Annotated in this window: 55 protein-coding genes and 2 pseudogenes (2 of these 57 only partly in view); 38 read left to right on the top strand and 19 right to left on the bottom strand. The window is 58.1% G+C overall.

The window, feature by feature from the left end; genetic code table 11:
* The 3 genes in view from emhC to emhA are tightly spaced (at most 3 nt apart) and all read right to left on the bottom strand, a layout consistent with a single transcriptional unit that may run on beyond the window.
* Positions 1 to 349: the start of an efflux RND transporter outer membrane subunit EmhC gene (gene emhC / locus ACZ9BB_RS18040; protein ID WP_476215005.1), read on the bottom strand. Its footprint begins 1112 nt before the window's first position; only the first 349 of its 1461 coding nucleotides appear in the window; the start codon lies at positions 347 to 349; the stop codon falls past the left edge of the window.
* Positions 349 to 3510 carry an efflux RND transporter permease subunit EmhB gene (gene emhB / locus ACZ9BB_RS18035; protein ID WP_476215003.1) on the bottom strand — a complete coding sequence of 1054 codons (3162 nt, stop codon included), beginning with the start codon at positions 3508 to 3510 and terminating at the stop codon, positions 349 to 351. Before emhB ends, emhC begins: the two co-directional genes overlap by 1 nt.
* 3 nt (positions 3511 to 3513) lie before the next feature.
* The gene (gene emhA, locus ACZ9BB_RS18030) at positions 3514 to 4671 is read right to left on the bottom strand and encodes an efflux RND transporter periplasmic adaptor subunit EmhA (protein WP_476215001.1); all 1158 of its coding nucleotides are present in this window, start codon (positions 4669 to 4671) and stop codon (positions 3514 to 3516) included.
* 266 nt (positions 4672 to 4937) lie between these two features.
* On the opposite strand from emhA, the gene emhR reads away from it, so the two are divergent.
* Both emhR and ACZ9BB_RS18020 read left to right on the top strand, forming a co-directional pair.
* Positions 4938 to 5570, top strand: a complete 633-nt coding sequence (gene emhR, locus ACZ9BB_RS18025) for an efflux system transcriptional repressor EmhR (protein WP_476214999.1) — start codon at positions 4938 to 4940, stop codon at positions 5568 to 5570.
* 164 nt (positions 5571 to 5734) lie between these two features.
* The gene (locus ACZ9BB_RS18020; protein ID WP_476214997.1) at positions 5735 to 6619 is read left to right on the top strand and encodes a DMT family transporter; all 885 of its coding nucleotides are present in this window, start codon (positions 5735 to 5737) and stop codon (positions 6617 to 6619) included.
* Between the two features lie 68 nt (positions 6620 to 6687).
* Here ACZ9BB_RS18020 and ACZ9BB_RS18015 read toward each other — a convergent pair whose 3' ends face one another.
* Genes ACZ9BB_RS18015 through ACZ9BB_RS18005 form a run of 3 tightly spaced genes read right to left on the bottom strand, consistent with a single transcriptional unit; the run spans position 6688 to position 9262 of the window.
* The gene (locus tag ACZ9BB_RS18015; RefSeq protein WP_476214995.1) at positions 6688 to 7737 is read right to left on the bottom strand and encodes an alkene reductase; all 1050 of its coding nucleotides are present in this window, start codon (positions 7735 to 7737) and stop codon (positions 6688 to 6690) included.
* Between the two features lie 21 nt (positions 7738 to 7758).
* The gene (locus tag ACZ9BB_RS18010; RefSeq protein ID WP_476214993.1) at positions 7759 to 8925 is read right to left on the bottom strand and encodes an MFS transporter; all 1167 of its coding nucleotides are present in this window, start codon (positions 8923 to 8925) and stop codon (positions 7759 to 7761) included.
* 34 nt (positions 8926 to 8959) lie between these two features.
* Positions 8960 to 9262, bottom strand: a complete 303-nt coding sequence (locus ACZ9BB_RS18005; RefSeq protein ID WP_476214992.1) for an ArsR/SmtB family transcription factor — start codon at positions 9260 to 9262, stop codon at positions 8960 to 8962.
* Positions 9263 to 9416: 154 nt separating this feature from the next.
* Here ACZ9BB_RS18005 and ACZ9BB_RS18000 point away from each other — a divergent pair, with 154 nt between their 5' ends.
* A complete protein-coding gene (locus ACZ9BB_RS18000; RefSeq protein WP_476214990.1) occupies positions 9417 to 9986 on the top strand; it encodes an acyl carrier protein phosphodiesterase in 570 nt (189 codons plus the stop codon).
* Positions 9987 to 10092: 106 nt separating this feature from the next.
* Here the strand turns inward: ACZ9BB_RS18000 and ACZ9BB_RS17995 are convergent, their stop codons facing one another.
* On the bottom strand, positions 10093 to 10887 hold the full coding sequence (locus ACZ9BB_RS17995) for a lysophospholipid acyltransferase family protein (RefSeq protein ID WP_476214988.1): 795 nt from the start codon (positions 10885 to 10887) through the stop codon (positions 10093 to 10095).
* The gene (olsB, locus tag ACZ9BB_RS17990) at positions 10887 to 11642 is read right to left on the bottom strand and encodes an L-ornithine N(alpha)-acyltransferase (protein WP_454185147.1); all 756 of its coding nucleotides are present in this window, start codon (positions 11640 to 11642) and stop codon (positions 10887 to 10889) included. The genes ACZ9BB_RS17995 and olsB overlap by 1 nt, the downstream gene beginning before the upstream one ends.
* A gap of 154 nt (positions 11643 to 11796) precedes the next feature.
* Between olsB and ACZ9BB_RS17985 the strand changes: the two genes are divergently transcribed.
* The 5 genes from ACZ9BB_RS17985 to ACZ9BB_RS17965 all read left to right on the top strand — a co-directional run bounded on the left by ACZ9BB_RS17985 (position 11797) and on the right by ACZ9BB_RS17965 (position 16250).
* Positions 11797 to 12678 carry an acyl-CoA dehydrogenase middle domain-containing protein gene (locus ACZ9BB_RS17985; RefSeq protein ID WP_476214986.1) on the top strand — a complete coding sequence of 294 codons (882 nt, stop codon included), beginning with the start codon at positions 11797 to 11799 and terminating at the stop codon, positions 12676 to 12678.
* Between the two features lie 171 nt (positions 12679 to 12849).
* On the top strand, positions 12850 to 13941 hold the full coding sequence (locus ACZ9BB_RS17980) for a serine hydrolase domain-containing protein (RefSeq protein WP_476214984.1): 1092 nt from the start codon (positions 12850 to 12852) through the stop codon (positions 13939 to 13941).
* On the top strand, positions 13938 to 14267 hold the full coding sequence (locus ACZ9BB_RS17975; protein ID WP_476214982.1) for an amidase: 330 nt from the start codon (positions 13938 to 13940) through the stop codon (positions 14265 to 14267). Before ACZ9BB_RS17980 ends, ACZ9BB_RS17975 begins: the two co-directional genes overlap by 4 nt.
* Positions 14268 to 14500: 233 nt before the next feature.
* Positions 14501 to 15091, top strand: coding sequence for a YceI family protein (locus ACZ9BB_RS17970; RefSeq protein WP_476214980.1), 591 nt, complete (start codon positions 14501 to 14503; stop codon positions 15089 to 15091).
* 1 nt (position 15092) lies between these two features.
* A complete protein-coding gene (locus tag ACZ9BB_RS17965; RefSeq protein WP_476214978.1) occupies positions 15093 to 16250 on the top strand; it encodes a phospholipase D-like domain-containing protein in 1158 nt (385 codons plus the stop codon).
* A 68-nt stretch (positions 16251 to 16318) separates the two neighbouring features.
* Here the strand turns inward: ACZ9BB_RS17965 and bglX are convergent, their stop codons facing one another.
* On the bottom strand, positions 16319 to 18610 hold the full coding sequence (bglX, locus tag ACZ9BB_RS17960; RefSeq protein WP_476214976.1) for a beta-glucosidase BglX: 2292 nt from the start codon (positions 18608 to 18610) through the stop codon (positions 16319 to 16321).
* A 248-nt stretch (positions 18611 to 18858) separates the two neighbouring features.
* Here bglX and ACZ9BB_RS17955 point away from each other — a divergent pair, with 248 nt between their 5' ends.
* The 4 genes from ACZ9BB_RS17955 (at position 18859) to ACZ9BB_RS17940 (ending at position 22418) form a co-directional block, all read left to right on the top strand.
* Positions 18859 to 19470 (top strand): LemA family protein, encoded by a 612-nt coding sequence (locus ACZ9BB_RS17955; RefSeq protein ID WP_476214974.1) that lies wholly within the window; start codon positions 18859 to 18861, stop codon positions 19468 to 19470.
* A gap of 41 nt (positions 19471 to 19511) precedes the next feature.
* Entirely contained in the window at positions 19512 to 20261 is a 750-nt protein-coding gene (locus ACZ9BB_RS17950; protein ID WP_476214972.1) for a TPM domain-containing protein, read from the top strand.
* 58 nt (positions 20262 to 20319) lie between these two features.
* Positions 20320 to 20937, top strand: a complete 618-nt coding sequence (locus ACZ9BB_RS17945; RefSeq protein WP_218398252.1) for a TPM domain-containing protein — start codon at positions 20320 to 20322, stop codon at positions 20935 to 20937.
* A 266-nt stretch (positions 20938 to 21203) separates the two neighbouring features.
* Entirely contained in the window at positions 21204 to 22418 is a 1215-nt protein-coding gene (locus ACZ9BB_RS17940; protein ID WP_476214969.1) for a class I SAM-dependent methyltransferase, read from the top strand.
* Between the two features lie 119 nt (positions 22419 to 22537).
* On the opposite strand, the gene ACZ9BB_RS17935 is transcribed toward ACZ9BB_RS17940, so the two are convergent.
* A complete protein-coding gene (locus tag ACZ9BB_RS17935) occupies positions 22538 to 23428 on the bottom strand; it encodes a DMT family transporter (protein ID WP_476214968.1) in 891 nt (296 codons plus the stop codon).
* 350 nt (positions 23429 to 23778) lie between these two features.
* On the opposite strand from ACZ9BB_RS17935, the gene ACZ9BB_RS17930 reads away from it, so the two are divergent.
* The 3 genes from ACZ9BB_RS17930 to ACZ9BB_RS17920 all read left to right on the top strand — a co-directional run bounded on the left by ACZ9BB_RS17930 (position 23779) and on the right by ACZ9BB_RS17920 (position 25207).
* Positions 23779 to 24360 (top strand): DJ-1/PfpI family protein, encoded by a 582-nt coding sequence (locus ACZ9BB_RS17930; protein WP_476214966.1) that lies wholly within the window; start codon positions 23779 to 23781, stop codon positions 24358 to 24360.
* A gap of 14 nt (positions 24361 to 24374) precedes the next feature.
* Positions 24375 to 24680: a ribbon-helix-helix domain-containing protein gene (locus ACZ9BB_RS17925; RefSeq protein WP_476214964.1), complete on the top strand. Its 306-nt coding sequence runs from the start codon at positions 24375 to 24377 to the stop codon at positions 24678 to 24680.
* 182 nt (positions 24681 to 24862) lie between these two features.
* Entirely contained in the window at positions 24863 to 25207 is a 345-nt protein-coding gene (locus ACZ9BB_RS17920; RefSeq protein ID WP_476214962.1) for a YegP family protein, read from the top strand.
* Positions 25208 to 25329: 122 nt separating this feature from the next.
* Here the strand turns inward: ACZ9BB_RS17920 and ACZ9BB_RS17915 are convergent, their stop codons facing one another.
* Positions 25330 to 26349, bottom strand: a complete 1020-nt coding sequence (locus tag ACZ9BB_RS17915) for a DUF4917 family protein (protein ID WP_476214960.1) — start codon at positions 26347 to 26349, stop codon at positions 25330 to 25332.
* A 156-nt stretch (positions 26350 to 26505) separates the two neighbouring features.
* Between ACZ9BB_RS17915 and yiaY the strand changes: the two genes are divergently transcribed.
* Positions 26506 to 27654: an L-threonine dehydrogenase gene (gene yiaY / locus ACZ9BB_RS17910; RefSeq protein WP_476214958.1), complete on the top strand. Its 1149-nt coding sequence runs from the start codon at positions 26506 to 26508 to the stop codon at positions 27652 to 27654.
* Here the strand turns inward: yiaY and ACZ9BB_RS17905 are convergent.
* Positions 27651 to 28817 carry an MFS transporter gene (locus ACZ9BB_RS17905; protein WP_476214956.1) on the bottom strand — a complete coding sequence of 389 codons (1167 nt, stop codon included), beginning with the start codon at positions 28815 to 28817 and terminating at the stop codon, positions 27651 to 27653. The genes yiaY and ACZ9BB_RS17905 overlap by 4 nt on opposite strands.
* A gap of 19 nt (positions 28818 to 28836) precedes the next feature.
* Positions 28837 to 30072 (bottom strand): aminotransferase class I/II-fold pyridoxal phosphate-dependent enzyme, encoded by a 1236-nt coding sequence (locus tag ACZ9BB_RS17900; RefSeq protein ID WP_476214955.1) that lies wholly within the window; start codon positions 30070 to 30072, stop codon positions 28837 to 28839.
* A 241-nt stretch (positions 30073 to 30313) separates the two neighbouring features.
* Here ACZ9BB_RS17900 and ACZ9BB_RS17895 point away from each other — a divergent pair, with 241 nt between their 5' ends.
* The 9 genes and pseudogenes from ACZ9BB_RS17895 (at position 30314) to ACZ9BB_RS17855 (ending at position 37482) form a co-directional block, all read left to right on the top strand.
* Complete coding sequence (locus ACZ9BB_RS17895; RefSeq protein WP_476214954.1) at positions 30314 to 31222, top strand: LysR family transcriptional regulator; 909 nt, start codon at positions 30314 to 30316, stop codon at positions 31220 to 31222.
* 176 nt (positions 31223 to 31398) lie between these two features.
* Positions 31399 to 32592, top strand: coding sequence for a CaiB/BaiF CoA transferase family protein (locus ACZ9BB_RS17890; protein ID WP_476214952.1), 1194 nt, complete (start codon positions 31399 to 31401; stop codon positions 32590 to 32592).
* Complete coding sequence (locus ACZ9BB_RS17885; RefSeq protein WP_476214950.1) at positions 32589 to 33515, top strand: hydroxymethylglutaryl-CoA lyase; 927 nt, start codon at positions 32589 to 32591, stop codon at positions 33513 to 33515. The genes ACZ9BB_RS17890 and ACZ9BB_RS17885 overlap by 4 nt, the downstream gene beginning before the upstream one ends.
* Positions 33516 to 33603: 88 nt before the next feature.
* Positions 33604 to 33966 (top strand): annotated as a pseudogene (locus ACZ9BB_RS17880) (MFS transporter); the annotation flags it as partial.
* A 93-nt stretch (positions 33967 to 34059) separates the two neighbouring features.
* Positions 34060 to 34476 carry a fosfomycin resistance glutathione transferase gene (gene fos, locus ACZ9BB_RS17875; protein WP_476214948.1) on the top strand — a complete coding sequence of 139 codons (417 nt, stop codon included), beginning with the start codon at positions 34060 to 34062 and terminating at the stop codon, positions 34474 to 34476.
* Between the two features lie 64 nt (positions 34477 to 34540).
* A complete protein-coding gene (locus ACZ9BB_RS17870; protein ID WP_476214946.1) occupies positions 34541 to 35179 on the top strand; it encodes a LysE family translocator in 639 nt (212 codons plus the stop codon).
* A gap of 103 nt (positions 35180 to 35282) precedes the next feature.
* A complete protein-coding gene (locus ACZ9BB_RS17865; protein ID WP_476214944.1) occupies positions 35283 to 36632 on the top strand; it encodes a sensor domain-containing protein in 1350 nt (449 codons plus the stop codon).
* Between the two features lie 116 nt (positions 36633 to 36748).
* Entirely contained in the window at positions 36749 to 36904 is a 156-nt protein-coding gene (locus ACZ9BB_RS17860; RefSeq protein WP_476214942.1) for a stress protein, read from the top strand.
* A 74-nt stretch (positions 36905 to 36978) separates the two neighbouring features.
* A complete protein-coding gene (locus ACZ9BB_RS17855; protein ID WP_476214940.1) occupies positions 36979 to 37482 on the top strand; it encodes a DUF4142 domain-containing protein in 504 nt (167 codons plus the stop codon).
* Positions 37483 to 37526: 44 nt separating this feature from the next.
* On the opposite strand, the gene ACZ9BB_RS17850 is transcribed toward ACZ9BB_RS17855, so the two are convergent.
* On the bottom strand, positions 37527 to 37937 hold the full coding sequence (locus ACZ9BB_RS17850) for a low affinity iron permease family protein (RefSeq protein WP_476214939.1): 411 nt from the start codon (positions 37935 to 37937) through the stop codon (positions 37527 to 37529).
* Positions 37938 to 38483: 546 nt separating this feature from the next.
* Positions 38484 to 39872, bottom strand: a complete 1389-nt coding sequence (locus ACZ9BB_RS17845) for an amino acid permease (protein ID WP_476214937.1) — start codon at positions 39870 to 39872, stop codon at positions 38484 to 38486.
* A gap of 200 nt (positions 39873 to 40072) precedes the next feature.
* On the opposite strand from ACZ9BB_RS17845, the gene ACZ9BB_RS17840 reads away from it, so the two are divergent.
* Together ACZ9BB_RS17840 and ACZ9BB_RS17835 are read left to right on the top strand one after the other, a co-directional pair.
* A complete protein-coding gene (locus ACZ9BB_RS17840; RefSeq protein WP_476214935.1) occupies positions 40073 to 40597 on the top strand; it encodes an Lrp/AsnC family transcriptional regulator in 525 nt (174 codons plus the stop codon).
* Positions 40598 to 40612: 15 nt separating this feature from the next.
* A pseudogene (locus ACZ9BB_RS17835) lies at positions 40613 to 40744 on the top strand (group II intron reverse transcriptase/maturase); the annotation flags it as partial.
* Between the two features lie 114 nt (positions 40745 to 40858).
* Here ACZ9BB_RS17835 and ACZ9BB_RS17830 read toward each other — a convergent pair.
* Both ACZ9BB_RS17830 and ACZ9BB_RS17825 read right to left on the bottom strand, forming a co-directional pair.
* Positions 40859 to 41398, bottom strand: coding sequence for an AidA/PixA family protein (locus ACZ9BB_RS17830; protein ID WP_476214933.1), 540 nt, complete (start codon positions 41396 to 41398; stop codon positions 40859 to 40861).
* A gap of 126 nt (positions 41399 to 41524) precedes the next feature.
* Positions 41525 to 42028 (bottom strand): inclusion body family protein, encoded by a 504-nt coding sequence (locus ACZ9BB_RS17825; protein ID WP_008074518.1) that lies wholly within the window; start codon positions 42026 to 42028, stop codon positions 41525 to 41527.
* Positions 42029 to 42469: 441 nt separating this feature from the next.
* Between ACZ9BB_RS17825 and ACZ9BB_RS17820 the strand changes: the two genes are divergently transcribed.
* The 3 genes from ACZ9BB_RS17820 (at position 42470) to ACZ9BB_RS17810 (ending at position 45929) form a co-directional block, all read left to right on the top strand.
* Positions 42470 to 42799, top strand: coding sequence for a YXWGXW repeat-containing protein (locus ACZ9BB_RS17820; RefSeq protein ID WP_476214931.1), 330 nt, complete (start codon positions 42470 to 42472; stop codon positions 42797 to 42799).
* Positions 42800 to 42870: 71 nt separating this feature from the next.
* Positions 42871 to 43641, top strand: a complete 771-nt coding sequence (gene tam, locus ACZ9BB_RS17815) for a trans-aconitate 2-methyltransferase (protein ID WP_476214929.1) — start codon at positions 42871 to 42873, stop codon at positions 43639 to 43641.
* 161 nt (positions 43642 to 43802) lie between these two features.
* On the top strand, positions 43803 to 45929 hold the full coding sequence (locus ACZ9BB_RS17810) for a TonB-dependent siderophore receptor (protein WP_476214927.1): 2127 nt from the start codon (positions 43803 to 43805) through the stop codon (positions 45927 to 45929).
* A gap of 133 nt (positions 45930 to 46062) precedes the next feature.
* Here ACZ9BB_RS17810 and ACZ9BB_RS17805 read toward each other — a convergent pair whose 3' ends face one another.
* A complete protein-coding gene (locus ACZ9BB_RS17805; protein WP_476214926.1) occupies positions 46063 to 46410 on the bottom strand; it encodes a hypothetical protein in 348 nt (115 codons plus the stop codon).
* Between the two features lie 319 nt (positions 46411 to 46729).
* Between ACZ9BB_RS17805 and ACZ9BB_RS17800 the strand changes: the two genes are divergently transcribed.
* Genes ACZ9BB_RS17800 through ACZ9BB_RS17780 form a run of 5 tightly spaced genes read left to right on the top strand, consistent with a single transcriptional unit; the run spans position 46730 to position 51764 of the window.
* Positions 46730 to 48202: a c-type cytochrome gene (locus ACZ9BB_RS17800; protein WP_476218345.1), complete on the top strand. Its 1473-nt coding sequence runs from the start codon at positions 46730 to 46732 to the stop codon at positions 48200 to 48202.
* A 49-nt stretch (positions 48203 to 48251) separates the two neighbouring features.
* Positions 48252 to 50027 (top strand): cytochrome c oxidase subunit I, encoded by a 1776-nt coding sequence (gene ctaD / locus ACZ9BB_RS17795; RefSeq protein ID WP_476214924.1) that lies wholly within the window; start codon positions 48252 to 48254, stop codon positions 50025 to 50027.
* The gene (locus tag ACZ9BB_RS17790) at positions 50024 to 50710 is read left to right on the top strand and encodes a cytochrome c oxidase subunit 3 (protein WP_476214922.1); all 687 of its coding nucleotides are present in this window, start codon (positions 50024 to 50026) and stop codon (positions 50708 to 50710) included. Before ctaD ends, ACZ9BB_RS17790 begins: the two co-directional genes overlap by 4 nt.
* Before the next feature lie 6 nt (positions 50711 to 50716).
* A complete protein-coding gene (locus ACZ9BB_RS17785; RefSeq protein ID WP_476214920.1) occupies positions 50717 to 51433 on the top strand; it encodes a heme-copper oxidase subunit III family protein in 717 nt (238 codons plus the stop codon).
* Positions 51434 to 51446: 13 nt separating this feature from the next.
* Positions 51447 to 51764 carry a cytochrome C oxidase subunit IV family protein gene (locus ACZ9BB_RS17780; RefSeq protein WP_476214918.1) on the top strand — a complete coding sequence of 106 codons (318 nt, stop codon included), beginning with the start codon at positions 51447 to 51449 and terminating at the stop codon, positions 51762 to 51764.
* Between the two features lie 32 nt (positions 51765 to 51796).
* Here ACZ9BB_RS17780 and ACZ9BB_RS17775 read toward each other — a convergent pair whose 3' ends face one another.
* Complete coding sequence (locus tag ACZ9BB_RS17775) at positions 51797 to 52357, bottom strand: magnesium transporter (protein WP_476214916.1); 561 nt, start codon at positions 52355 to 52357, stop codon at positions 51797 to 51799.
* Positions 52358 to 52919: 562 nt separating this feature from the next.
* Here ACZ9BB_RS17775 and ACZ9BB_RS17770 point away from each other — a divergent pair.
* The 3 genes from ACZ9BB_RS17770 to ACZ9BB_RS17760 form a co-directional block, all read left to right on the top strand.
* Positions 52920 to 53288, top strand: coding sequence for a hypothetical protein (locus tag ACZ9BB_RS17770; protein ID WP_476214914.1), 369 nt, complete (start codon positions 52920 to 52922; stop codon positions 53286 to 53288).
* Positions 53289 to 53371: 83 nt separating this feature from the next.
* On the top strand, positions 53372 to 54514 hold the full coding sequence (locus tag ACZ9BB_RS17765; RefSeq protein WP_476218343.1) for a DUF3800 domain-containing protein: 1143 nt from the start codon (positions 53372 to 53374) through the stop codon (positions 54512 to 54514).
* Positions 54515 to 54556: 42 nt separating this feature from the next.
* Positions 54557 to 55238: the 5' portion of a DUF6216 family protein gene (locus ACZ9BB_RS17760; RefSeq protein WP_476214912.1), read on the top strand. The gene runs 185 nt beyond the window's last position; the window shows 682 of its 867 coding nt (coding positions 1–682); the start codon lies at positions 54557 to 54559; its stop codon lies beyond the right edge, outside the window.

Raw genomic sequence — 55238 nt, 5'->3', positions numbered from 1 at the left:
CCGGAACCCGCTGACGGCTGCCGCTGCCGGTGGCCGAAACGGCCGGGAACAGATCGGCACGCTGGATGCGGTATTGAGCCGCATAAGCGTCGATGTTCAGCGCCGCGACGCGCAGGTCACGGTTGTTCTCCAGTGCGGTCTGAATCAGCTGTTGCAGCGCAGGGTCGTGGAAAAACTGCTTCCAGCCTTGTTCGGCGGCGGCCTGGTTAGGCGCCTGGGCCGGTGAATACGCCGGGCCTTGCGGGTATTGGCCCGCCACCGGTGCTTCAGGCTGCTGATAATCGGGTATCAGCGAGCAGCCGCTCAGCACGAAGGCGGCGACTGCGATGGAAAGTAGCGACTTGCTCATTAGCCAGCCTCTTTAGAAAGTTCAATGGCGTCATCCTGGTCGGCGACTTTGCGCTGGCCCATGGACGACACAGTGACGAAGAACAACGGAACCCAGAAGATCGCCAGGATCGTGGCGGTGAGCATACCGCCAATCACCCCGGTACCGATCGCATGTTGGCTACCCGAACCTGCACCCGTGGAAATGGCCAATGGCACTACACCGAGCACGAATGCGAGCGAGGTCATGATGATCGGTCGCAGGCGCATCCGACAGGCTTCGATGGCGGCGTCGCGCAGGCTACGTCCTTGCTCATGCAGTTCCTTGGCGAACTCGACGATCAGAATGGCGTTTTTCGCCGCCAGACCAATGGTAGTCAACAGCCCCACCTGGAAGTACACGTCGTTGGACAGACCGCGCAGGCTGGTCGCCATCAGTGCACCGATGATCCCCAGCGGCACCACCAACATCACCGCGATCGGGATCGACCAGCTCTCATACAGCGCCGCCAGACACAGGAACACCATCAGCAGCGACAAGGCATACAGCGCTGGCGCTTGCGAGCCGGACAGACGTTCCTCGTACGACAGGCCGGTCCAGGAAATACCGACACCGGCCGGCAGTTTCTTGGCCAGGGCTTCGACTTCGGCCATGGCTTCACCGGTGGAGTAGCCCGGTGCCGGGGCGCCAAGGACTTCCATCGCTTCTACGCCGTTGTAACGGGCCAGTTTCGGCGAGCCGTAGACCCACGCCCCCTTGGCGAATGCCGAGAACGGAACCATGGTGCCGGCGCTGTTGCGCACGTACCACTTCTTCAGGTCTTCAGGGCTCATGCGAGCGCCAGGCAGGCCTTGTACGTAAACCTTCTTCACTCGACCGCGGTCGATGAAGTCGTTCACATAGCTACTGCCCAGGGCAATCGACAGGGTGTTGTTGATGTCGGTGAGGGTCACGCCCAGGGCGCTGGCCTTCTCATCGTCGATTTCCAGCTGGTATTGCGGCTCGTCGTTCAGGCCGTTGGGACGCACTTGCGACAGGACCTTGCTTTGCGCCGCCATGCCGAGGAACTGGTTACGTGCCGCCATCAGCTTGTCGTGACCGATACCTGCGCGATCCTGAAGGAACAGGTCGAAACCGGTGGCGTTACCCAGTTCCAGTACCGCCGGTGGCGCGAAGGCAAATACCATGGCGTCGCGGAAGGTAAAGAAGTGCTGCTGGGCACGGGCCGCGAGCTTGAACACGCTGTTGTCTGCGTTACGCTCGTCCCACGGTTTGAGCATGATGAATGCCATACCCGAACTCTGGCCACGGCCGGCGAAGTTGAAGCCGGTCACGGTAAACACCGAGGCCACCGCATCGCCTTCGCCGCCATCCTTGCTTGGGCGCAGCAGGAATTCACGCATTTCGTCCACGACCACTTGCGTGCGCTGGGAGCTGGAGCCGGCCGGGGTCTGCACCTGAGCAAAGAGTACGCCTTGGTCTTCTTCCGGCAGGAACGCCGTTGGAATACGGGTGAACAACCAGATCATGCCGACCACGATGATCAGGTAGGCCAGCAGGTACGGAGCCTTGTACGCGAGCATGTTGCCCACGCCGCGCTCGTAGCTTTTGACGCCACGGTCGAAGCTACGGTTGAACCAGCCGAAGAACCCGCGTTTCGGCGTACCGTGCTCGCCTTTCGGAATCGCTTTGAGCATGGTGGCGCAGAGTGCCGGGGTGAAGATCAGCGCAACCATCACCGACAAGGCCATGGCCGAAACGATGGTGATCGAGAACTGCTTGTAGATCACACCGGTGGAGCCACTGAAGAACGCCATCGGCAGCAGTACCGCCGACAGAACCAGGGCAATACCGACCAGGGCACCCTGGATCTGCCCCATGGATTTCTTGGTGGCCTCCTTGGGTGACAGGCCTTCTTCGCTCATGACCCGTTCGACGTTTTCCACCACGACGATGGCATCGTCCACCAGCAAGCCGATGGCCAGCACCATACCGAACATGGTCAGGGTGTTGATGCTGAAGCCGAATGCCGCGAGGATCCCGAATGTACCCAGCAATACCACCGGCACGGTCATCGTGGTGATGACGGTGGCGCGGAAGTTTTGCAGGAACAGGAACATCACCAGGAACACCAGCACGATCGCTTCGACCAGGGTTTCAACCACACCCTTGATCGACTCGGTCACCACCGGGGTGGTGTCGTACGGGAACACCACTTCCATCCCTTGCGGGAAGAACGGCTTCAGGTCATCGATGGTTTTGCGCAAGGCTTTTGCGGTGTCGAGGGCGTTGGCACCGTTGGCCAGTTTCACCGCCAGGCCGGAAGCCGGGCTGCCGTTGAACTGGGCGCTGACGCTGTAGTTCTCGCCACCCAGGCCGACGTCGGCGACGTCTTTGAGGCGAACCTGCGAGCCGTCCTTGTTGACCTTGAGCAGGATTTCCTTGAACTGCTCGGCGGTCTGCAGACGGGTCTTGCCGATGATCGTAGCGTTCAGTTGCTGGCCGGGCAGGGCAGGCAAACCACCGAGTTGACCAGACGAGATCTGCACGTTCTGCGCCGCGATGGCGGTTTTCACGTCCACCGGGGTCAGGTTGAAGTTGTTCAACCTGGCCGGGTCGAGCCAGATCCGCATCGCGTACTGGGCACCGAAGACCTGGAAGTCACCGACACCGGCCGTGCGCGAGATCGGGTCTTGCATGTTCGACACGATGTAGTTGGACAGGTCGTCCTTGGTCATGCTGCCGTCGCGCGATACCACGCCGATAACCATCAGGAAGTTCTTCACCGACTTGGTCACGCGGATACCCTGTTGCTGCACTTCTTGCGGCAGCAGCGGGGTGGCCAGGTTCAGTTTGTTCTGGACCTGAACCTGCGCGGTATCGGAGTTGGTGCCTTGCTCGAAGGTCGCGGTAATGGTCATGCTGCCGTCGGAGTTACTTTCCGAGGAGACATAACGCAAGTTGTCGATACCGTTGAGCTGCTGCTCGATCACTTGCACCACGGTGTCCTGCACGGTTTGTGCGGACGCGCCTGGGTAGGTCACCGAGATGGCAATGGCCGGAGGCGCAATGCTCGGGTATTGGTTGATCGGCAGTTTGAGGATCGATAGAGCCCCGACCAACATGATCACCAGGGCAATTACCCAGGCGAAAATCGGACGGTCGATAAAAAATTTCGACATGGTTTACTCCCCTTTTCCGCCGACAGCGGTATTAGCTGCCTGTGCGGGGATCGGGCTCTTTGCGCCAACATTGGTTGCTTCAGTGGCCTTGACTTCAACGCCAGGTCTGACGAATTGCAGCCCTTCGGTGATCAGGCGATCGCCTGCCTTCAGACCGTCTTCAATCAGCCATTGGCTGCCGACAGTGCGGCTGGCCTTGAGCTGACGCAGTTCGACTTTGTTGTCCGGGCCGACGACCAGCGCGGTCGGAGTGCCTTTGAGGTCACGGGTCACGCCTTGTTGCGGTGCCAGAATCGCCGCGCTGTTCACGCCGGCTTGCAACTGGGCGTGAACGAACATGCCTGGTAGCAGGGTGTGATCAGGGTTGGGGAACACGGCGCGCAGGGTCACCGAGCCGGTAGTCTGGTCAACCGAGACTTCGGAGAACTCAAGCTTGCCGTCCACAGCGTACTGGCTGCCGTCTTCCAGGGTCAGCTTGACCGCGGCGGCGTTGTCGCCTGCCTTTTGCAGACGACCGCTTTCCAGTTCGCGGCGCAGCTCCAACAGCTCCACCGAAGACTGGGTGACGTCGACGTAGATCGGGTCCAGTTGTTGAATGACCGCCATGGCGTCGGTCTGGCCGCTGCTGACCAGCGCGCCTTCAGTTACCGACGAACGGCCGATGCGACCGGAGATCGGTGCGTAGACCTTGGTGTAGCGCACATTGATCTGGGCGGTCTGCAGGGACGCTTCCGATTGCAGGCGGTTGGCCAGTGCCGTGTCGTATTCCTGGCGGCTGACGGCCTGTTCGTCGACCAGTTGCTTGTAGCGATCGGAGATCGACTTGGTCGAACGCAGGTTGGCTTCGGCGCTTTTCAGGGTCGCGTCATAGACCGACGGGTCGATCTGATACAGCTGTTGACCGGCCTTGACGTCGCCGCCTTCCTTGAACAGTCGTTTGAGAATGATGCCGTTGACCTGTGGGCGAACTTCGGCGATGCGGAACGCACTGGTGCGCCCTGGAAGTTCGGACGTCAGGGTGAAGGCTTGAGGTTGCAGGGTTACGACGCCGACCTGAGGGGCTGGTGCGGCAGGTGCCGCCTCTTCCTTTTTACATCCGCTGAGCAGCGATGCCAGGGCGACGGCAGTAACCAGAGCGGTAACAGCTGGCTTGAATTGCATGAAGATCCTCGGGTCAGGCGCGCAAGTTGCGCACAAGAAAGGTGGAAGGTTGTAAAAAATTTTACCGGGTGGATAAGTAGCTTGCTAAGGAATATACTTACATTCATGCTTGTTTGTAAATACCTTGGCGGCGTACCCACACCGTTACAAAAGCCGTCCAAAGATTTGAATTGTAGGCCTGAGACGAAGCCCGAAAGCGCTCGCCTCACTTCTATTCAGCGGATGTTCAGACATCGCTGAGGCACCCTGATTGAGGTTTTATTGCCATGGTCCGTCGTACCAAAGAGGAAGCTCAAGAAACCCGAAGCCAGATTCTCGAAGCGGCGGAAAAAGCCTTTTATGAAAGGGGCGTGGCCCGCACGACGCTGGCGGATATCGCTACCCTGGCTGGCGTGACTCGCGGGGCCATCTACTGGCATTTCAGTAACAAGGCGGACCTGGTGCAGGCGATGCTCGATACCTTGCACGAGCCGCTGGAAGAAATGGCCAGGGCCAGTGAAAGCGAAAACGAACTCGATCCGCTGGGCTGCATGCGCAAGCTGCTGATTCATTTGTTTCATCAAGTTGCGCTGGACCCGAAAACCCGACGCATCAACGAGATTCTGTTTCATAAGTGCGAGTTCACCGATGAAATGTGCGACCTGCGCCAGCAGCGCCGAACGGTCAGTCTCGATTGCAATGTGCGAATCGCTCTGGCCTTGAGTAATGCAGTCAATCGGGGGCAGTTGCCGGAAAACCTCGACACTGCCCGCGCGGCCATCAGCCTGCATGCATACATCGATGGCATCCTGTATCAGTGGCTGTTGGCTCCCGACAGTTTTCAACTGCACACCGAAGCCGAGCGTTGGGTCGATACAGGGTTGGATATGCTGCGCTTGAGTCCTAGCCTGCGCAATTGAAACAAAATGCGTAATTGGATCTGTTTGTGTCAAGGCTTGAAGCGGGGGGAAATGTCCCTGCTTCGCTCGCCTTTCTGTAATGGGGTGCTTTTATATACGTACGTTTCCCAGATTGATAGGTAGCGAGCTACGTATTTTGTAGGGGTTTTGTGTCGAGTGTGTGAATGAATGTTAACAAGCCAGGCTACAAGGGCGCCGAGCAGCCGATAAAGGGTATCGCGCTGATCTGCCTGGCGGTTTTGTTGTTCGCCAGCCACGACACTTTGTCCAAGTACCTGTCTGGTTTTTATCCCGTCGTCATGGTGGTCTGGGCACGCTATGTGGTGCACACGCTGTTGATGCTGGTGATATTCGTACCACGCAGTGGTTTTTCGGTGGTAGTGCGCACCCAGCGCCCCGGACTGCAATTTTTGCGCGCGCTTTGCCTGATCGGCACCAGCCTGCTCTTTATCACGGGGCTGCGTTACATTCCCCTGGCTGAAGCCACGGCCGTCAGTTTCCTTGCACCTTTATTAGTGACGGCATTGTCCGTGCCGTTGCTGCATGAGCGGGTAACCCGTAATCAATGGCTGGCGGTACTCGGTGGATTCGTTGGCGTACTGATCGTGGTGCGGCCCGGTGGCGCTCTGTTCACCCCGGCGATCTTGTTGCCGCTGTGCTCGGCATTGTGTTTTGGTTGCTATCAACTGATTACCCGCTTGCTCAGCGGTGTTGATAGCCCAACCACCAGCAACTTTCTGACCGGCATTTTCAACAGCCTGATCATGAGTGCGTTGTTGCCGTTCTTCTGGAGTACACCGACGTTGTTGCACGGCCTGTTCATGGTTGGCCTGGGTACTTGCGGCATGCTCGGTCACATGCTGCTGACCCAGGCCTTCCGTCACGCCGCGCCGGCGATGCTGGCACCGTTCAGTTATGGGCAGATCCTGTTTGCCGGGATGTACGGGTATTTGATCTTTGATCACATGCCGGACAGCTTCGGTGTTATCGGTATTGGGGTGATTTGCCTCAGTGGCCTCGCGGTCGCCTGGGGGCAGCGTAAACGCTGACAAAATCTCCCCTGCGCAAAAGCCCCGGCTCTTTCGAGTCGGGGCTTTTGCATTTCAATGGCGGACGTTTACAGCGCTGGATAATCGATGTAACCCACCGGCCCCTTCGCATAGAACAGTTCCGGACGTGCCTCGTTCAACGGCGCATCGGCCTTCAAACGCGCCGGCAGGTCCGGGTTGGCAATGAACGGTACACCGAACGCCACCGCATCGGCCTTGCCACTGGCCAGCCACTCGTTGGCGCTGTCTTTGGTGAAGCGTTCGTTGGCGATGTATGGGCCGCCGAAGGCTTCTTTCAGTTGTGGGCCGAGGCTGTCGCCGGCTTCTTTTTCGCGCGAGCAGATGAAGGCGATGCCACGTTTGCCCAGTTCGCGAGCGACGTAGGTGAAGGTCTCGGACAGGTTCTCGTCGCCCATGTCATGGAGATCGGCACGCGGTGACAGGTGCACACCCACGCGGCCCGCGCCCCAGATTTCGATGGCGGCATCGGTCACTTCCAGCAACAGACGCGCACGGTTTTCCACGGAGCCGCCATAGTTGTCGGTGCGCTGGTTGGTGCTGCTTTGCAGGAATTGGTCGAGCAGGTAACCGTTGGCGCCGTGGATTTCCACACCGTCGAAACCGGCAGCCTTGGCGTTCTCGGCACCCACGCGGTAAGCGTCGATGATGTCGGCGATTTCAGCGGTTTCCAGGGCGCGCGGGGTTGGGAAGTCGGCCAATGGACGCACCAGGCTGACATGACCCTTAGGCTGGATGGCACTCGGCGCGACCGGTGCTTCGCCGTTCAGGTACAAGGGGTGGGAAATCCGACCCACGTGCCACAGCTGCAGGAAGATTTTGCCGCCAGCGCCGTGGATTGCTTTGGTCACGTTGCTCCAGCCGCGCACCTGGTCGTTGGACCAGATCCCGGGAGTGTCCGGGTAGCCCACGCCTATCGGCGTGACCGACGTCGCTTCGCTGAGGATCAGGCCGGCAGAGGCGCGTTGCACGTAGTACTCGGCCATCAGCGCGTTCGGCACACGGCCTTCGTCGGCGCGGCAGCGGGTCAGCGGTGCCATGATGATGCGGTTGGCCAACTCGAGGTCGCCCAGTTTGATCGGATCGAAAATAGTCGTCATGAAATAGCTCTCTTTTAGCGATCAGTTAGTAGCAGGGGCCAGTTCGGGATTGCCGCTCTGACGGAAAGTAATCAGGGTCACCAGCAGGGCGAGTACCGCCAGCGCTGCTGCCGCGAGTGGTACGCGGGTCAGGCCGAAGCCATGGGCGATGACGCTGCCGCCGACCCAGGCACCGAGTGCGTTGCCGACGTTGAATGCGCCGATGTTCAGGGTCGACACCAGGTTGGGGGCCGCCTTGCCGTAGGTCACGACGTTCACTTGCAGGGCGGGGACAGCGGCAAAGCACGCGGTGGCCCAGAGGAACAGGGTGATTTCGGTCGGAATCAGCGCAACACTGGTCCAGGTCAGCACGGTGGAGACCACCGCCATGGTGATGAACACACCGATCAGCGTCGCCGCCATGCCTTTGTCAGCCAGTTTGCCGCCGATGATGTTGCCGACCGTCAGGCCCAGGCCGATAAGCATCAGGGTCCAGGTCACGCCACGCGGCGAAACACCGGTGACTTCGCCCAGCAGCGGTGCGACGTAGGTGAACAAGGTGAAGACTGACGCAGCGAACAGCGCGGTCATGCTCAACGACAGCCAGATGCCGGCGCCTTTGAGGGCGCGAAGTTCGGCGCGCATGTCGAGTTTCTCTTCATCGCGCTTGGCCGGCAGGAAGCGGATCAGACCGATCAGCGCAATCACACCGATCACAGTCACTGCCCAGAAGGTTGATCGCCAGCCAGCTTCCTGGCCGAGCGCAGTGCCCAGCGGGACGCCGAGGACGTTGGCCAGGGTCAGGCCGGTGAACATCAGGGCCACGGCCGATGCACGTTTGTTGGCCGGCACCAGACCTGCCGCCACCACCGAACCGATGCCGAAGAAGGCGCCGTGACACAGGGCAGTGACCACGCGGGCAAACATCAAAACGTTGTAGTCACTGGCCAGGGCGCAGAGCAGGTTGCCGATAATGAAGATGCCCATCAATGCTACCAAGGCGGCCTTGCGCGGCAGCCTGGCGGTGGCCAGTGCCATGAACGGCGCACCGATGGCCACGCCCAGGGCGTAACCGGTCACCAGCCAGCCGGCGCTGGGGATCGACACGCCGAGGTCCGCCGCCACATCGGGCAGCAAGCCCATGATGACGAACTCGGTGGTGCCGATGGCGAAGGCGCTCAAGGCCAGAATAAGTAGCGAGAGGGGCATTGTTGATTCCTTATCGGCGTACTGACGTAAAGGGTCAGAGCTCTTTGCTGAAAGTGCGGAGGAATTCCTGGATGGTTTCCTCGTTGCGTTTGAAAAAATGCCACTGGCCGACTTTGCGGCTGCTGATCAGGCCGGCGCGTTGCAGGGTCGCCAGGTGTGCAGACACCGTGGACTGCGATAAACCGCAACGTTGATCGATCTGCCCGGCGCAGACACCGTGCTCGTTGCTGTGGGACTGGTCGGGGAATTCGACGGCTGGGTCTTTGAGCCAGTGCAGGATGTCTCGGCGTACTGGGTGTGCCAGCGCTTTTATTATTTCGTCGAGGTCAAGGGTCATGGTTTGGGCTCGTGATGGGTAAAACGCTATATCGCGATGAGGCGAACTTTAAATCGTCATTTCGCGATATACCAATATGATTTTGGTCTGATGACCGCGTAAATCGGTATATCGGGTTATAACGATATTGGAGGAGCAGTGCTAAGCTGCGCCCATGAACTATCTCGCACATCTGCACCTCGGTGGCCAGCGCCCCGGTCAAATGCTCGGCAGTCTGTATGGCGATTTCGTCAAGGGACGGCTGCAAGGGCAGTTCGATCCGGAAATCGAAGCGGCCATCCAGTTGCATCGCAGCATCGACGTGTTTACCGATCGCCATCCGCTGGTGGACATCGCCCTGTCACGGTTTTCCATCACGCGCCGGCGTTACGCCGGGATCGTGCTCGATGTGTTTTTCGACCATTGCCTGGCGCGGGACTGGACGCTTTACGCGGATCAACCGCTTGAGCAGTTCACCGCACACGTTTATCGGGTGTTGTCTGCCGAGAAGCAGATGCCGGAGCGCCTGGCGCGGATTGCACCGCACATGGTGGCCAATGATTGGCTGGGTTCATATCAGGAGTTCGAAGTGCTTGAGCAGGTGCTGCGGGGGATTTCGCGCAGGCTGACCCGGCCGGAGGAACTGGCCGCAGCGATGGAGGAATTGCGGCGGTTGTATGAACCGTTGAGCGAGGATTTCCGGTTGTTCTATCCCGAGTTGCAGGCGTTCGCGCAGAATCGGTAACACAAATCCCGTAGGAGCGAGGCTTGCCCGCGAAGAGGCCCTTGAGGGCGCCAAAAGCTTCGCGGGCAAGCCTCGTTCCTACAGAAGCAGATTTACAGAAGCAGATTCAGGCAGCGATCAGTTCGCCGGCATGCTGTGGCTCGGCAGGTTTTGCGACTTCACCAAACAATGCCTTCTGCACCGCCTGCTGCGCCTCGAATGCCAGCGCTGCGCGTTCGCGGTCCTGACACTCGATCGGCTTGAGCAGATGAATCTCCACCTCACCCCGATCATTGGCGAACAGGCGCATCAGGTGCGAGAGCAAATCATCATCGCCAATGAACGGTGCCAAGGTATCGAGTTCGCCATCGCGCAGATAACGAATCGCCACCGGTTGCAGCGCCACTTTGGAATCGATCGCCGCTGACAGCAAACGACCGTGAAACGTGCGCAGCGAGCGGCCATCGGTGGTGGTGCCTTCGGGGAACATCAGCAGCGGATGTTCCTGCTCCAGATGACGGGTCATCTGTTTGCGGATCAACTGACTGTCGCCTGAGCCTCGGCGAATGAACAGGCTGCCCGCCTTGGCCGCCAACCAGCCTGCCACTGGCCAGGTGCGCACTTCGGCCTTGGACAGGAACGACAGCGGCGTGAGCATGCCCAGCAGCGGAATGTCGGTCCAGGACACGTGATTGCTCACCCAGAGCATCGGAGTCTTTGGCAATTCACCCTGCACGGTGATGCGAAAGGGCAGGGCATTGCTCAGCCGCGCCATGAAAAATCGCGACCAGCGCTGGCGATGGACCATCGAATGGGCAATTCCCAATCGTTCGAGCAACCCGAACACACTGGCCATGCTCAAGCCCAGCGCTACCACCAACAGCACTCGCGCAACTCGCGCGTACACCCGCAAGCGGCTCATTACACCGCCGCCTTGAAGTGCTTGGCGTAACGCGGGCAGAGTTCGTCGCGCTTGAGCAGGATGAACACGTCGGCCACCTGGAAATCCTCGTCCCAGCACGGCTCGCCGCAGATTTTCGCGCCCAGGCGCATGTAGGCCTTGAGCAGCGGCGGCATTTCGGCGATGACGTTGGAGGGAATATCGAGCGTCGGCAATGGCTTCTTCGGCTCGGCCCGCAGGTGTTCGGTGCACAGGTAGCGTTCGCGCAGACGCTGCATGATCGCGTGGGCCTGAATGCCGCCGTCCTGCATCGGAATGCTCGCGCAACCCATCAAATAGCTGTAGCCGCCCTGGTTCAGTACTTCGGCCAGTTCACCCCAGAGCACCGCGATAGTGCCGCCGTTGCGGTAGGCCGGGTCGACGCAGGTGCGACCGATTTCCAGGATCGGGCCTTTCAGATGGACCAGGCCATGCAGGCTGAATTCTTCTTCGCTGTAGAACTTGCCCAGGCTGCTGGCGGCCGTGTGGTCGAGCAACCGTGTGGTCGCCACCAGGCGCCCGGTGTTCAAGTCACGCACGCCGATGTGGGCGCAGTGAACATCATAGTCGTCCATGTCCAGACCCAGCTCCGCGCCTTTCAGTTTGGCGTTGAATTCGCCGCTGAACACGTTGAAGCGCAAGGTTTGGGCTTCCTGCAACGCCTCGGCGCCCACCAGGCGTTCGGCTTGCAGGCGGCGTTCATTGCCGGTGTCGCTGATGCGGGCGATCTGAGTCATTGTGAGTCTCCGTACGGGCTGGCCACCCGTCTTGGGTTGCAGCCGATCGACTTTCTTTATGCAGCCGTGTTGTGCAAAGTCAGGCTATGTAGCCCCGGTGTCATCGCCATGAAGCTTTGGTGATGCTTATATGACAGCCCACAAGGAGCCTCTTATGCCCTGGCAAACCCTGTTGAACCGCCGCGATCGTCTACCCGCCAACCCCGACCTCGGAGAAGGGTTTGCAACTTTGTTGCAACAGTTGGGTACGGTTACGCCATTCGAACTGGCGGTGGCCGGCGCACGGCTGATGGCGACACCGGGGCTGGCGTTTCTGGTGGGATATCAAGCGGCGTTGCGCATGCTCTGGCCGAGCGCGCCGCTGAGTCTGGGCGCGTTGTGCGCGACCGAGCAGCGCAGCTTGCGGGTGGCGGACATGCAGACCCGGCTGCGGGATTTGCGCTTGAATGGGCGCAAGGATTTCGTCACCGCCGGCGATGCCGCCGACTGGCTATTGGTCGCAGCTCGCAGTGAAGAACCCGGCGAGGTGCCGCGCTTGAACCTTGCGGTGGTTTACCCCGGCGAACCGGGTGTGCGTCTGGAAAAGCTCGCGCCAATGCCACTGATGCCGGACATAGGCCACGGCCGGTTGTTTCTCGACAACGCACTGTGCGAATTGCTGGCGGGGGATGGCTGGGATGCTTACGTCAAACCGTTCCGCACCCTGGAAGACATCTATGTGCTGAGCGCCATGACCGCCTGGCTGTACGGCGTAGGCCAGGACTGCGACTGGCCGCAAACCTTGCAACTGCGTCTGCTGGCGCTGCTGGCCGGGTGCGCGGAAGTCAGCCGCCAGGCGCCGAACAATCCGTCCGGGCATGTGTTGCTGGGCGGGTTGTTTGCGCAGTTCGACGGGCTCAAGGCTGAAGTGAACCAGGCCCTGGCCGATAGCCCGCCGCAATGGGCGGCGATGTGGCAGCGCGATCAGGCCGTGATGGATTTGGCGGCGGGGGCGCGGGGCAAGCGGTTGGCCAAGGCGTTGGCGGGATTGTTGTAAGGCTGAAGGGACCCTTCGCGGGCAAGCCTCGCTCCTACAGGGATCGCATCCGGCACAAATCCTGTAGGAGCGAGGCTTGCCCGCGAAGGCGATCTCTTGGATCGACACAAATCCCAGAACTGTCATCAACCTCGACTAGGCTCTGCAGGTTCATCCCTCCGAGCGCCCCCCATGTTCAAAGGCTTGTCCCTGACTCTCATGCTGCTCAGCCTCACGGCCCAGGCCGAAAACTGGCCGGCCGAGCAATGGACGCCCGGCCCGAAAGTCACCGGCCCGGCACTACAAGCGATAGAGAACTACGCATTCGCGCCCCGCGACGATGCCACTCACCAAGGCATTCGCACCGATGCGTTGCTGGTGATCCGCGATGGTCAGTTGATCTACGAACGCTACGCCGGCCCGACCACTGCGCAAACGCCGCACCTGACCTGGTCGATCAGCAAAAGCCTGATGTCCGCGGTACTCGGCGTGGCCTATGGTGAAGGGCTGTTCAAGTTGCAGGACCCGGTGGTGCAGTTTTATCCAGCGCTGGAAAAACACCCCGCCATGACCATGGCCGACCTGCTGCACTGGGCCTCGGGCCTGGACTGGCAGGAGGACTACGAATACGCCCCATTGAAGTCCTCGGTGGTGGCCATGCTCTACACCCGTGGACACCGCGACATGGCCGCGTTTACCGCCGATCACGACGCGTACGCCCGGCCCGGTCAGGCGTTCCGCTATTCAAGTGGCGACAGCAACCTGCTGTCCGCCGCGCTGAAAAACATCGTCGGCCCGGCCCGTTATCCGGATTATCCATGGACGGCGCTGTTCGAACCCTTGGGTATTCGCAGCGCGGTGTGGGAAGCGGATGCCACGGGGACGTTTGTCGCATCGTCCTATGCCTATCTCACCGCCCGGGATCTGGCGCGGGTCGGCCTGTTGATGGCGCGCGACGGTCGTTGGCGTGAGCGGCAACTGCTGCCCAAGGCGTGGGTCGATTTCAGCCGTGAGCCTTTCGCCCACTATCAAGCCCATCAGGATGAGGCGGTGCCCGGCGGACATTGGTGGCTCAATCGCGCCGTGGATGGCGCGACACAACCCTGGCCCGACGCCCCTGTCGACACCTTCGCCGCACTGGGCCATTGGGGTCAGGCGATGTACGTGATTCCCAGCGAAAAGCTGGTGATCGTGCGCTACGGGGATGATCGTGATGGAAGTTATCGGCACAACGAATTGCTCAAACTCGCGCTCAAGGCATTTGCCATGAAGGTGCAGCCATGAGCCGCCTTGGTTTTGTTCGTAATCGGCCATTCAGCACACTGTTATTGGTGCTGCTGATCGCCTTGCTCGGCTGGACCTGGCAGGAACGAACAGCGTTATGGGCGTTTCCGGACATCATCAGCGGCTACACGGCCAAGGAATACTGCTCGTGCCGCTATGTGATGAACAATCCGGCCGAGTATTGCCAGGGCTATGTGAAGCAGTATGTGCCCACCAGCGGCTTTATCGATGACGCCGCCAGCAAGCGCGTGACGGTCAGCGGCATGGGGCGTAGCAACAGCGCTGTTTGGGTTGGTGAACGCCAGGGATGTCGCCTGCAACCCTGACAGTGGTCAGTTTTTTTGTGGCGAGGGAGCTTGCTCCCGCTCGGCTGCGAAGCAGTCGTAATGCCAGCGGCCGAGGTCTTACTGGAAGAACTCATTGTCTGATTTTGGGAGCGCTTCGCACTCCAGCGGGAGCAAGCTCCCTCGCCACAAAGGTTGGATCGGAGCAATAGAAAGTTTGCAACCTGTATCAGGACAGTTAAGGTTCGCTCAGGTTTATCTGCCCATGAGTCTCTATGTTCAACCGCTTTGTCTGCAAAACCCTCGCTTTCCTGCTGCTGGCCGGCGCCACCGCGTCGGCCCAGGCCAATTGGTATCTGGACGGCGAGTCCTCGCGGCTGTCGTTCATCAGCACTAAAAACACCAACATCTCCGAAGTGCAGCGCTTTCTGGTGTTGCACGGCAAGGTCGATCCCAAGGGCCTGGCGCAGGTGGAGGTCGATCTGGAGTCGGTCAACAGCGGCATTCCACTGCGTGACGAACGCATGCGCAAGGAGCTGTTCGAGATCCAGACGTTCCCTGAGGCACTGATCACCACGCAGATCGATCTACGGCCGATCAACGACCTGGCGCCCGGTGCGCAACTGGAGTTGCGCTTGCCGCTGACCGTCAACCTGCATGGCAAACAACACCAATACAACGCCGAACTGCTGGCGACCCGTCTCGATGACCGGCGCTTTCAAGTGGTGACTCTCGAGCCTTTGGTGGTCAGCGCTGAAGATTTCGACCTGGTTCGCGGTCTGGAAAGCTTGCGCAAGGTCGCCGGTTTGTCGGCTATCAGCCTGTCGGTGCCGGTGGGTGCGGTGCTGATTTTCACGGCGCGCTGAGATGCGCGGCGCAATTTTTCCTTGGCGCGAAGGCAATCGCTTTGAACTGCTGATTGATGGCCCGCAGTTTTTTCCGCGAATGCTGGTGGCGATTGCCCGCGCCGAAGAACAAGTCGAACTGGAACTGTACCTGGTGGAGGCGGGTGCCTGCGCCGAGGCCATGGTTCAGGCGCTGGTCCAGGCTGCTGAACGCGGGGTGCGGGTGCGCTGTCTGTTCGATGACTATGGCAGCCTGGCCTTCACCTTGACCTTACGTCAGCGCCTGATGGCCGCCGGTGTCGAGTTGCGTTTCTACAATCGCCTGAGCTGGCGCCGCTGGGTGGGCAATTTCTACCGCGATCACCGCAAGCTGTTGTTGGTGGATCAATGCCTGGCAGTGGTCGGTGGCACCGGGGTGACGGATGAGTTCTGGACACCGGGCGAAGACACCAGCGAATGGCACGAAGTGATGGTGGAAATCACCGGTCCCTTGGTCATCGACTGGCAGTTGCTGTTCGACCGCCAATGGATCGCCAACCGCCATCGGCGCGCCTGGAAACCCACTGCGCACTTCGGTTTGCCGCGCTTGCCGCGAGTGCCGGCCATGGGCGAAGGCATGGGCCGGGTCGCCTATGCCGATGCCCGTCAACACCGCGATATTCTGCAATCGCTGGTTCGTGCGCTGAACAGCGGCCAGCGCCGAATCTGGCTGGCCACGCCGTATTTCCTGCCGACCTGGAAAGTCCGCCGTTCACTGCGTCGGGCGGCGGCTCGTGGCGTTGATGTGCGTCTGCTGCTGACCGGGCCGCGTACCGATCACCCGTCGGTGCGCTACGCCGGGCATCGCTACTACCCGCGATTGCTTAGGGCCGGGGTGAAGATCTTCGAATACCAGCCGTGTTTCCTGCACCTGAAGATGGTGTTGATCGATGACTGGGTGAGCATCGGTTCATGCAACTTCGATCACTGGAATCTGCGCTTCAATCTGGAAGCCAACCTCGAAGCCCTGGACCCTGGGCTGACCCGAGCGGTGGCGGCGAGTTTCGAGCAGGACTTTGCCCTGAGCCAGGAAGTCAGCCTCCAAGACTGGAAGCGCCGACCGTTGTGGCGGCGGGTCAAGCAGAGGGTTTGGGGATGGGTGGATCGGCTGGTGGTGAATCTTCTGGATCGACGGGGATAGTCGTCACACCGAAAACCACTGTGGGAGCGGGCTTGCCCGCTCCCACAGGTTTTGTGGGGTATGACTAATTACAGCAACTCAAAACTCTGCTGCGTCACGTCCTGGGAGTCCAGGCCGATCTGCACGTTGAACTTGCCCGGTTCTGCGGCGTACTTGAGCTGGGCGTTGTAGAACTTCAGGTCATCCTCGGTGATGGTGAAGTGCAGGACTTTCTGTTCGCCGGCCTTGAGCAGCACTTTCTGGAAGTTCTTCAGTTCCTTGACCGGGCGGATCATCGAGCCGGTCACGTCCTGGATGTACAACTGCACCACGGTTTCGCCGTCACGCTTGCCGGTGTTCTTCACCACGACACTGGCGTCGAGCTTGCCGGTCTTGTTCAGTGTGGTCGAAGACAGGGCCATGTCGGTCAGGCTGAACTGGGTGTAGCTCAAGCCGAAGCCGAACGGGAACAGCGGCCCGGTGGTGTCCTCGAAATACTGCGAGGTGTAGTTGCCCGGTTTACCCGGGGTGAACGGCCGGCCAATGCTCAGGTGGTTGTAGTAGGTCGGAATCTGACCCACCGAGCGCGGGACGGTGATTGGCAGTTTACCCGACGGGTTGTAGTCGCCGAACAGCACGTCAGCGATGGCGTTGCCGCCTTCGGTGCCGCTGAACCAGGTTTCCAGAATCGCGTCAGCTTGCTCTTTCTCTTCGAGAATCGACAGCGGGCGGCCGTTCATCAACACCAGTACCAGCGGTTTGCCGGTGGCTTTCAGGGCCTTGATCAACTCGCGCTGGTTGGCCGGAATGTTCAGGTCGGTGCGGCTCGACGACTCGTGGGACATGCCTCGGGACTCGCCAACCGCGGCAACCACCACATCGGCATCCTTGGCGGCTTTCACCGCTTCATCGATCAACACGTTGGCCGGACGCGGATCATCCACCACTTCCGGGGCATCGAAGTTGAGGAAGTTCAGGTAATCGAGGATCTTCTTGTCGCTGGTGATGTTCGCGCCACGGGCGTAGATCAGCGTCGACTGAGCGCCGAGTGCGTTGGTCATGCCGTCGAACAGCGTGACCGATTGCGCCGGCCGGCCAGCAGCAGCCCAACTGCCCATCATATCGATCGGCGCTTTGGCCAGCGGGCCGACCAGCGCGATTTTCGCGGTTTTCTTCAGCGGCAGGGTGTCGCCCTGGTTTTTCAGCAACACCAGGCTGCGGCGCGCGACATCACGGGCCTCGGCACGGTGCAGGCGGCTTTCGGCGTAGGTGTCGGCCGGGTCATCCTCTGCCTTGCCGATGCGCAGGTACGGGTCCTTGAACAGGCCCATGTCGTACTTGGCGGCGAGCACTTCACGCACAGCGTTGTCGATGTCTTTCTGCTCGATTTCGCCGGCCTTCAGCAGCCCCGGCAGTTCTTTGCCATAGAGGGTGTCGTTCATGCTCATATCAATGCCGGCCTTGATCGCCAGCTTCGCGGCTTCGCGACCGTCAGCGGCAACGCCGTGCTTGATCAGCTCGAAAATCGCCCCGTGGTCGCTGACCGCCAGGCCCTTGAAGCCCCATTCCTTGCGCAGCAGGTCGTTCATCAGCCAGGTGTTGGCGGTGGCCGGCACGCCGTTGATCGAGTTCAGCGCAACCATCACCCCGCCAGCACCGGCGTCAATGGCGGCGCGGTACGGCGGCAGGTAGTCCTGGTACATCTTGACCGGGCTCATGTCGACGACGTTGTAGTCGCGACCGCCTTCGACCGCGCCGTACAGGGCAAAATGCTTGACGCTGGCCATGATGCTGTCGGCCGCGTTCGCGCCTGAGCCCTGGAACGCCTTGACCATTACGCCGGCGATTCGCGAAACCAGGTAGGTGTCTTCGCCGAAGCCTTCGGACGTGCGGCCCCAGCGTGGGTCACGGGAGATGTCGACCATCGGCGCGAAGGTGATGTCGAGGCTGTCAGCCGCCGCTTCCTGGGCTGCGATGCGCCCGGAGCGACCAATGGCGTCCATGTCCCAGCTCGAGGCCAGGGCCAGGGGAATCGGGAAAATGGTGCGGTGGCCGTGGATCACGTCATAGGCGAAGAACATCGGGATCTTCAACCGGCTGCGCATGGCCGCATCCTGCATCGGGCGGTTTTCTGCGCGGGTGATCGAGTTGAAGGTGCCGCCGATATTACCGGCAGCGATTTCCTTGCGGATCGTCTCCCGAGGCATTTCCGGGCCGATGCTGATCAGGCGTAACTGACCGATCTTTTCATCGAGGGTCATCTGTTTCATCAGCTGGCTGATGAAGGCGTCCTTGTTCTCTATCGGTGCGGGCGTCGTGGCGGCCAATACGGTATGACTGGCCAGGCTGACGAACAGGCCCAGCAAACACAGCTTCTTCATGAATGGTTTTCTCTAAAGCCTAAACGGCAGTGAATACGCGCCGGTCAGCCAAAATGTAGGGAGCGACTATTGTTGTTCGGGCATGTTCAGAAAAATGCAGCACACTTATCAACAGTTTTCTACGCTGGGCATCTTTTAGCCCATTTGGCTCGATGCAATCCAGTCGCGGCGCCGATTATGCCCGAAGAACCGGGCTCAAAGTTCGCAGGTTGTGTTATCAACGCAATAGACATGGGAGCGTCAACCAGATGAATGTACGACATCACTATCGGTCGAGCCTGCACGTCGCAGCCTTGATGTTGCTGACAACACTGCTGACCGGCTGCGGCATCAACAATATCCCGACCCTCGACGAACAAGCCAAGGGCGCCTGGGGCCAGGTGCAGAACCAGTACCAGCGTCGCGCCGACCTGATTCCCAACCTGGTGGAAACCGTCAAGGGGTATGCCCAGCATGAGCAAGAAACCCTGACTGCGGTGATCGAAGCCAGGGCCAAGGCGACCTCGATTCAGGTGGATGCCAGCACGCTGGACAATCCGGAAAAACTCAAACAGTACGAGCAGGCGCAGAATCAGCTGACCGGCGCGCTGAGTCGGTTGATGGTGGTGTCCGAGCGCTACCCGGACCTCAAGGCCAACCAGAACTTCCTGGCGCTGCAATCGCAACTTGAGGGCACCGAGAACCGCATCGCCGTGGCTCGCCGCGACTTCATCCTCGCGGTGCAGAAATACAATACTGAAATCCGCACCTTTCCCGGTCGCCTGTGGCACACCGTGATGTACAGCGATCTGCCGATCCGCGAAACCTTCGAGGCCACCAGCCCGGGTGCTGAAAAAGCGCCTGAAGTGAAGTTCCAGTAAACCGCAATGGGCTTGAAGCATCACCACGGATGAGGTCGCCAATGCGCATGTTGAAAGTAGGCCTGATGCTGTTGCTCTGGGTGTTTGCCCTGACGGCCCAGGCTGAGCTGAAATTCCCGGAGCTGACCGGGCGGGTGGTGGACAACGCCGGGATGATCGAGCCAGCGGTGCGCGAGCAGCTGGCTCAGCAGCTCAATGCGCATGAAAAAACCACCGGCGAGCAGTTGGTGGTGGTCACGTTGCCGGACTTGCAGGGCACCGACATTGCGGATTTCGGTTATCAGCTGGGACGCTACTGGGGCATCGGCCAGAAGGACAAGAACAACGGCGCGCTGCTGATCGTCGCGCGTGATGAGCGTAAGCTGCGGATCGAAGTCGGGTATGGTCTGGAAGACCGCCTGACCGATGCGCAGAGTTCGGTGATTATCCATCAGGTGATCACCCCGGCGTTCAAGGCCGGCAACTTCAGCAAGGGCATCAGCGACGGGGTGGCCGCGATGCTGGTGGTGCTGGGGGGCAGTCCGCTGGACGAGCCGTCGACGGTGCATGAGTCAGCCGGCAATCAGGAAGGGGACGTTGTCTCGCGTCATCCAGGTTTTTTCGTGTTGCTGGTGATGCTGTTTATCCTGACAATCTTTGTCGGCCAGATGTTCGGTATCCTGCCCAGCGGCGGTGGCCGGGGCGGCCGGGGAGGCGGTTTCGGCGGTGGCGGTTTTGGCGGCGGTGGAGGCGGGGGCTTCAGCGGCGGCGGGGGCAGTTTCGGGGGCGGCGGTTCGTCGGGCGGTTGGTGATCACACAGCTGGTAAAAACACTGTCGATAAGAACAATAGCGAGCAGGCATTCATAAACATGGCATTACTGACTGAACATGAACAACGCAAGGTCGCCGAGGCGATTGCCCGGGTCGAGCGTGACACCGACGCCGAACTGGTGACGGTGCTTGCAGCCCGCGCCGACGACTACGCGTACATCCCGCTGCTCTGGGCCAGTCTGCTGGCGCTGGTGGTGCCGGGTATCGTGCATTACCTGACGGGCTGGCTGACCATGCACAGCCTGTTGCTGGTGCAATGGTTCAGTTTCATCGTGTTGTGCCTGGTGTTCCGGATTCCGAAAGTCACCACGCGCCTGATCCCGCGCTCGGTCCGTCACTGGCGTGCGTCGAACCTGGCGCGCCGGCAGTTCCTGGAACAAAACCTGCACCACACCGTGGGCAGCACCGGCATGCTGATTTTCGTCTCCGAGGCCGAGCGCTATGTGGAGATCCTGGTGGATGAAGGGATTTCCAAACGGCTCGACAACAAGAACTGGGACGCGATTGTGGCGGCGTTTACGCAGCAGGTGAAACAGGGGCAGACGTTGCAGGGGTTTGTGACGTGCATCGAGGCGTGCGGCGAGTTGCTCAAGGTGCATGTGCCGGTGACCCATGTGCGCAATGAATTGCCGAATCGGTTGGTGGTGTTGAGCTAAACCAAAAGATCGCAGCCTGCGGCAGCTTTTGTGGCGAGGGGCTTGCCCCCGTTGGGCTGCGAAGCAGCCCCCATGTATCTTCAGTCGCACCGAGTTCTCTAGTTTGACGACTGCTTCGCAGCCGAACGGGGGCAAGCCCCCTCGCCACAAAGAACTCACTGGCCTCAGGATTCGCACCGTTCGGCAAATAACTGCGTGTCCCGAACGGCCATCCCCCCTAAAATACCCGCCATTCCCCGTTTCGCACCGCCCGAGGCCGTTTTTCCATGTCTGTCACCGCCACTCCCGCCAGCCTCGCGCCGGATCACCACGCCCAGTTCATTGACCTGCTGCAAACCAGCCTCGACGCCAACGCCTTCATCAAACTGGTGCTGTCCAAGTACGTCGGTGGTGAAGCGGACTTGCAGCGGTTGATCGTCAAGCAGCTGACGGTCAAGGATCAGCCATGTCTGTCCTTCGTCTACCGCTACAAGACCCGCGACATCACCAAGAACCTGCCGATTGCCGAAGGCGTGGCGACCCTTGCCGCGCTGTTGCCGGCATCGTTCAAAAATGCGCATTTACTGGCAGTGACCGATGAAGCCCAGCTCGAATACAGCAAAAAGGGCAAATCTTCGCTGTTCAAGAGCAAGCCTCAGCAATTGCGCGAAGTACCGTCCGCCGAACACAACCGCGAAAAGAACCGTTTCCTCGACCTGAGCCGGCCATTTCTCAAAGACCTGGGCGTAACCAACGCGCAGCATGAATTGATCCCGGCGATGTCACGCAAGTGGAAGCAGATCAACAAGTTCATTGAAGTCTTCAGCCATGCGCTGACCTCCTCGCCGTTGGCGCTGGATAAACCCGTGCGGGTGGCGGATTTCGGCTCCGGCAAGGGCTACCTGACGTTCGCGATCCACGACTATCTGCGCAATACCTTGAAGGCCGAGGGCGAGGTGACCGGCGTCGAGCTGCGCGAAGACATGGTCAACCTGTGCAACACCGCCGCGGCGAAGCTGGAGCATCCGGGGCTGGTGTTCAAGTGCGGTGACGTGCGCAGCGTGGCGCCGAGCGAGCTGGACGTGATGATCGCGCTGCATGCCTGCGACATCGCCACCGACTATGCGATTCACACCGGCATTCGTTCCGGCGCTTCGATCATCATGTGCTCGCCGTGCTGCCACAAACAGATCCGCCTGCAGATCCAGAGCCCGGCGCTGCTCAAACCGATGTTGCAGTACGGTCTGCACCTGGGCCAGCAGGCAGAAATGGTCACCGACAGTTTGCGTGCGCTGTTCCTGGAAGCGTGCGGCTATGAAACCAAGGTGTTCGAGTTCATCTCACTGGACCACACCAACAAGAACAAGATGATCCTGGCGGTCAAACGCGCCGAGCCAGCGGACCCGGCTCAGTTGCTGGTGAAGATTCAGGAATTGAAGGATTTCTACCACATCAGCGAACATTGCCTGGAAACCCTGCTGCGGGCTGACGGCTACCTCTGATCGCTGCTGTGGGACGACGGTCGCCGCTAATTCTGTAGGAGCCAGGCTTGCTGGCGAAGGCAATTTTGAGGACGCCTTCGCCGGCAAGTCGGATCGCCGCACCGGTGGCCCCTACAGAATTAGGCCGTGGCAACACGCGCGGGTTTGACCGCGGTCTTGCGCCCCAGCATCACTGTCACGATCACCCCGGCGGCAAACAGCCAGGTGATCGGCTCGACGTGCTCACCGAAGAACAACGCCGAAAACGCGATCGTGAAGAAGATCTGCAGCAACTGGATCTGGCTGACACGGGCAATGCCACCCATGGCCAGCCCGGCGTACCAGGCAAAGAAGCCGATGAATTGCGAAAACAGCGAGACATAACCGAAGGCCCACCAGGTCTTGGCCGAAATCTCGCCCTGATGTTGCAGCGCCAGGTACAGCACCGGCCCGATCAGCAGCGGCGTCGACAATACCAGCGCCCAGCAGATCACCTGCCAACCGCCCATTTCCCTGGCCAACCGGCCACCTTCGGCATAACCCAACCCACCCACGGCAATTGCGCCGAGCATCAGTAAATCACCGGCCTGAATACTGCCGGCACCGCTGATCAGTGCGTAACCGAGCACCAGCGCACTGCCCAGCGCGGCGCAGGCCCAGAAGGCTTTCGACGGACGTTCATGGGACAGCCACGCGGCATACAGCGCCACGCACAGCGGTTGCAAGCCGTTGACCAGGGCGCCGTGGGAGGCGGGCAACGTCTGCATGGCCCAGGCCGACAGCACCGGGAAGCCGAGGATGACCCCCGCGATCACCAATGTCAGGCCTTTGACCTGTTTCCACGTGGGCCACTTCTCCCGGTGCCACAGCAATAACAGCGCTGCCGGAATCGCCGCGAACAGCGCCCGGCCGAGGCCGTTGAGCAGCGGATGGAGTTCCTGCACGACGATCCGTGTGAAGGGCAGGGTCAGGCTGAAGATAACGACGCCGAGCAGGCCCAGGGCCATGCCGGTGTTTTCGCGCGAGGACATGATGGGGGACCAGAATTCAGGATGGCGGGAAGTTTCTTTATCTAGCCATAAACTGCAGGCGCTGCTCTGTTACAGATAGGCGCAGAGTTATCCGTACAGTTGAGCGCGGTCCCTGTGGCGAGGGAGCTTGCTCCCGCTGGGGCGCGAAGCGGCCCCTATCGGTTTCGTCAATCAATCGGTGGTCTCTGGTTTTGCGACTGCTTCGCAGCCGAGCGGGAGCAAGCTCCCTCGCCACAAAAGCCAAATCCAATACACATCATCCGTAGTAACTGGTTATTACCCACCCCGCTGGATAAGGACTACCTTGAATACTCCTGCATGCCCACGCATTTTCCAGAGGAGTCTTCCCCATGGCTGCTAAAAAAATTCTGATGCTGGTCGGCGATTACGTCGAAGACTACGAAGTGATGGTGCCCTTTCAGGCGCTGCTGATGGTCGGCCACACGGTGCATGCCGTTTGCCCGGATAAAACCGCCGGCCAGACCGTGCGCACGGCAATCCATGACTTCGAAGGCGACCAGACCTACAGCGAAAAACCCGGTCACCTGTTTGCCCTGAACTTCGATTTCGCCAAGGTTGATGCGGCGGACTACGACGCGCTGCTGATTCCGGGCGGTCGTGCGCCGGAGTACCTGCGCCTGAACGAAAAAGTCCTGGAACTGGTGCGAGCGTTCGACAAGGCCGGCAAACCGATCGCCGCCGTGTGTCACGGCGCGCAATTGCTGGCCGCCGCCGGGATTCTTGAAGGTCGCGAGTGCAGCGCCTACCCGGCGTGTGCCCCGGAAGTACGCCTGGCGGGTGGCACGTACATCGATATCCCAGTGACGCAAGGCCACGTTCAAGGCAATCTGGCCACTGCTCCGGCCTGGCCGGCGCACCCGAGCTGGCTGGCCGGTTTCCTCGGGTTGCTGGGCACCAGAATCACGCTGTAACGAGGGACCTGTCCATGTGCGAGCTCTACGTCAAAGCCGACCCGATTCTCTACGAATCACGCTCCCGCTCGCTGCGCATCTGCGGGGTGGTGACCACCCTGCGGCTGGAGAACCAGTTCTGGGACATCCTCAGCGAAATCGCCGAGGTCGACGGCATGACCACCAATCAGTTGATCGCCAAGCTGTATGAAGAGGTGATGGACTACCGCGGCGAAGTGGTGAATTTCGCCTCGTTCCTGCGGGTGAGTTGCATGCGGTATCTGAGCCAGCGGCGGGCGCAGGCGCCTGAGGTGTCGGTGGTGCGGGCGGTGGTGAAGTAGCGAGATTGTCGGGTGACCTTACCGGCGCCATCGCGAGCAGGCTCGCTCCCACAAGGGATAGATGCACACAAATCCACTGTGGGAACGAGCCTGCTTGCGATGGGGCCAGTACAGGCGACAGAAATCCTGGCTTGGTCTTTACTCTGAAGCGCGAAACCTCTCAATCGCCAAGGAGAAAAAGCATGTCTGGATGGTACGAAGTGAGCAAAACCAGTAACGGTCAATTCAAATTCGTGTTGAAAGCGGCCAATGCCGAAACCATTCTGACCAGTGAGCTGTACACCACGCGCAGTGCGGCCGATAGCGGTATCGCCTCGGTTCAGGCCAACAGCCCGCTGGACGAACGCTACGAGAAAAAAGCCACCAAGGACGGTCATCCCTACTTCAACCTGAAGGCCGGCAATCACGAGATCATCGGCAGCAGCGAATCCTACTCATCCGAGGCCGCGAGGGAAAAAGGCATCGCCAGCGTCAAGGCCAACGGACCGACCACGGTGATCAAGGACAAGACCTTGCCGGTGCTCTGATCACACCGCTGATCAACTGTCGGAGCGGGCTTGCCCGCGATGACGGCCTAACATTCAACGAAGAGGTTGGATGTACGATCACCATCGCGGGCAAGCCCGCGATGGCGTCAGCCGCGTCGCCGCTAAACCTCGACTGGAACTGTGAGCTTAGGACTACCGAGCGCATGCGTCTTCGAATCAAAAAACCGCAGCTCCACGCCAGTCCCCTCAAACACCTTCGCGTAATGCCGCTTCTGATGCTGGATGAACGCTTTGCTGCGCGGGTAAATCGAGATCGCTACCACCTTCGGCGTTGCCTGGCGCAAGGCGTGGACGATGTGACTGTCCTGCTCGCCAAGGGCATGCCCAAAGATGCACAACCCGTCGCCATGGCCCAGTAACTGGTCGTAGCAGAACGACAGGTAATCGGAGCTGCGAATGGTCTTGAGCTTGTCTTGAGCCGGACCTTCGTTGACGAACAGCGGCACGTCGTCGAGGGTCTTGATCGTATTGTTGATTGCGAAACTGCCCAGCAACGTACCTTCGGTCGACATCAGTTTGCGCGCCGTGCCGTCTTGATTCCGCACCAGATGCAGACCGCCGTGCAGGTACAGCAAACGCGGTTTGTCGGTGGCGCAGGCACTCAGATCGAAACTCGGCTCGGCGCCCTGGAACAGGTCCGTAATGACCTCTGGCCGATGCTGGATCGCCCAGTGGTTGAGCAGGTCGTAGTTGGTGGTGAACACCGTCCGGTAGCTGCCCAGTTCCTGATTGATTGTCGCCAGAGTCGCAGCTTCCACCAGCCGCCACGGGATGTGGATCGCATGCACGCTGTTGATCAGCGCTTCCTTGATCGCGTAATAGCGATTGCGCGGTGCCGCAGAGCTGACGGCCAGCGCCTTGTTCACGCGACTGGTGGTTTTCAGCGCGCTGAGTACCTGCTCGAAACTGCGCGTGTGCATTGCGTCGAACACGCTCAATTCTGATTGGCTCAGAGGCTTTTCTTCGACGGTGCGAGCGTTTTCGAACAGCGAGTCGTAGCCGAAGTCGTCCCACACTGCGCGACTGGCGCCATTACCCACCAGCAGGCCGCTGAACGAGGCGGTGGTGCGCAAGGCATTCCAGTCTTCTAGTTGGGCATCGACATCCTGGAAATCGGTCATTGCGATCAAAGTCTCAAAGCAAAAGGTCTGATGGACGGCGACTTTATCACGCCCCGGCGTTGAGCCAGATCAACATACGGTGTGACTGATCGGTCGACCCTGTGCGCACCCGCCGGATCGGTGTCGCCGATTTGGCTTCAGCCAGGAGACTCGCGCATGAGCAGTACGTTTTTCATCCCCGCCGTGAACATCATGGGCAGCGGTTGCCTCGACGAGGCCATGGACGCCATTGGCAAGTATGGTTTTCGCAAGGCGTTGATCGTTACCGACGCCGGGCTGGCCACGGCTGGCGTGGCGAAGATGATTGCCGAGAAACTGGCGATACAGGACATCGACTCAGTGATCTTCGACGGCGCCAAGCCGAATCCGAGTATCGCCAACGTCGAATGTGGCCTGGGCCTGCTCAAGGAAAGTCGCTGCGATTTTGTCGTGTCCCTGGGCGGCGGTTCGCCTCACGACTGCGCCAAGGGCATCGCCTTGTGCGCCACCAACGGTGGGACGATTCGTGACTACGAAGGCGTCGATCAGTCGAGCAAACCGCAACTGCCGCTGATCGCGATCAACACCACCGCTGGCACTGCCAGCGAGATGACCCGTTTTTGCATCATCACCGACGAATCGCGTCATGTGAAAATGGCCATTGTCGATCGCAACGTCACGCCGCTGCTGTCGGTCAACGACCCGGCGCTGATGGTGGCCATGCCCAAGGGGCTGACCGCCGCCACAGGCATGGATGCATTGACCCACGCTATCGAGGCTTACGTCTCCACGGCGGCCAACCCGATTACCGATGCCTGTGCGCTGAAAGCCATTACGTTGATCAGCTACAACCTGCGCCTGGCCGTGCGCGATGGCAGCGACATGCTCGCGCGGGAGAATATGGCCTACGCCCAGTTCCTCGCCGGCATGGCGTTCAACAATGCGTCCCTGGGTTACGTCCATGCCATGGCTCACCAGTTGGGCGGCTTCTACGACTTGCCCCATGGCGTGTGCAACGCGGTGCTGCTGCCTCACGTGCAAAATTTCAACGCGCTGGTTTGTGCCGATCGCCTGACCGATGTTGCCCGCGCGATGGGCGCCGATATTCGTGGGTTCAGCTCCGAGGAGGGCGCGCAGGCAGCGATCGCAGCCATTCGCAACCTGGCCAGGGATGTGGAAATCCCCGCCGGTTTGCGTGAGCTCGGTGCCAGGCTCAATGACATCCCGGTTCTGGCCAGCAACGCCCTGAAAGACGCCTGCGGACTGACCAATCCACGGGCGGCGGATCAGCGGCAGATCGAGGAGATTTTCCGCAGCGCGTTTTAGTCTGTTTTACGACCCGGCGCGAATATCACGCAGAGCATCGCGCCGAGGCCCAGCAAGGTGCATAACAGCGACAATGGCCATGCCTGCTGGCTGGCTATCAGGCTGGCGATGCCGCCGATAATGGCGGCCATCAGTTGATGAATGAAACCGCTCAATGCCATCGCATAAGCACCGCCGACCGGCGATCCATCATTGGCCAAAGACAGGCTGATGGGGTAATTCAACGATTGGCCGAACACCGTAAAGCAATAAGGCAACCAGAACAGCAGCGCTATTGCCGTGCCTGCGAGGCTACCCAGCAACATGACTGTGCTGCCGGCCATTACCAACCCGACGCCCACTGTCATCAGCCAGCGCTGACCGGTGCGCAATACAAAGCGATTGACCGCCACGGCGCCGAGAAAGTACGCCGCGCTGATTGGCCAGCCCAACAATCCGTATTCCACTGCCGACCAGTTGAAGGGGCCTTGCAGAATCAGCGGCGCAGCGGTGTTGAACGCGACGATCACACCGTATCCCAGGCCGCCGGCGAGGGCCGGTAACAGGAAGGCTCGATGACGAAGAGTGCGCCAGTAACTCGGCCAGGCGGGTGCCCCGGCATTTTCGTCTGGCCGCACCGCGAATGTGACCCGCGCTACCACCACCGCCATGCACAGGCTCACACCACCCAACAGATAGAAGATCATCGGCCAGCCTAGCGCCACCAGGATAATCGCCCCCAGGTATTGGCCGATACCCAGCGCCACCACAAAGGAAATCGATATCCAGGACAGCGCCTTGGCCAGCAGATCGCCGCGGAAACTGTCGCGGATCAGTACCCGGGCCATGACCGAAATCCCGCTGGCGCCAACACCCTGAATCAGTCGAAAAACCAGAAACGATTCAAGTGACTGGCCCAAGGGCAGGGCAAGGTTACCCACCCCATAGATGCCAAGCGCTGCGAGCAACACCGGTTTTCGGCCAATGCGCTGGCCCAGGCTACCCCAGAACAGCATCGGCAGCGCCATGCCGATCAGATACACCGCCAACCCCCATGAAACCTGCGACGCATCGGCGGACATATCCCGGGCAATATCCGGCAGCGCCGACAGATAAATGCTCATGCCCAATTGGGCGAGAAAAACCGTGCAGCAGGTGATCAGGAGGGTGGTGCTGCTCTTCATTCAATCTTCCCTGGTTTTTTCAGCTGCCGATGTCCCGGCCGTGAGTGCGTAATAGTTCGGTGATGAGTTCACAGAAATGGCGGATCAGCTTCGCCTCCATGTCGGCGCGCAAGGTGATCCTGATGGCTGCCTTGCCTTGTGCAACCACCGGGAAAAAGACTGCCGAAGTGAAGAAGCCGTGATTGGCCAGTTCAATGGCAATGTTGTTGGCCAGCGCGGCCTCACCGCAACTGACCAGTCGAATCGCCATGTTGCTTTTGTGTTGTTCGGTGCGTATGAGGCTGTCAAAGAGGCGGATATTAACCTGAAGTTTTTCCTGTAATGCGGCGAATTCCAGGGTGCGGTGTAGTTCGATGGATGCTCTGCCCGCGCCAATGGCTGCACTGTTCAGGCTTTGTGACCAATTGCTGGGGCCGCCGTAACGCTGAATGAGCGTCTTCTGCCGTTCACTGCCCAGCATCACCAGACCGCCACTTGCGCCAAACGACTTGGCCAATGAGGCGACGATCAGGCAGTCATCATCCAGCGCGTGCAGCCTGGGGCGCACGAGACCGGCGCCGAATCTTCCTACGGCGGAAAGCGCGTGGGAATCGTCCAGATACAGAAACAGCCCGTAGCGGTCCTTCAGGTACAAAAGACTGTCCATGTCTGCGACGCCGCCCATGCTGTAGGCGCCGTCGGCGACATACGCGACCCTTGTGTGCCGCTGACACAGCGTCTCGAGGAAGTCCATGTCGTTATGCGGGCATGTCACGACGGTGGTTTCATCTGCACAGGCGGCTTTGAGGTGATTCATCGAGTAATGCGCCAACCGATCGAAAGCCATCACCGGCGGGCGCTCTTGCGTAAACACACCGCTGGCCAGCAGCGGCAGGATCCCGGCACTCGCCGCACTGCACGACAGAGTGCTCAGGCAAGTGGCGCCGAACAACTCGGACAGTTCGGTTTCGAATTGATCCAGAATCGCCAACTTGCAGCGGTTCTTCGAATTGGCGACGCGCAGGGTGCCGGTTTCCCACAGCGTGACCATGGCTCCATCGAGTATCTCGGGATGGTGATCCAGGCCCAGGTAAGACGTTGTACAGAAATGATGAAACGCTCGTCCGTACTGATCGAGCATGCGGTTAGCACTTTTTATTTCAACGTTGAGCCCCGAGATTTTGCCGGTTTCGGCGGTTTCCCAATCGTGATCGGCCAATGAAATGAGTTTGCGGTAGTTGGTGAAGGTGTGTGCCGTGTGCGGTGTCTGATTCATGTGTAAGTGACATTCCTTGAGTGAATCTGTCCGTGGGGTTGTTGCAATTTGTGTGTGTTGCCAGACTTTACAGAGTGTTCCGATGGGCTTTGAATCGGTTGTTTCTGGTATGGCTGAGAGTTGTAAGAGAATTAGTTGTAGGGCGATGCCCCGTATTGCTGTGGGGTAATTGGATGGCGGGCACAAATCGAAACCGCGCTATCCTGCCGGCTCAGTCGAACCGAAGTCATCGAGCCCTGCCATGCTGCAAAAAAGCCTGATCCGCCGCCTCGACCTGATCACTCTCCAACTGTTCGTGGCCGTCCACGAAGAGGGCACCTTGACCCGTGCCGCCGCTCGCGAAGCGATCGCGGTGTCGGCGGCCAGCAAGCGCTTGATGGAACTGGAGGAAGCGCTGGGCATCAGCCTGTTCGTGCGCCAGGCCAAGGGCATGACCCTGACGCCGGCCGGTGAGACCCTGCTGCATCACGCCCGGCAGATGCTGTTCAACGTCGAGAAAATGAGCCTTGAGTTGGGCGAACACAGCCACGGTGTACGCGGTTATGTGCGGATGCTTGCGAACCTGTCGGCGATCATTCAGTTCCTGCCCGAAGACCTGCGGGACTTTTCCGCACGCCATCCGCAGGTCAAGACCGACCTTGAAGAACGTCCCAGCAGTGGGGTGATTCAGGGTGTGCTCGATGGCGTGGCGGACCTCGGGATCTGTTCCAGCGACAGTGACGTCAAAGGGCTGCACAGCGTTCTTTATCGCCAGGACAAACTGGTCGTACTGATGCCGGCCGATCATCCGTTGGCGAGTCGTTCGGCCCTGGCGTTCGCCGACACGCTGGACAGCGATTACGTCGGTCTGCATTCGGCCAGTTCCATCAACATGCGCACCCATGCGGCCGCGCGCAAGGCCGGCAAGGTACTGAGGCTGCGGATTCATGTGCCAGGGTTCGATGCCATGTGCCGGATGGTCCAGGCCAACATGGGCATCGGCATCCTGCCGCAAAAGGCCTACGAACTGTTTGGCCGGGCGTTGGGTTTGCACGCGGTGCCGCTGACCGATGACTGGTCGGATCGTGCGTTGATACTGGTGGTGCGTGATGAAGCGGCGCTGTCGCCGGTGAGCCGGATGTTGTTTGAGCATTTGCGTGGTCAGGCCTGACCGTTCTCTATTGGATGGGTGGGCCTCTTCGCGGGCAAGCCTCGCTCCTGCAGGGTTTTGTGTGTCTGCCAGGCATTCGCATTTCGCGAACGGTCGTTGCCAACTGAAGGTTGGATTCCTTGCCCCTCGCTCCTCTAGCCTTGGCGCATATTCCAAGAACAAGAGGTACCCCCGCGATGACTGCCCCCTTGAGTACAATCAAAGTGATCGAGATCGGCACACTGATCGCCGCGCCATTCGCCGCGCGCATGCTCGCCGAGTTCGGCGCCGACGTGATCAAGATCGAAGCCATGGGCCAGGGCGATCCCTTGCGCAAATGGCGCAAGCTGCACGAAGGCACTTCGCTGTGGTGGTACCTGCAATCGCGAAACAAGAAGTCCCTGGCACTGAATCTCAAATCCCCCGAAGGCATCGAGCTGGTCAAGCAACTGGCGAGCGACGCCGATGTGCTGATCGAAAACCTGCGCCCTGGTGCTTTGGAGAAACTTGGCCTGGGCTGGGATGTGTTGCATGCCCTTAATCCCAACCTCACATTGGTGCGCATTTCCGGTTACGGCCAGACTGGCCCATACCGTGATCGTCCGGGTTTCGGGGCCATCGGCGAGGCCATGGGCGGGATTCGCTACACCACTGGCACCTCCGGTTCACCACCAGCCCGAGTGGGCGTGAGTCTCGGTGATTCCCTGGCTTCGTTGCATGCGGTGATCGGTGCGCTGATGTCGCTGCTGCGGGTCAAGACCGGGCAGGGCGGCGGGCAGGTGGTCGATGTGTCCCTGGCAGAAAGCGTGTTCAACGTGATGGAAAGCCTGGTGCCGGAGTACGACATGCTTGGTCATGTTCGTGAGCGCAGCGGCGGGGCATTGCCGGGCATTGCGCCCTCCAACACCTACCTGACTGCCGACGGCGCCTACGTGGTGATCGCCGGCAACAGCGACCCGATCTACAAGCGCCTGATGGCGGTGATCGGCCGGGTCGACCTGGCCGAAGCGCCAGAGTTTGCGCATAACGATGGCCGCGCCGCCAAAAGTAGTGTGCTCGATGCAGCCATCACCCACTGGACCAGCAGCCTGCCCATCGATGAGGTGCTATCGGCTCTGGAAGCCGCCGAAGTCCCGGCCGGGCGCATCTATTCGGTGGCCGACATTGTCGCCGATCCTCACTATCAGGCGCGGGGCATGCTGCTCAACGCCGAACTGCCCGGTGGCGCCACGGTGAAAATGCCGGGCATCGTACCGAAATTGTCCGAGACCCCCGGTGGGGTGAACTGGTCGGGGCCAAGCCTGGGCCAGCACACCGACGGCATCCTCGCGGGGCTGGGCCTGACTGACCAAGACATCGAACGCTTGAAAGCTGAAGGGGTGGTGCAATGATCACTGATTATTCCCAGACGCTGATCGTTCAGGAAGTTTCCCCGCGTGACGGCTTGCAGATCGAGCCGACCTGGGTCGAAACCGTCGACAAGATTGCGCTGATCGATCAGTTGTCGCTGGCAGGCTTCAGCCGCATCGAAGCCGGTTCGTTCGTTTCGCCCAAGGCCATTCCTGCGTTGCGCGATGGCGAGCAGGTGTTCAAGGGCATCGCCCGACGGCCGGGCGTAATTTATGTCGCATTGATCCCCAACCTCAAAGGCGCACAACGAGCATTGGAGGCGGGGGCCGATGAGTTGAACCTGGTGATGTCCGCCAGCCAGACCCACAACCTGGCGAATATGCGGATGCGCTGCGAGGCGTCACTGGCGGCGTTTGGCGAGATCGTCGAATTCGTTCGTGGTACCCAGGTGCGGCTCAACGGCAGCATCGCCACGACCTTCGGCTGCCCGTTTGAAGGCGGGATCGATGAGGACCGAGTGCTGCAGATTGTTGACGCCTACCAGGAACTCGGGATCAAGGGCATTACCTTGGCCGACACCACCGGTATGGCCAACCCGCGTCAGGTCGAGCGGCTGGTGCGACGGGTATTGCAACGGGTTTCGCCGGCTGATCTGACCCTGCATTTCCACAACACTCGTGGCCTGGGGCTATGCAACGTAATGGCCGCCTACGAGGCCGGTGCACGGCGCTTCGACGCGGCCCTCGGCGGCCTTGGTGGTTGCCCGTTTGCACCGGGTGCCTCGGGCAATATCTGCACTGAAGATCTGGTCAACCTGTGCGATGAAATCGGTATTCACACCGGCATCGATCTGCCGTTGTTGCTGAAGTTGTCCCGAGGGTTGCCGGCACTGCTGGGTCACGAAGTACCTGGGCAACTCGCCAAGGCCGGGCGTAACTGCGACCTGCACCCGACGCCTTCCTGACACACCGAACAACCCCCTGTAAAAGCCACAACGCACCAGACAACAAAAACAATCGGGCTCCCACGGGAAGTCCGCCTGGAGAACTACTATGAGCCTGAATGTACTGGAGGCGGGTGCGAGCCCGTCCGTTAGTCACGACGCCGAAAAAGCCCTGGTCAGCAAAGTCGCCTGGCGATTGATGCCGCTGATCATGGTCTGCTACCTGTTCGCCTTTTTCGACCGCATCAACATCAGCTTCGCCAAGTTCCAGTTGCAGGCTGACCTGAGTCTGAGCGACACCGCTTACGGCCTCGGCGCCGGGCTGTTTGTAGTCGGTTATGTGATCTTCGAAGTGCCGAGCAACATGATGCTCTACAAGGTCGGCGCGCGGCGCTGGATCGCCCGGATCATGATGTCGTGGGGGCTCGCGACGGCGGCCATGGTCTTCGTCAATAGCGAATGGCAGTTCTACTGACTCACAGCCAACAACCCCCCAGCGGCTATACGCTCAAGGACGTTTAAGTTGTACGCTCCGGTCGGAACCAGCCTCAAGGTTACTAAACCCATGCTAACCGGCCTCAACCACCTGACCCTTGCCGTCACCGACCTGAACCGCAGCGTGGCGTTCTATCACAATCTGCTGCAACTTCAGCTGGAAGCCACGTGGGACAACGGTGCCTATCTCTCGCTCCCCGGTCTGTGGCTGTGCCTTTCTGTCGATCCGTTGCGCGAGCCCGGGCCTGCCGCCGACTACACTCATTACGCTTTCACTATCGGCGCTGCGGACTTCCCGTTGTTCGTCGAACACCTGCGATCTGCCAACGTGCGGGAATGGCGGGACAACCGCAGCGAAGGTGCGTCGTTCTATTTTCTCGATCCGGACGGGCACAAGCTTGAGGCTCATGTCGGGGATCTGGCGTCGCGGCTGGTGGCTTGTCGGCAACGGCCGTATGCGGGGATGAAGTTCTTCGACGATCAATGAGTCGATGTTCGCAGGCCTGGGATAGACTTGCGCCCATTCATCCGGCGTTTCAACAGGAATTCCCATGACTGCATCGCTGCTAATGGCCGTTCTCGCCTCGGGCTTCATTTATGGCATCACGCCGGGGCCGGGTGTGCTGGCGGTGTTCGGCATCGGTGCGGCGCGCGGGCGGCGGGCCGGAGCGGGATTTCTGTGCGGGCATTTGTTGGGCGACGTGGTGTGGTGCAGTACGGCGCTGATCGCGATTGTCGGTGCGCGGGAAATCGGCAGCACCGCGTTCGATGTGTTGGGCGTGCTCAGTGGGCTCTACCTGTTCTGGCTGGGCCTGCGCGCGGTTCGCGCTCGTCGCACCAGTGCCGAGGTGCCTCAGGGGCCGGCACGACAGCCGTTCTGGCACGGCATCCTGTTCGGCCTGACCAACCCCAAGGCTTACCCGGTGGCGGTGGCGACGTTTACTGCGCTGCTGTCCAGCCGTGCAGAGTTGCTGCATTGGTCGATGCTGCCATGGTTGATCATCCTGAGCTTCATTGGTGGCCTTTTGGCCTACGCTATTCTCATAGGCATCGTCGGAGCGCGTCGGGTACGCACGTTGTATCAGCGTCATGAACTGGCGATCACTCGGTTGTGCGGGGTAATGTTCATTGGTTTTGCCATCAATGCCCTGGTGCATGCGCTGCCGGGGCTGGTGACGAACAAGGCTTGAGGCTGATCGCAGGGACGCGTCGGCAGCACAGTCATCGCTCGGGCGTATGACCGGTCAGGGAGGGGTATTCAATGTTGTATTGTCCGGACACGCTCTCTGCACCATGGCAACCAGAAATTCCGCGCCACTGGCGAGCTACATCGACCTCTTGCTGGACGCCGTCTGTGCGGTGGACAAACAAGGTCGCTTCGTATTTGTCAGCGCGGCCTGCGAGCGCATTTTCGGTTACACCCCCGATGAGCTGATCGGCCAGCCAATGATCGATCTGGTACATCCCGCCGACCGACAGCGTACCCTCGATGCCGCGCGGGAGATCATGGGGGGTGAGCCAAAACTCAACTTTGAAAATCGTTATCTGCGCAAGGATGGCCAGGTGGCGCACATTCTCTGGTCGGCGCGCTGGTCGGAGGTCGATCAGTTGCGCATTGCTGTGGCGCGCGATATCACCGAGCGCAAACAGGCAGAGTCCCGGCAAGCGGCGCTGTATGCAATCTCCGAAGCAGCTCACGCGGCGGAAGATCTGCTGGCGCTGTTCAAACGCGTCCATTCGATCATCGGCGAATGGCTCCCAGCGTTGAATTTCTCCGTGGCGCTGTATGACGAGCATTGCGCACAGCTGAATTTTCCCTATCACGTCGACGTCCGTGAACTGCAACCCGAGGAGCCCGGGACCGTGACCGTGCGTCTTTGCAGTGAAGTAATTCGCAGCGGCTTGCCTATTCTGCTGACCCCGGATCAGGACAATCCGCCGGCGGGATTTGCGGCGCTGGTCGCAGGTAAGGATTCGCCCTGCTGGCTGGGCGTGCCATTGAGTTCGCAGAACGGCACCATCGGTGCGTTGATCGTCAAAAGCGTACCGGGCGGCGAGCGCTATACCGAGCAAGACAAGGAGCTGTTGCAGTATGTTTGCGCCCAGGTCGCGACCGCTATCGAGCGTAAGCAATTGCACGTCAGGCTCCAACGCATGGCCCAGTACGACCAACTGACTCAGTTGCCCAATCGCGAATTGCTGCGCGAACGCCTCAAAGCTTCGCTGGCACTGGCCCGGGCAGATTCAGGACGAATGGCGCTGTTGTACGTCGATCTTGACCGCTTCAAACAAGTCAACGATACCTTCGGTCATACGGTCGGCGACATGCTGCTGCAAGCGGTTGCCAATCGGCTCAAGGGTTGTGTGCGTGAATCCGACACGGTGGCACGCATTGGTGGTGATGAATTTGTCGTGTTGTTGCACAGCATCCACGCCGCGGAAGACGCCGAGAATGTGGCAGGAAAAATCCGTCAGGTGCTGGTTCAGCCCCTGCGCCTGGACGGGCATAACCTGAACATCCAGCCGAGCATTGGCGTCGCACGATTCCCTGAGCATGGCACCGAGGAAAAACAGCTGTTCAGGCATGCCGATGAGGCGATGTACGCCGCCAAGCGCCAGCACCATTCACGTCTCGGGGTCTGAAAATCCGTCACCGTTCGTCGCGGCGTTGCCAGGTTTTCTAAACCTTTTTGGACATGGAAATTCATATCCTATGCGGGCGGCTGCTCGCTGTGATCATCACCAAGAGGATGAGAACCATGCCTACTTCAAAAAATCCGAGCCCGGGTAGCGCCATCGATCGAACGAAGGTGTCTGAAGCCGGTCGCAAAGGTGGGAAAACTACCACGACAACTGTTGATAAAGACCCTGCCAAAGGCGGCATGGGCCGTAAAGGCGGTCAGAAATCCCGGTAATAGGTAAAGTTGGTTTTTGTTTAATAGACGGGGGCGCGAGCTCCCGTTTTAATTTCAAGAAGGAGGGCGCGACCATGAGCCGGATGGCCACCCGTTTACGCAATGCCAGTTTTGCCACGTTGCTGGGCCTGTGCGCCAGCAGCGCCTTTGCCCAGTCTCCTGCCGAATTCGTCAATGAGGCGTCGGCCCAAGGTATGGCTGACATCGAAGCCAGCCGCCTGGCGCACCAGAAAACCGAATCCAAAGAGGTCAAGGATTACACCATCGTGGTGATCAACGACCGCACCACCGCCAACCAGCATTTGGCGAAAATTGCCAAACAACTCGATTTACCGGTCGCGCCACGCGAAGAGGTGGTCGACAAGGCCAAAGCCCTGATGCCGGAGATAAAGGACAATACCTCTTTCGATCAGGCGTACGTCGACAGTCAGGTGAAAACCACCCAGGAAGCCATCGAGCAACTTCAACAACAAGCGCAGACCACAGACGTGCCGCAAATCAAAGCCTTCGCCGAAGAAACCCTGCCCAAACTGCAAAACCAACTGCAAATGGCCAGGGCGCTGCAAGCCGGTCGTTAGTCAGCCGGTTGCACGGGTGACATCGGTCACCCGTGGGGCATGGATCAGCGTTGGTTCGAATCCTGATTCTTTGTTTCCGGGACGACGGTACCGTCCAGGTCAATCGTTTCCCCCTCGCCGAGGTGGCGATACTTCTTTCTCAACGCTTCCAGTTGATTGAGGTCCAGCGATTCGAGCCCCAGCATCGCGTTCTGCGCTTCCTTCGTTACCCGCAGCAACTCGTCGACCTTCAAGTGCAAAATGTCCGTATCGCGGTTCTGGGTGTTCTGGATCAGAAACACCATCAGGAAGGTGATGATGGTGGTCGAGGTGTTGATGACCAGTTGCCAGGTATCGTTGAAATGAAAAATCGGCCCACTCAGGCCCCAAAGGAAAATCAGAATGATCGCCCCTATGAAAGTCCGGGGTTGGCCGGCCCACAGGGAGAGTTTCTGTGCAACTTTCGCGAATTTCATTGCCGTGTTCCTTACCAGGATGCGCCTGATTTTCAGACAGCATGGGCATGATGAAAATTCGGTTGGACAATGCTTGCTGCCTGACAGTACCGACGGCACCAAGTCTCCGGCGTCTCCGGCGTCTCCGGTGCGGACACAGGAAAAAGGGGCGGATAAGCAGTGAATGAGTGATGCCGGGCTGTGAGTTGATCGCTCGTGCTCTTAATAGGAATGTGGTCTATGGCTTGCTGCGCCTGGAATCTTTGATTGGAATCTTTCTTTGTGCCGGTTTGTCTCTAGTATCAATGGCAGTCAATTTGCCAGCATGCAAACACACGGATCGACATCAAGTAAGAGGTCACTCATGGAATTTTTTGAGAAGTTAGCAAGTCTCGCCGCGAAGGTTCGTTTGCAAAGCGCAAGTTCTGTTCGCTTTGATAAAAACAGGACAAATGAGGTGAGGATTGACAGGCGAATGCAATCAGGTGCGTAACTGGAATGCAGTTTCGCACCTGAAAACTATTGGAGGTTGATTGACACTCCAAAGAGACCTGACGAAATGCTGGATTAATGCAATAACGAGCGGCGCCTCGCATAGGCGAAGTAGATCACCAGGCCAATTGCCAACCACGCCCCAAATGCCAGCCAGGTTGTCTGCTTGAGGAAGGTCATCAAGGTTACGCAGAACGCGATGGCGAGCAATGGAACAATGGGCACGCCGGGGCATCTGAATGCGCGAGGAAGATCAGGTCGGGTCTTGCGCAATACGATCACTGCCACCGAGATCAGACTGAATGCGGCCAACGTACCGATGTTGATCAGCTCGGCGAGGACGTTCAGCGGAATCAGTGCCGAGATCAGCCCGAAGACTATTCCGACCATCCAGGTGGCGAAAAATGGGGTGCCGAATCGTGTATGAACCCTGGAAAGGCGCTGGGGAAGCAGTCCGTCGCGCGACATCGCGTAGATGATCCTGGTTTGACCGTAAGCCATAACCAGAATGACAGTCGTCATGCCAACGATTGCGCCTAAATCAACGAACCCGGCAACCCAGCTTTCACCGGCATGTTGCAACGCCAATGAGACCGGATGATCAACGCCAAGGAATTGGGCATAGGGCACGATGCCGGTCATGATCATTGAAACGGCAACGTATAACACCGCACAAACGGCCAAGGAACCGATAATACCGATGGGGAGGTCACGCGCCGGTTTTTTCACTTCTTCGGCGGCAGAGGAAACCGCATCGAAGCCAATAAAAGCAAAAAAAACCAAGGCCGAAGCACTCAAAATGCCATGGCCACCGAAGGGCGCGAAAGGTTGCCAGTTAGCCGGCTGAACATGTCGCACACCAACGGCGATGAAGAGCAGCACCACGGCGATTTTGATGATCACCATCACGTTGTTTACGCGCGCGGATTCCTTGATGCCCATGGAAAGCATCCAGGTAATTGCCAGCATAATCACCAGCGCGGGTAGGTTGAACCAGGTTTCCACACCGGGCAAAGAGCCTGGCGCCGCCGTAAGCACAACCGGAAGATTCAGCCCAAATCCGCTCAGCAGGGACTGGAAGTAACCCGACCACCCAACAGACACAGCCGAACTGGCCAGTCCGTATTCGAGCATCAGATCCCAGCCGATCATCCAGGCCACCAACTCTCCCAGCGTCGCGTAGCTGTAGGTGTAAATCGAGCCTGCTACCGGTACAGATGAGGCGAACTCGGCATAACAGAGCGCTGCAAATGCACAGGCCAACGCCGCTATCAGGAATGAAAGCATGAGGGCCGGTCCCGCAGTCAATGCGCCGGTTCCGGTCAATACAAAGATGCCCGTCCCCACGATTGCACCGATACCAATCAGGACCAAATCCATCGGCCCCAGCACTTTTTTCAACCCGGCAGGAGCTCGGGCAGCAGCAATCATTGCGTCCAGGTCTTTTGTTCTGAAAATGCTCAATATTGCCTCCGTTGTTACTTATTTTTATTGTCAGAGCCAGTGGCTTGGGTGTCGGAAATGACAAGAAATTGTATTTCAGTGCCTCGAAAATTAGTTTTCGAAACGGGTCTGTATTTAGTTATTTTTCAGTCGTTAATTATCCAAAATGTGTTCTTTATGTAATTTTCTTTCTAGTATTTGTAGTTTCTAGAAATGGATGCTTGATCAAGGACCTGCGGGATGGGGCCAATCGCCCTACCGCGTACATTGTTAAAGGGAGAGAACACATGGCGGAAATGGATAAGGTTGATCGTTCAATTCTGGAAATTCTGCAAATGAATGGTCGCCTGACGAACGCCGAGATCGCCGCTCGTGTTTGCCTGTCAGCGCCAGCCTGCTGGAAGCGCCTGAAGCGCCTGGAAGAGGAGGTGATTGTCGGGTATCACGCGCACTTGAACCCAAAGACCATAGGGCTGGGACTTTTTGCTTTCATCAGCGTCACCCTCGATAGTCACTCCGAGGAAGCCATGGAGCATTTCGAAGCGGGCGTTCTGGCGCTGCCCAACATTACTGCCTGTCACAAAGTGTCGGGGAAATACGACTACCTCTTGCAGGTAGTCGTCAAAGACATGGAGGCATTCCATGAACTCGCCATGCATCGCATACGTACGCTCGGCAATATCAAGGAAATGTACACCGGTTTTTCGCTCAAGGAGATCAAGCACTGCAATACCTTGCCACTGTAAGTGCCTGGACTTGCTCGTTTCGTGCGCTCTGCCGACGACGCGAACGTTTACGTGCGCAGTCGTCGTGCGGGTGAACGAGTGATGGCCGGCGTCGAGTGCTTCTTGAATCAGCGCCTGAAACTGACGCTGAACCGGGAAAAGAGCCGGGGATACGATAACTCGGCTTAATCGCATAACTTGAACCGCCGTATACGGATCCGTACGTACGGTGGTGTGAGAGGACGGCGGCTGTGAAGCCGCCTCCTACTCGATAATCTCTATTCACGCCGACAGCGTCACCTCAGTCTTCCAGCTGAAATACCCGAGCGCTTCGCAGCGCTGGTTGATCAGCATGAAGCTCAGTTCACAGGTTGCCACGCCCGTGCTCAGTTGCGAGCACTCCCAATAATGATCATCGGCCTTGTGGCTGCCCGGCTGATTCGGGTTGGCGGGGTCGGGCGCGGGGACGGTCTGGTCGCCGTGGACGATCAGCTTGGGCGGAGAAAGTATCCCGGTATCGTCCACCGTGATGTTGTGGAATACCACGCTGTGTTCGGCCAGTAAACTGACGGTCCTGCCGCGAATATGAAAGACTTTTCCGTTGTTGGTGGTCAGTGTGATTTTACTGTCATTTTTAACATTTTTTGCTGCTGATGTAGCGCTGATGCCGAAGATGAAACCATCTTCAATCACGGTCGGCTTTTGCGGGTCAAGGCTGGGTTGTGGATAGCGGGAAAGCAGCGATTCGGCATCGACAACCAGCAGCACGCTATTGGCGGTCACGGTACTCGCCGAAGGGGGGGTAATCGGTTCGGAAGTCATCATGGATTCCTTTCATGATGTTGACGCAATACGGTAGCCGCTTCGGTTTCAAGCAAGACATCCTGTTCCAGCCGAGGCGGCAACGGACTGGGGTGACCCCTCGTTGCCAAGGGGTCGATTCCATCATCAGTTATGGATGGAAATGAACGGGTCCCACGAGCAGCAGCCGATAATCTGGCAGTTGCGGTCGACGATCAGGAAGTTGAAGTGGTAGGTCACACGACCACACGCCAGGGTTTCCGAGGACCAGTAATGGTTGTCGACTTTCTGGCAGCTAGGCACTGACGGATTGCTGGTGTTGGGGACTGCAACGCACGCGGTAGCGCGGCGCGGTGAAGGTGGGGAGATCAGCTCGTTGCCTGCGTTGCCGATGAACTTGTAGAAAATTACGGCGGTTTCGAAGCTCTGGGACAGGCTGGTTTCACGCCAGCGAATCAGATCGCCAACCTGGGCCTTGAGGTCCAGCTCGCCACCGGCCTGGCCGCTGACCACGTTATCCTGATTGGTGACCATGTAGACGTGCTTCCAGTCGATCAGAGTCGGCGAAGCAGGGTTTTTGCTGATGTTCGGGTAGTTTTTCAGAATGGTTTCGGTGTCGATCGAAACAAGTACATCCGTGACTCGAGACATAGTGAAGCTCCTTTGAACATAGTGATTACCTGGCTACCTACCAGGTACGACAACGCTTGTTTGCCTTGCGGCCGTTGCGAACACACTACTGGGGAACCCACTCGATCACGGGTACGAGCTGGCCTTGCTCCTTGCCTTGAAATGACGGGTTGGGTTCCTTCCAACAGGCCGCGATAGGACTATAGATGTCATTTTTATACTGTCAAAACTGCTTTGATGGTCGGTCGACGAACGGTCATTTCGGTTATGGCTTCCTACGATTTGGCGATAAAAAAGGCTCATCCAGATCCCCTGTGTTTTCCGATCGCCAGTGATCCGGGTTCAGGGAATAGACAGACAAGACCTGTTAAAAAAGCAGTGAACCAGGCAGGAGCATGGTGGAAAAGAGGGGCGTTTTTTTGCTGGTTCACTCAACTTGGCTTTCAAGCCAGAGGAGGCGGCATGTTGTTACGTTACATGGTGTTGCTAGCAGTGGTGGTTACCGCCGCGGGTTGTGTGCAGGAACGGGTCGTTCATGACCGGCGTCCGGTGCAGCGTGAATATGTTGAGGTCATCGCACCGCAGCCGCCGCCGGAACGCGTTATCGAGGTAGAGCCCGCGGGGCGACCGGGTTACCTCTGGTCCAGGGGGTACTGGCGTTGGGAAGGCGGGCGTTATGTCGCGGTTCATGGCCATTGGGTCCCGGAGCGACCGGGGTATCGTTATGTGCATCCGCACTGGGAGCAACGTAACGATGGCTGGCATTGGCGGGTGGGGGCGTGGGTTAACTGACGCGGACGATGTATCGTAGCCAACCGGTTGTCTGCCCCTGGCTACAACAATGCACCCGACAGGAGAGCGATATGAGTTGGTCCGCCAAACAATACGTAGCTTTCGAAGATGAGCGCACGCGCCCGGCGCGTGACTTGCTGGCCGCCATCCCTGCGGTGGACGTCCGTTCGGCCATCGACATCGGTTGCGGCCCCGGCAATTCGACCGAGTTGCTGGTGCAGCGTTTTCCCGATGCCGCGGTGCGTGGGTTGGACAGTTCGACCGATATGATCGAGGCCGCCCGCAAGCGCCTGCCTCAGGTACGTTTTGACACCGCTGACATTGATACCTGGAACGAGACCGGCCCGTTCGATGTGATTTTCGCCAATGCGGTGCTGCAGTGGGTGCCGGATCACGCCAGGTTGCTGCCATCTCTGGTGTCCCGGCTCGCTCCCGGCGGCAGCCTGGCGATCCAGATGCCCGATAACCTCAACGAACCGTCGCACCGGTTGATGCGCGAGGTCGCAGCGAACGGTCCTTGGGCTGACAAGCTGGCAAGGGCTGCTGGCCAGCGAACGGAAATGGAGGATGCAGATGGTTACTACTCGATGCTGCGTGCCCACTGCACCCGCGTCGATGTGTGGCGCACCACTTACTATCATCCGCTCGCGGACGGCGCATCGGGCGTGGTCGAGTGGTTCAAGGGCAGCGGTTTACGGCCTTTCCTTGAGCCGCTGAATGAAGCGGAGCGGATGCAGTATCTCAAGCAGTATCTGACGGCGATCGAGCAGGCCTATCCGGCACTGAGCGATGGCTCGGTACTGTTGCCGTTTCCGCGGTTGTTCATGGTGGCGACGCGCTGACGAACAAAGGGACACGCTTGGTCGATTGTCCCATTGGTGGGTTTCGTGAAAGTATTCAAATGCGAATACGTATCAAAGGCTAACGATACGGTATATCATGCGCCGCAAATTATTGGCACGTATGCCGTCTCATTTGGCCTCTCCACCAAGGTTCATCATCAATGCGTCGTACTCTGATTTCTATCTGTGTGCTCCAGGCGTTTTCTCCGTCTACATGGGCAGAGCAAGCCGCTACGGAAAAGACCAGTCTGGAATTGCAAGCGACCGACATCATCGGTACGACGGACTATGAAACAGCACAAGGGCCGGTGAAGGGGTATCACGCAATACGGTCGGCCAGTGCGACACGAACCGACACTGCGATTCACGAAACGCCACAGTCCATTAGCGTGGTGTCCAAGGATGTTGTAGAGGACATCGGTGCAACTCGCCTTCAGGACGCACTCGATTATGCCGGCGGAGTGGGGCGGGCTAACAACTTCGGTGGTCAGGGGCTGACCACCTTTACAGTGCGTGGATTTACCACCGGAGAGTTTTATCGCAACGGTTTTCCAATCAACCGTGGTTATCCGAACATGCCTGACGCAAACACCATCGAGCGGCTGGAGGTGCTGCGCGGCCCAGCGACCATGCTCTACGGTCGAGGCGACCCGGGTGGCACGTTTAACGTGGTCTCCAAACAGCCGCTGGCTGAGCGCTCCGTCACTCTGGGGAGTCAGCTCGATGACCAGGGTATGCAGCGCGGTACGCTGGATGCTTCTGGCCCGCTCGACGAAGAAGGTCGTCTGGCGTATCGCCTGAATGTGGTGGGCGAGGGCGGGGAAACCTTCCGTGATCATGTCGAAACCGAACGTTATGGTGTGACGCCGGTTCTTTCCTGGCAGGCCAACGACGACACCAAGGTGATTTTCGAGGGCGACTTCATGCGCAACAATCACCCTCTGGACCGCGGTCTGACGCGCTATCCGAATCAAATTGGCACAGCGTCTCGTGACACCTTCTTCGGTGAAAAAGACGCGGGCAAATTACACAACGACAACAACATGGCGCAGCTGCGGTTCGAGCACCTGCTAAGCGATAACTGGACATTGGGTGGTGGTTTTCAATGGCTCGATGGCACCTTGCAGGGCAACGCAATTGAAGCCAATGGTGTTGCCGCTGATGGGCGCACGTTGGGTCGTAACTTCAGCTACCGCAAGCTGGAGTGGACGGACAAAGACACTCAACTGAACCTCACCGGGCATTTCTCCACGGGCGGCTTCGAGCACACGCTGTTGACCGGTGTCGAGTACGAGGATTATGACTACAAGTCCATCATCCAGCGCTCCAGCGGAGCGGTCGGCGCCTATTCGATCGACCTCTTCAATCCGGTGTACGGCCAGCCGCGTCCAGCCTTGACCCGTACCCCGACCAACGACAAGGAAAACCTCAAGACATACGCAGCCTTCGTTCAGGATCAGGTGGCGTTGACCGAGCGTTTAAAAGTCTTGGCGGGCGCCCGCTTCGAGCGTTTTGAGCACGACTACGAAACTTTTGTGCCGGGTGGCAGGAGCTGGGCTGCGAGCGACAATGCGGTGACGCCGCGTCTTGGGGTGATTTACGATCTCACCGATACGGTAGCGGTGTATGCCGATGCAGCGCGCTCCTTCAAGCCCAATACGGGGGCCAGCCGTCAGGGCGGAGGTTTTGAGCCGGAAAAAGGCAAGTCTTATGAGATGGGTATCAAATGGGAAGCCCTGGATCGCCAGTTGAGTGTTGATGCGGCGATATACCAGATTGAAAAACGCAACGTCCTCACCACCGATCCTGTGGACTCTACATTCAGCGTAGCGGCCGGTGAGGTGCGCAGCCGTGGCTTTGATCTGAACGTGGCCGGCAATCTGACTCCAGAGTGGCGAGTGATTGGCGGCTATGCCTATGTCGATGCCGAGGTCACCAAGGACAATGTGATCCAGTCGGGAACCCGGCTGATGAACATTCCGCAGAACAGCTTCAGCCTGCTCAACGTCTACGAGTTCCAGGATGGCACTTTCAAAGGGCTAGGCTTGGGTGCGGGTGGTAAGTACGTCGATGAGCGTGCGGGCCAGACCACTAACACGGCGTTTTCGATGGGCAGTTACACCGTTGTCGATCTGCTCGGTTTCTACAAGGTCAATGACAAGGTCAGGCTCAATCTCGATGTGAAGAACCTGTTTGACCGTGACTATGAAGAAGGCGCCTTTGGCAATGTCTATGCCTACCCTGGTGAGCCGAGAACAGTTCAGGTCGGTATTTCTTACACGCTCTAGCCGATCTTCAAGAAGCGAGCCTTTCAAGGGGAATGCCAGTCAGTCAGGCTGACTGGCATTTTTATTTCCAGGCGGATACTTCGGGGATTCAAGTCTGATGGCCCGAGGATCGATCAGGCAGGGCATGGTGTTGCTAAAGCAACTGGTCAATCATAACCGCGTTGGTATAGATCACGCTGCCATCGCTCGCTCGATGCCCGACCAAATGGAACTGACCGCGCTCGTAATCGTGCTCTTTATGTATATAGACGCGCATTTGGCAATCGGACAAGGGGCCGTATCCCTCTGGCAAGACCAAATCCATTGTACTCATGTCGACGTCGACCATGGCTTCACGCTCATGGGTCTTCTGCAGGCGTTCTTCAGCTTGCTCCAGACGCAGATGGAGGGGGCCGTCGACGTAAAAATGGATCTCACCAACCGGGATGGACTTCTGGTCGGGACTGGGCTTGCACCAGCCTTCGAGCGTCAGGGCACTCATGACAAAACCTCCATCGTGGACTGCTGGACTCGGCGGCGCTTGTCTCTTTTTAACTCAACGCCATCACTGATCTGACTACTACGCATAGGCAGGGGTTCGTTTTTTTCGGCCGCTGCTGGCCGATCTCTGCCGTCCGTAATCTGAAATTGAGTATAGCTGGCAACCGGACCTCGCTTGCCCACCTCACGGTCCAGCCCGATGGCTCTATACTTCTTACTGACTTTGCCACCGGGATGGGTGGCAGTTGTCTGCCCTGCTTGGACGTCAGCGGCGATGCTTTGGCATAACCAATGAGCAACAGGAACAGGATGAAGAGAACATGGCAATAGCAATTGTCTTGATACTAATCGTTATTGCATCAGTACTCTTCAATATACTCGCGCCTTGGCATGCAACACCGGCAGCTTCCAACTGGGGATCCATAGACACCACCCTGTTCATCACCCTGATCATTAGCGGAATATTTTTCATCGCCATCACGGTATTCATGGCGGTAGCCGTGATGCGTTATCGTCACAAGGAGGGGGCCAAGGCGCACTACCAGCCAGAAAGTAAAAAGTTGGAGTTGTGGTTAATCATCGTTACCTCGGTAGGTATTATCGCCATGCTGGCGCCAGGCCTGGTTGTTTACAATGATTTTATCCGGGTGCCAAAAAATGCCTATGAGCTTGAAGTGATCGCCCAGCAGTGGCAGTGGGCCTTTCGCTTCCCTGGTAAAGACGGGAAGTTGGGTAAGTCGGATATCAAGTTTGTTGATTCCACTAACCCCCTCGGCCTTGATCCCAATGATCCTGCCGGGCAGGACGATGTACTGATAAAAAACAATGAAGTTCGTCTTCCGCTCGATAAGCCGGTGAAAGTTTTACTGCGATCCAAAGATGTACTGCACGATTTCTATGTACCGCAAATGCGTAGCAAGATGGACATGGTGCCGGGGATGGTGTCGTATTTTTGGTTTACGCCGACTAAATCCGGGAACTATGAAATCCTGTGCGCTGAATATTGTGGCGTAGGTCACTACAACATGCGCGGCCATATGATCGTGGAAGAACAGGACGTCTTCGATCAATGGCTGAACAGCCAACCGACGTTTGCGCAGACATTAGCGACAGCTGCCAAGCCCAGCCAGGATAGCGTGCTGGAAAAAGGTCGCATGTTGGTCGAAAAACTCGGCTGCGGGGCCTGCCATAGCCAGGATGGCAGTGCCAGTCTCGGGCCGGGATGGAAGGGCTTGTACGGCCGCACTGAACAGCTTGCCGATGGCAGCAGTGTGCAGGTCGATGAGGCCTACCTGAAAGAGTCGATCCTCGATCCGAAGGCTCGCCTGGTACAAGGCTACCCGCCGGTCATGGTGACCTATACTCTCAATGACGATGAACTGGGTGCACTCGTCGCCCTGATCAAATCACTGGGTGCTGCGCAACAAGGCGATGAGTCTTCTGCCGGCCAAGCGCCGAGCCCCGGTGAAGACTTGGCGGCGCAGGGACAGCAACTGGCCAAATCGCTCGGTTGTCTGGCCTGCCACAGTGTCGATGGCAGCAAGGGCATCGGCCCCAGCTGGCAGGGCCTGTACGGCAAGACAGAGACCCTTGCCGACGGTACGAGCATAAAGGTCGATGAGGGTTATATAAAAGATTCAGTTCTTAATCCCGCTGCCAAAATCGTCAAGGGCTATGCCGCCGTCATGCCGGCTTTTGCTCCGAGTGATAAGGAGTTGAACGCACTGATCGCTTTTATCAAATCCAAAGCGAATGCCGATGCCGATACGAGCAAGGCGGAGCCAGGGAAGTAGCCGTAAAGCAGCCAGGAACGCACCGAAACTTCGACAGGAGGATGACGTGATGGCCTATGCGGAGCAAGCCGAAACAGAAGCACTGCACGAGCCTAAAAGCTTCCTGACCAAATATATCTGGAGTCAGGACCACAAGGTCATCGCCATTCAATATTCCTTGACGGCTATATTCGTGGGCGTTATCGCCGTGGTGTTGTCCGGCTTGATGCGCATACAGATTGGCTTCCCTGGCGCTTTGGCGTTCATGGACGCCAATGCTTACTATCAGGCGATGACCATGCACGGCATGATCATGGTCATTTACTTGCTGACAGCCTTGTTTCTAGGGGGCTTCGGCAACTATCTGATTCCGCTGATGGTGGGCGCCCGCGACATGGTCTTCCCCTATGTCAACATGCTGAGTTACTGGTTCTACCTGCTAGCTGTAGTGGTGTTGCTCTCCAGTTTCTTTGTCCCTGGCGGCCCCACCGGTGCTGGTTGGACACTCTATCCGCCACAGTCCATTTCTCAGGGGACACCGGGGGTCCAATGGGGCATCGTCCTGATGCTCGTCTCACTGGCGATTTTTATTGTCGCCGCCACCATGGGCGGTTTGAACTACGTCACCACGGTATTGCAGGCGCGCACGCACGGTATGACATTGTTTCGCATGCCGCTCTCCGTATGGGGAATCTTCATGGCCTCGATCATGGCCTTGCTGGCCTTCCCGGCGTTGTTCGTCAGTGCAGTCATGATGCTGTTTGACAAGCTGTTGGGCACCAGCTTCTTTATGCCGGCGATGGTCTCGTTGGGGCAGTCGCTCGATCACCAGGGTGGCAGCCCGATATTGTTCCAGCACCTGTTCTGGTTCTTCGGCCACCCGGAGGTCTACATCGTTGCTCTCCCTGCGTTTGGCCTGGTCTCCGACTTGATCAGCACCCATGCGCGTAAAAATATCTTCGGTTACCGAATGATGGTGTGGGCCATTATTGCGATTGGCGTACTCAGCTTTGTGGTCTGGGCGCACCATATGTATGTCAGCGGAATGAACCCGTACTTTGGCTTTTTCTTCGCGGTCACTACCTTGATCATCGCGGTGCCGACCGCATTGAAAGTCTACAACTGGGTGCTGACCCTGTGGCGCGGCGACATCCATCTGACCGTGCCCATGCTCTTTGCCCTGGCCTTTATCGTCACCTTCCTGGTCGGCGGTCTGACCGGGTTGTTTCTCGGTAATGTGATCGTGGACATTCCGCTCTCGGACACCTATTTCGTCGTCGCCCATTTCCATATGGTCATGGGGGTCGCGCCGGTACTGGTGGTGTTCGGCGGCATTTATCATTGGTTCCCGAAAGTCACCGGGCACATGTTGAACGACACCCTGGGCAAGTTGCATTTCTGGATTACCTTTCTGGGCACCTACGCCATCTTCTTCCCCATGCACTACCTGGGTTTCCAGGGCATGCCGCGTCGTTACTACGCCTATGAAAACTACGCATTCATCCCGCAGTCGGCGCAAGAATTGAATGCCTTCATTACGGTGGTCGCATTGACCGTCGGCGTTTCCCAGTTGCTGTTTCTGTTCAACCTGGCCTGGAGTGCATTTAAAGGTAAACCCGCGGGCAGTAACCCTTGGGGGGCGGCCAGTCTGGAATGGCAAACGCCGAATACGCCGCCGATACACGGTAATTGGGGAGCGAAGCTGCCGGTCGTGCATCGGTGGGCTTATGACTACAGCGTGCCGGGGATAGAGCAGGATTTCGTTCCGCAAACGGTCTCCGCCGAGGAGTTGGAGCAAATGCGGCTACTCAGTGCCGGAACCAAGATAGCGGACGTTAAAACATGAACAGACTGCTATTGAGAAACGCTGACGGCGCTGACCCCGGCGGCAGTTGGAATCGCGATCCTGAGGGTATTCAGGCCGCCACTGATAGAAGCCAAACGGCAAGGATAGGCCTGCGCTTGTTTCTGGCTGTGGTGAGTTCGTTATTCTTTCTCTTCCTGCTCGCCTTCGTCGCCCGCTCACAAATGGCCGACTGGCTACCCCTGACAGACCCCTTGGCGCCGTTAGCCAATCCGTGGCCGCTGTGGGTGAATTCGGCTTTTCTGGTATTGAGTTGCATCGCACTGCAGTGGGCGCGCGTGGCCGCTCGACAGGCTCGACTGGACGCAACGGTCATTGGCTTTGTATTGGGGGGCGTATTTGCAATTGCCTTTCTGACGGGACAACTCTGGGTCTGGCAGCAGTTTGTCGCCTGGGGCTACTTTGTCGCCAGCAATCCGGCCAACAGTTTCTTCTACCTGTTGACCGGTGTGCACGGTCTCCATCTGCTGGGCGGGTTGATTGCCTGGGGCAGAACCGTCGTTAAATTCCTGCGTCATGTGCCATTGCCGCAACTCAGCGCCAGCGTAGAACTCTGTGCGATCTATTGGCACTACTTATTGGGTCTTTGGTTCGTGCTATTCGCGCTGCTGACCAGCACGCCGCAAACCTATGAAGCCATCGCCAGATTCTGCGGCCTGAGGTGAAAAGCCATGGCATCGCACCCACAAGAAGCCCCAAGCGAGTCAAGTTCATCCAGTCCACCAGGCTCGCCATCTGCACCCGGATGGCAGGGCATCGCCAGCGACTGGGCCTCGGATAGGGAGGCCTTCAAGCAGGTCCCCTGGGGCAAGGCGATGATGTGGATATTCCTGCTCAGCGATACGTTTATATTCACCTGTTTTTTGACCGGCTACATGTCGGTCCGCATGACCATCACCGCCCCCTGGCCGAACCCCAGTGAGGTGTTCGCATTGACGATCGGCGGCAGAGAAATCCCGCTTATTCTGATCGCCATCATGACCTTCGTGCTGATCAGCAGCAGCGGCACCATGGCCATGGCCGTTAACTTCGCCTATCGCCGTGATCGCGCGAAAACCACGGCCCTGATGCTGGCGACCGCTGCCTTGGGTGTGACCTTCGTCAGCATGCAGGCATTTGAATGGAGCAAGCTCATCGCCGAAGGGGTGCGTCCTTGGGGGAATCCCATGGGGGCGGCGCAATTTGGTGCCAGCTTTTTCATGATTACCGGTTTCCACGGACTGCATGTGTCAATAGGTGCTATCTACCTCAGCATTGTGGCGATGAAGGTACTGCGAGGAGATTATGAGCGCTCCGGAAACTATCAGAACGTCGAGATAGCCGGGCTTTACTGGCACTTCGTGGATTTGGTGTGGGTGTTTATTTTTGCATTCTTCTATTTATGGTAGAGGAGCACGGGTGATGGCGCATGCTCAGGGTCAACAACATCCGATTGGTTTGTACCTTAAGATTTGGGGGCTGTTATTCGTCCTCAGCACGATGTCATACCTCGTCGACTATTTTCACTTCCATGGCTACCTTCGGTGGGCCCTGATTATCACTTTCATGTTGTTGAAGGCAGGCTTAATTGTCTCCATCTTCATGCATATGGCCTGGGAACGGTTGGCCATGGTCTACGCCATATTGGTACCACCGTTGTGTTTGCTGGTGCTCGTCGGGCTGATGGCCAGCGAGGCGGACTATGTTTTCCTCAGCCGAGTGATTTTCTTCGGCCAATAATCAACGTCCGGATGACCTTGAGCCTCCAGGGGCTAACCCGATATCACTCGCTTGAACTGATGCCATTTGTGCTGCCAGGCCACTGTCCAGTGGGGGGCTGCCGTTCCCGTGCCGGCGATCGTCAGCTTTGGATGATGTTCGATTACCCGGTCCAGTACCGATTCCTGACCCGGCTCAACATCTACGAAGAAGATATGTTTGCCTTCATCCACCACCTCTTTAAAACTGCGGAAGTGAGTGTTCGGCACCTGGAACCCGAAAAAGCCGCCTTCCCAGATGCAGAAGCCAAATATAACAATCGCAAGGAAGATAAAAGGCACCCAGCCTGCGGCGGATTCGGTCCAGCCTAGCCAATAGGCGCCACCAAGGACCAGCGCCGCGAGAGGCACACCAACCACCGCACCAATCTCGCCAGAGTGAACAACATCCTGCTTCATCAACGAGTTGACCTCGTGGAGGTGATGCTCTTCAACATCAGCAACTTTTTCACTGAGCACATGAATTTGTTCGGTGTCGATGCCGTTGGCTTCCAGCTCATTTTCAACGGCTTCAAGATCGTCGAGATTGTCACTGATGTAATAGTGTCGGTTCATGCCACACCTCCCATCTCGTGTTGGCTGTAGACCTCCTTTGTCCTGCAGCCGTTAACTGAGATTTGCAGTCGATGTCTGTGCACGTGGGGAACGTTGCACACTTCATGCGATTCGTAGGAAGTATAGCATTCGCTAGTATGCGGGGCGGGAGGCGTCAAGGCTTGGAGGGGGGATTGGGGCTTGGCGTGCGCTGACGAGTTCTGCATTGCAGCGCCACATCCAGACGTTCCCCTGTCAGTCATTCGTAGAGGTATCCCAAACGCTATGAAAATGTTAACGCTTGATGAAATTTGATAATAAATCCGTGTTTTCTGAAAAAAACGCCAACAGACTTCAGAGGAGTCGCTAACGCCCCGAGAGCACTTACTCATCGATCAGCAGACAACGGAAGGTAGAGCAATTGTGGACGGTCAAAGCCAGATAGCGGGGACGACGGTCAAGCTAGCTGGGGCGCCAAGGTGCTCTGATTGCTGTGAGAACGCGGAAGAAGCTGATAACTTGGTGATGGCTTTTGGCCTAGATGGCAGCTAGGATTTGGAACTCTCTACCATCAAGGACGAATATGAAAAGTCTCATCGCAGTTATGGGCATTTGTTTGGCACTTGGCGGTTGCGCTACGTCGCACTTCACCGCAGGCCGGGACTTTCCATCGGCCAGTGTGGCGAGTATCACCAAGGGTAAAACTACGACTACCGAGTTGAAGTCGCTGTTCGGTGAGCCTTACGCCAAGAGCGCAGTCAGCGAGACTGACGAGAAATGGGTATACACCTACACCAATGGCTCAGCCCACGCCCAAAGTTATGTTGTCACTATGAAGGTGACGACTACTGGCACTCAGAAAACGCTCGACGTCCTGATCCGCAATGACGTGGTTATCAACTACACGTTCAGCGAAGGCCCTGCGCCAGGCACCACCACTGCAACCAACTGAGACCGCCCCCATGCCGCTGGGCGATCCGACGCGATCAGACGGATGATGATGGAGCACGCAAATTGGACAGAACGTATGCCTTCGTGGATGAGTCCGGGAATGCCGACTTGGACACATCAAAGACGGGGAGCTCGGGCTTCTTCATCGTGTGCTCCATCCTGGTCGCAGAGAAAAACTTCGATGCCGTCCATGCTCAAGCTGAAGTGTTGCGAAAGCGCAATTTTCAAACTGGCGAGATCAAGTCCAGCAAGCTGAAGGCTAAGGATTCAGATCGTCGCGCTCGGATTCTGAACGAATTAGCCGAACTGCCATTCAAGCTCTATTTCACCGTCGTTGATAAGTCGAGAATCCATAAAGATGGTGGGCTTCGCTTTAAAACTTCATTCATCAAATACGTGAATGGATTGCTCTACGAACGCCTCTTCAGCACCTGCCGCAATCTCCAGATGACCGTTGACGAGCATGGTGGCCATGAGTTCCAGCAGAGCCTCAAAAGCTACGTTGTAGATCGGTTCGTCGATGATCTGTTCGGTGATGAAAATGCTTTCCGGACGATGTCCAGCAAGGACAATGTTCTGATTCAGGTTGCAGATTTTTTTGCCGGATCGGTCGCACAGATCTATGAAGGGAAGGCTTCGGAGGATGCGGTGCTGGCCTATAAGAAAATCCTCGGAAAGCTGACTCTTGGCCTGCTGGAGTGGCCACTAAGGTATCAGTCGTTCCTACCGCCTCCGACAGATGAATCTGGATATGCAGACTACCAGGTGCATCAGGAAGCTCTCCGCCAGGCTGACCGTTTCAGCGAACGCGTTGGTCAGCATCTGGATGAGGATGAACGCCTGCAGCTAAGCATTTTGCGGTTCTTGAGGTTTCAGAGCGAATTCGTCACCAAAGATTATGTGCCAACCGCAGAAATCATTGCCCACCTAAAAGACAGGGGGTTTGGGGAGGTCAACGACCAGAGAATTCGCTCCAGTGGCGTTGCCAAACTTCGCGATGCAGACGTCATCATTACGAGCGCGGCAAAGGGCTACAAGATTCCCCAGACACGTGCGGACATCAATGAGTTTCTCGAAAGGGCATCAGGGATAGTCGTCCCTCTCCTCGAGCGCGTTAAAAAAGCCCGAGAGGTTTATCGGCTGAGCAGTCGAGGAGAATACGACATCGTCACGGCGGCCAATCTCACCGACCTAGCCAAACTGCTCGCCTCTCTAGAGGGACTCTAGGATGGATGAAACAGAACTCCTGAAAATCTAATAGGACAAGCAATGGATCCACAATTCTTTGGCTACATTTCCGTTTCGGTGGAAAAGTGGCAAAAAATCGCGCCTCTCTTTGCGGCAGGAATGACCGTACTATATATAATTTATATTTGCACGGTCACAGAATCGCTCTCCATAATCAGAAATCGAATATCTGATCTAATTGGCAATAAACATTCATTTAATCATGACAAGCTAAAAAGACATCAACAACAAGAACTGGACCTGGATCACTTCAACTTTAAATTTAAGTTGAATGTCAAAACACCTTATGCGATGGATAAATTAATCGCTTGGGCAGAACAATCGGGCATACGACTTAATGAGATCAAAAGAGCGCGCCCTTATTTCGATCCAACAGAGCAAACCTTTAAAATTTCGCAGCCAAAATTTGTAAAAACGTTCGTTGCAATAGTTCTGCTTTTTTCCGTTCTAATTTTTTTCGCCATTCACACCCCCAATGCTGCCTTATTTAAAGTAAATAAAACCGGCCAATGGTTTTGGGTTGCCAATAGCCATGCTTTCTCTTTCACCTCTTATCTTCCACAGTCATTTCATGTATCTGACTCCTGGGAAATGAGCGCAGGCAATTGCTTGCTGGATAAAACGGCAGCGCCATTATCCGACGACTGGGATAAAAAAGTTATATGCTACCTTCTGCTCGACAACAAGAAAGGGCACGTGGAGA

Source organism: Pseudomonas sp. TE3552 (assembly GCF_056278945.1).
The sequence above is the reverse complement of the archived record's forward strand: the minus strand, read 5'-3'. Positions and strand labels throughout refer to the sequence as shown.

Bases quoted from the DNA above. Each gene is read 5' to 3' on its own strand.
- emhB (WP_476215003.1), bottom strand. From the start codon at position 3,510: ATGTCGAAATTTTTTATCGACCGTCCGATTTTCGCCTGGGTAATTGCC.
- emhA (WP_476215001.1), bottom strand. From the start codon at position 4,671: ATGCAATTCAAGCCAGCTGTTACCGCTCTGGTTACTGCCGTCGCCCTG.
- emhR (WP_476214999.1), top strand. From the start codon at position 4,938: ATGGTCCGTCGTACCAAAGAGGAAGCTCAAGAAACCCGAAGCCAGATT.
- ACZ9BB_RS18020 (WP_476214997.1), top strand. From the start codon at position 5,735: ATGAATGTTAACAAGCCAGGCTACAAGGGCGCCGAGCAGCCGATAAAG.
- ACZ9BB_RS18015 (WP_476214995.1), bottom strand. From the start codon at position 7,737: ATGACGACTATTTTCGATCCGATCAAACTGGGCGACCTCGAGTTGGCC.
- ACZ9BB_RS18010 (WP_476214993.1), bottom strand. From the start codon at position 8,925: ATGCCCCTCTCGCTACTTATTCTGGCCTTGAGCGCCTTCGCCATCGGC.
- ACZ9BB_RS18005 (WP_476214992.1), bottom strand. From the start codon at position 9,262: ATGACCCTTGACCTCGACGAAATAATAAAAGCGCTGGCACACCCAGTA.
- ACZ9BB_RS18000 (WP_476214990.1), top strand. From the start codon at position 9,417: ATGAACTATCTCGCACATCTGCACCTCGGTGGCCAGCGCCCCGGTCAA.
- ACZ9BB_RS17995 (WP_476214988.1), bottom strand. From the start codon at position 10,887: ATGAGCCGCTTGCGGGTGTACGCGCGAGTTGCGCGAGTGCTGTTGGTG.
- olsB (WP_454185147.1), bottom strand. From the start codon at position 11,642: ATGACTCAGATCGCCCGCATCAGCGACACCGGCAATGAACGCCGCCTG.
- ACZ9BB_RS17985 (WP_476214986.1), top strand. From the start codon at position 11,797: ATGCCCTGGCAAACCCTGTTGAACCGCCGCGATCGTCTACCCGCCAAC.
- ACZ9BB_RS17980 (WP_476214984.1), top strand. From the start codon at position 12,850: ATGTTCAAAGGCTTGTCCCTGACTCTCATGCTGCTCAGCCTCACGGCC.
- ACZ9BB_RS17975 (WP_476214982.1), top strand. From the start codon at position 13,938: ATGAGCCGCCTTGGTTTTGTTCGTAATCGGCCATTCAGCACACTGTTA.
- ACZ9BB_RS17970 (WP_476214980.1), top strand. From the start codon at position 14,501: ATGTTCAACCGCTTTGTCTGCAAAACCCTCGCTTTCCTGCTGCTGGCC.
- ACZ9BB_RS17965 (WP_476214978.1), top strand. From the start codon at position 15,093: ATGCGCGGCGCAATTTTTCCTTGGCGCGAAGGCAATCGCTTTGAACTG.
- bglX (WP_476214976.1), bottom strand. From the start codon at position 18,610: ATGAAGAAGCTGTGTTTGCTGGGCCTGTTCGTCAGCCTGGCCAGTCAT.
- ACZ9BB_RS17955 (WP_476214974.1), top strand. From the start codon at position 18,859: ATGAATGTACGACATCACTATCGGTCGAGCCTGCACGTCGCAGCCTTG.
- ACZ9BB_RS17950 (WP_476214972.1), top strand. From the start codon at position 19,512: ATGCGCATGTTGAAAGTAGGCCTGATGCTGTTGCTCTGGGTGTTTGCC.
- ACZ9BB_RS17945 (WP_218398252.1), top strand. From the start codon at position 20,320: ATGGCATTACTGACTGAACATGAACAACGCAAGGTCGCCGAGGCGATT.
- ACZ9BB_RS17940 (WP_476214969.1), top strand. From the start codon at position 21,204: ATGTCTGTCACCGCCACTCCCGCCAGCCTCGCGCCGGATCACCACGCC.
- ACZ9BB_RS17935 (WP_476214968.1), bottom strand. From the start codon at position 23,428: ATGTCCTCGCGCGAAAACACCGGCATGGCCCTGGGCCTGCTCGGCGTC.
- ACZ9BB_RS17930 (WP_476214966.1), top strand. From the start codon at position 23,779: ATGGCTGCTAAAAAAATTCTGATGCTGGTCGGCGATTACGTCGAAGAC.
- ACZ9BB_RS17925 (WP_476214964.1), top strand. From the start codon at position 24,375: ATGTGCGAGCTCTACGTCAAAGCCGACCCGATTCTCTACGAATCACGC.
- ACZ9BB_RS17920 (WP_476214962.1), top strand. From the start codon at position 24,863: ATGTCTGGATGGTACGAAGTGAGCAAAACCAGTAACGGTCAATTCAAA.
- ACZ9BB_RS17915 (WP_476214960.1), bottom strand. From the start codon at position 26,349: ATGACCGATTTCCAGGATGTCGATGCCCAACTAGAAGACTGGAATGCC.
- yiaY (WP_476214958.1), top strand. From the start codon at position 26,506: ATGAGCAGTACGTTTTTCATCCCCGCCGTGAACATCATGGGCAGCGGT.
- ACZ9BB_RS17905 (WP_476214956.1), bottom strand. From the start codon at position 28,817: ATGAAGAGCAGCACCACCCTCCTGATCACCTGCTGCACGGTTTTTCTC.
- ACZ9BB_RS17900 (WP_476214955.1), bottom strand. From the start codon at position 30,072: ATGAATCAGACACCGCACACGGCACACACCTTCACCAACTACCGCAAA.
- ACZ9BB_RS17895 (WP_476214954.1), top strand. From the start codon at position 30,314: ATGCTGCAAAAAAGCCTGATCCGCCGCCTCGACCTGATCACTCTCCAA.
- ACZ9BB_RS17890 (WP_476214952.1), top strand. From the start codon at position 31,399: ATGACTGCCCCCTTGAGTACAATCAAAGTGATCGAGATCGGCACACTG.
- ACZ9BB_RS17885 (WP_476214950.1), top strand. From the start codon at position 32,589: ATGATCACTGATTATTCCCAGACGCTGATCGTTCAGGAAGTTTCCCCG.
- fos (WP_476214948.1), top strand. From the start codon at position 34,060: ATGCTAACCGGCCTCAACCACCTGACCCTTGCCGTCACCGACCTGAAC.
- ACZ9BB_RS17870 (WP_476214946.1), top strand. From the start codon at position 34,541: ATGACTGCATCGCTGCTAATGGCCGTTCTCGCCTCGGGCTTCATTTAT.
- ACZ9BB_RS17865 (WP_476214944.1), top strand. From the start codon at position 35,283: ATGGCAACCAGAAATTCCGCGCCACTGGCGAGCTACATCGACCTCTTG.
- ACZ9BB_RS17860 (WP_476214942.1), top strand. From the start codon at position 36,749: ATGCCTACTTCAAAAAATCCGAGCCCGGGTAGCGCCATCGATCGAACG.
- ACZ9BB_RS17855 (WP_476214940.1), top strand. From the start codon at position 36,979: ATGAGCCGGATGGCCACCCGTTTACGCAATGCCAGTTTTGCCACGTTG.
- ACZ9BB_RS17850 (WP_476214939.1), bottom strand. From the start codon at position 37,937: ATGAAATTCGCGAAAGTTGCACAGAAACTCTCCCTGTGGGCCGGCCAA.
- ACZ9BB_RS17830 (WP_476214933.1), bottom strand. From the start codon at position 41,398: ATGACTTCCGAACCGATTACCCCCCCTTCGGCGAGTACCGTGACCGCC.
- ACZ9BB_RS17825 (WP_008074518.1), bottom strand. From the start codon at position 42,028: ATGTCTCGAGTCACGGATGTACTTGTTTCGATCGACACCGAAACCATT.
- ACZ9BB_RS17820 (WP_476214931.1), top strand. From the start codon at position 42,470: ATGTTGTTACGTTACATGGTGTTGCTAGCAGTGGTGGTTACCGCCGCG.
- tam (WP_476214929.1), top strand. From the start codon at position 42,871: ATGAGTTGGTCCGCCAAACAATACGTAGCTTTCGAAGATGAGCGCACG.
- ACZ9BB_RS17810 (WP_476214927.1), top strand. From the start codon at position 43,803: ATGCGTCGTACTCTGATTTCTATCTGTGTGCTCCAGGCGTTTTCTCCG.
- ACZ9BB_RS17805 (WP_476214926.1), bottom strand. From the start codon at position 46,410: ATGAGTGCCCTGACGCTCGAAGGCTGGTGCAAGCCCAGTCCCGACCAG.
- ACZ9BB_RS17800 (WP_476218345.1), top strand. From the start codon at position 46,730: ATGGCAATAGCAATTGTCTTGATACTAATCGTTATTGCATCAGTACTC.
- ctaD (WP_476214924.1), top strand. From the start codon at position 48,252: ATGGCCTATGCGGAGCAAGCCGAAACAGAAGCACTGCACGAGCCTAAA.
- ACZ9BB_RS17790 (WP_476214922.1), top strand. From the start codon at position 50,024: ATGAACAGACTGCTATTGAGAAACGCTGACGGCGCTGACCCCGGCGGC.
- ACZ9BB_RS17785 (WP_476214920.1), top strand. From the start codon at position 50,717: ATGGCATCGCACCCACAAGAAGCCCCAAGCGAGTCAAGTTCATCCAGT.
- ACZ9BB_RS17780 (WP_476214918.1), top strand. From the start codon at position 51,447: ATGGCGCATGCTCAGGGTCAACAACATCCGATTGGTTTGTACCTTAAG.
- ACZ9BB_RS17775 (WP_476214916.1), bottom strand. From the start codon at position 52,357: ATGAACCGACACTATTACATCAGTGACAATCTCGACGATCTTGAAGCC.
- ACZ9BB_RS17770 (WP_476214914.1), top strand. From the start codon at position 52,920: ATGAAAAGTCTCATCGCAGTTATGGGCATTTGTTTGGCACTTGGCGGT.